This is a genomic window from Micromonospora sp. NPDC048842 (assembly GCF_040649935.1).
GTDB lineage: Bacteria > Actinomycetota > Actinomycetes > Mycobacteriales > Micromonosporaceae > Micromonospora > Micromonospora hortensis.
Window position 1 is genome coordinate 114053 of record NZ_JBEZGK010000007.1, and the last position, 56089, is coordinate 170141.

Annotated in this window: 54 protein-coding genes (2 of these 54 cut by a window edge); 36 read left to right on the forward strand and 18 right to left on the reverse strand. The window is 71.4% G+C overall.

The window, feature by feature from the left end; all coding sequences use genetic code 11:
- The 3 genes from AB0C19_RS12325 to AB0C19_RS12335 all read right to left on the reverse strand — a co-directional run.
- Positions 1-661: the 5' portion of an NADH-quinone oxidoreductase subunit D gene (locus AB0C19_RS12325; RefSeq protein WP_181539454.1), read on the reverse strand. Its footprint begins 527 nt before the window's first position; 661 of the gene's 1188 nt are visible here — the first part of the coding sequence; its start codon is at positions 659-661; its stop codon lies off the left edge, out of view.
- Positions 658-1965, reverse strand: coding sequence for an SAM-dependent methyltransferase (locus AB0C19_RS12330; protein WP_357183434.1), 1308 nt, complete (start codon positions 1963-1965; stop codon positions 658-660). The genes AB0C19_RS12325 and AB0C19_RS12330 overlap by 4 nt, the downstream gene beginning before the upstream one ends.
- A 65-nt stretch (positions 1966-2030) precedes the next feature.
- Positions 2031-2939: an SDR family oxidoreductase gene (locus AB0C19_RS12335; RefSeq protein WP_357183437.1), complete on the reverse strand. Its 909-nt coding sequence runs from the start codon at positions 2937-2939 to the stop codon at positions 2031-2033.
- Between the two features lie 88 nt (positions 2940-3027).
- On the opposite strand from AB0C19_RS12335, the gene AB0C19_RS12340 reads away from it, so the two are divergent.
- The 8 genes from AB0C19_RS12340 (at position 3028) to AB0C19_RS12375 (ending at position 10680) form a co-directional block, all read left to right on the forward strand.
- Positions 3028-3633 (forward strand): TetR family transcriptional regulator, encoded by a 606-nt coding sequence (locus AB0C19_RS12340; RefSeq protein WP_357183440.1) that lies wholly within the window; start codon positions 3028-3030, stop codon positions 3631-3633.
- A 112-nt stretch (positions 3634-3745) separates the two neighbouring features.
- On the forward strand, positions 3746-4720 hold the full coding sequence (locus AB0C19_RS12345) for a Rossmann-like and DUF2520 domain-containing protein (protein WP_238687023.1): 975 nt from the start codon (positions 3746-3748) through the stop codon (positions 4718-4720).
- Between the two features lie 114 nt (positions 4721-4834).
- The gene (panC, locus tag AB0C19_RS12350; RefSeq protein WP_357183444.1) at positions 4835-5683 is read left to right on the forward strand and encodes a pantoate--beta-alanine ligase; all 849 of its coding nucleotides are present in this window, start codon (positions 4835-4837) and stop codon (positions 5681-5683) included.
- Positions 5684-5726: 43 nt separating this feature from the next.
- Positions 5727-6155, forward strand: a complete 429-nt coding sequence (gene panD / locus AB0C19_RS12355) for an aspartate 1-decarboxylase (protein WP_112674301.1) — start codon at positions 5727-5729, stop codon at positions 6153-6155.
- A 96-nt stretch (positions 6156-6251) separates the two neighbouring features.
- A complete protein-coding gene (locus AB0C19_RS12360; RefSeq protein WP_357183448.1) occupies positions 6252-7148 on the forward strand; it encodes a septum formation family protein in 897 nt (298 codons plus the stop codon).
- Between the two features lie 108 nt (positions 7149-7256).
- Positions 7257-8954: an L-aspartate oxidase gene (locus tag AB0C19_RS12365; protein ID WP_357183451.1), complete on the forward strand. Its 1698-nt coding sequence runs from the start codon at positions 7257-7259 to the stop codon at positions 8952-8954.
- A gap of 53 nt (positions 8955-9007) precedes the next feature.
- Positions 9008-9904: a carboxylating nicotinate-nucleotide diphosphorylase gene (gene nadC, locus AB0C19_RS12370; RefSeq protein ID WP_357183453.1), complete on the forward strand. Its 897-nt coding sequence runs from the start codon at positions 9008-9010 to the stop codon at positions 9902-9904.
- A 17-nt stretch (positions 9905-9921) separates the two neighbouring features.
- On the forward strand, positions 9922-10680 hold the full coding sequence (locus tag AB0C19_RS12375; RefSeq protein ID WP_357183456.1) for a type III pantothenate kinase: 759 nt from the start codon (positions 9922-9924) through the stop codon (positions 10678-10680).
- A 35-nt stretch (positions 10681-10715) separates the two neighbouring features.
- On the opposite strand, the gene AB0C19_RS12380 is transcribed toward AB0C19_RS12375, so the two are convergent.
- Positions 10716-11456: a class I SAM-dependent methyltransferase gene (locus AB0C19_RS12380; protein WP_357183459.1), complete on the reverse strand. Its 741-nt coding sequence runs from the start codon at positions 11454-11456 to the stop codon at positions 10716-10718.
- A gap of 88 nt (positions 11457-11544) precedes the next feature.
- Between AB0C19_RS12380 and lysS the strand changes: the two genes are divergently transcribed.
- The 3 genes from lysS to AB0C19_RS12395 all read left to right on the forward strand — a co-directional run bounded on the left by lysS (position 11545) and on the right by AB0C19_RS12395 (position 16591).
- Positions 11545-13053: a lysine--tRNA ligase gene (gene lysS, locus AB0C19_RS12385; RefSeq protein ID WP_357183462.1), complete on the forward strand. Its 1509-nt coding sequence runs from the start codon at positions 11545-11547 to the stop codon at positions 13051-13053.
- Positions 13054-13165: 112 nt separating this feature from the next.
- Positions 13166-13510 carry an Lsr2 family protein gene (locus AB0C19_RS12390; protein ID WP_036392792.1) on the forward strand — a complete coding sequence of 115 codons (345 nt, stop codon included), beginning with the start codon at positions 13166-13168 and terminating at the stop codon, positions 13508-13510.
- Positions 13511-14047: 537 nt separating this feature from the next.
- Entirely contained in the window at positions 14048-16591 is a 2544-nt protein-coding gene (locus AB0C19_RS12395) for an ATP-dependent Clp protease ATP-binding subunit (RefSeq protein WP_238687015.1), read from the forward strand.
- A gap of 648 nt (positions 16592-17239) precedes the next feature.
- Here the strand turns inward: AB0C19_RS12395 and AB0C19_RS12400 are convergent.
- Positions 17240-18151: an A/G-specific adenine glycosylase gene (locus AB0C19_RS12400; RefSeq protein WP_357183465.1), complete on the reverse strand. Its 912-nt coding sequence runs from the start codon at positions 18149-18151 to the stop codon at positions 17240-17242.
- Between the two features lie 96 nt (positions 18152-18247).
- Here AB0C19_RS12400 and AB0C19_RS12405 point away from each other — a divergent pair, with 96 nt between their 5' ends.
- The 3 genes from AB0C19_RS12405 to AB0C19_RS12415 all read left to right on the forward strand — a co-directional run bounded on the left by AB0C19_RS12405 (position 18248) and on the right by AB0C19_RS12415 (position 20152).
- Positions 18248-18760, forward strand: coding sequence for an ACT domain-containing protein (locus AB0C19_RS12405; protein WP_357183467.1), 513 nt, complete (start codon positions 18248-18250; stop codon positions 18758-18760).
- Positions 18757-19329: a peptide deformylase gene (locus AB0C19_RS12410; protein ID WP_357183470.1), complete on the forward strand. Its 573-nt coding sequence runs from the start codon at positions 18757-18759 to the stop codon at positions 19327-19329. Before AB0C19_RS12405 ends, AB0C19_RS12410 begins: the two co-directional genes overlap by 4 nt.
- 106 nt (positions 19330-19435) lie before the next feature.
- Positions 19436-20152, forward strand: coding sequence for a hypothetical protein (locus tag AB0C19_RS12415; protein WP_357183473.1), 717 nt, complete (start codon positions 19436-19438; stop codon positions 20150-20152).
- Positions 20153-20158: 6 nt separating this feature from the next.
- Here AB0C19_RS12415 and disA read toward each other — a convergent pair whose 3' ends face one another.
- The 4 genes from disA to AB0C19_RS12435 all read right to left on the reverse strand — a co-directional run bounded on the left by disA (position 20159) and on the right by AB0C19_RS12435 (position 24747).
- The gene (gene disA / locus AB0C19_RS12420; protein WP_357183476.1) at positions 20159-21343 is read right to left on the reverse strand and encodes a DNA integrity scanning diadenylate cyclase DisA; all 1185 of its coding nucleotides are present in this window, start codon (positions 21341-21343) and stop codon (positions 20159-20161) included.
- A 131-nt stretch (positions 21344-21474) separates the two neighbouring features.
- Entirely contained in the window at positions 21475-22932 is a 1458-nt protein-coding gene (gene radA, locus AB0C19_RS12425) for a DNA repair protein RadA (protein WP_357183479.1), read from the reverse strand.
- An 85-nt stretch (positions 22933-23017) separates the two neighbouring features.
- Entirely contained in the window at positions 23018-23767 is a 750-nt protein-coding gene (locus AB0C19_RS12430) for a hypothetical protein (RefSeq protein WP_357183482.1), read from the reverse strand.
- Positions 23768-23907: 140 nt separating this feature from the next.
- Positions 23908-24747 carry a UbiA family prenyltransferase gene (locus AB0C19_RS12435; protein WP_357183485.1) on the reverse strand — a complete coding sequence of 280 codons (840 nt, stop codon included), beginning with the start codon at positions 24745-24747 and terminating at the stop codon, positions 23908-23910.
- A 46-nt stretch (positions 24748-24793) separates the two neighbouring features.
- On the opposite strand from AB0C19_RS12435, the gene AB0C19_RS12440 reads away from it, so the two are divergent.
- The 4 genes from AB0C19_RS12440 to AB0C19_RS12455 all read left to right on the forward strand — a co-directional run bounded on the left by AB0C19_RS12440 (position 24794) and on the right by AB0C19_RS12455 (position 28593).
- A complete protein-coding gene (locus AB0C19_RS12440) occupies positions 24794-25567 on the forward strand; it encodes a methyltransferase domain-containing protein (RefSeq protein ID WP_357183488.1) in 774 nt (257 codons plus the stop codon).
- A 40-nt stretch (positions 25568-25607) separates the two neighbouring features.
- A complete protein-coding gene (locus AB0C19_RS12445) occupies positions 25608-26774 on the forward strand; it encodes an acyl-CoA dehydrogenase family protein (protein ID WP_330439196.1) in 1167 nt (388 codons plus the stop codon).
- Between the two features lie 94 nt (positions 26775-26868).
- The gene (locus AB0C19_RS12450; RefSeq protein ID WP_357183491.1) at positions 26869-27918 is read left to right on the forward strand and encodes a type III polyketide synthase; all 1050 of its coding nucleotides are present in this window, start codon (positions 26869-26871) and stop codon (positions 27916-27918) included.
- A gap of 24 nt (positions 27919-27942) precedes the next feature.
- Positions 27943-28593 (forward strand): hypothetical protein, encoded by a 651-nt coding sequence (locus AB0C19_RS12455; RefSeq protein ID WP_357183494.1) that lies wholly within the window; start codon positions 27943-27945, stop codon positions 28591-28593.
- Between the two features lie 10 nt (positions 28594-28603).
- Here the strand turns inward: AB0C19_RS12455 and AB0C19_RS12460 are convergent, their stop codons facing one another.
- A complete protein-coding gene (locus AB0C19_RS12460; protein ID WP_357183497.1) occupies positions 28604-29293 on the reverse strand; it encodes a hypothetical protein in 690 nt (229 codons plus the stop codon).
- A gap of 328 nt (positions 29294-29621) precedes the next feature.
- Here AB0C19_RS12460 and AB0C19_RS12465 point away from each other — a divergent pair, with 328 nt between their 5' ends.
- From AB0C19_RS12465 to AB0C19_RS12480, 4 genes are read left to right on the forward strand one after another with little or no spacing between them, the layout of a single operon-like run.
- Positions 29622-30107 (forward strand): CarD family transcriptional regulator, encoded by a 486-nt coding sequence (locus AB0C19_RS12465; RefSeq protein ID WP_007073334.1) that lies wholly within the window; start codon positions 29622-29624, stop codon positions 30105-30107.
- A gap of 56 nt (positions 30108-30163) precedes the next feature.
- Positions 30164-30859, forward strand: coding sequence for a 2-C-methyl-D-erythritol 4-phosphate cytidylyltransferase (gene ispD / locus AB0C19_RS12470; protein ID WP_357183500.1), 696 nt, complete (start codon positions 30164-30166; stop codon positions 30857-30859).
- 13 nt (positions 30860-30872) lie between these two features.
- A complete protein-coding gene (ispF, locus tag AB0C19_RS12475) occupies positions 30873-31358 on the forward strand; it encodes a 2-C-methyl-D-erythritol 2,4-cyclodiphosphate synthase (RefSeq protein ID WP_357183907.1) in 486 nt (161 codons plus the stop codon).
- Positions 31359-31368: 10 nt separating this feature from the next.
- Entirely contained in the window at positions 31369-32397 is a 1029-nt protein-coding gene (locus AB0C19_RS12480; protein WP_357183503.1) for a tetratricopeptide repeat protein, read from the forward strand.
- A gap of 158 nt (positions 32398-32555) precedes the next feature.
- Here the strand turns inward: AB0C19_RS12480 and AB0C19_RS12485 are convergent, their stop codons facing one another.
- Positions 32556-33722 (reverse strand): cupin domain-containing protein, encoded by a 1167-nt coding sequence (locus tag AB0C19_RS12485; protein ID WP_357183506.1) that lies wholly within the window; start codon positions 33720-33722, stop codon positions 32556-32558.
- Positions 33723-33816: 94 nt separating this feature from the next.
- Between AB0C19_RS12485 and AB0C19_RS12490 the strand changes: the two genes are divergently transcribed.
- The 6 genes from AB0C19_RS12490 to AB0C19_RS12515 all read left to right on the forward strand — a co-directional run bounded on the left by AB0C19_RS12490 (position 33817) and on the right by AB0C19_RS12515 (position 38779).
- On the forward strand, positions 33817-34686 hold the full coding sequence (locus AB0C19_RS12490; RefSeq protein WP_357183508.1) for a hypothetical protein: 870 nt from the start codon (positions 33817-33819) through the stop codon (positions 34684-34686).
- Positions 34683-35879 (forward strand): fumarylacetoacetase, encoded by a 1197-nt coding sequence (gene fahA, locus AB0C19_RS12495; RefSeq protein ID WP_357183511.1) that lies wholly within the window; start codon positions 34683-34685, stop codon positions 35877-35879. Before AB0C19_RS12490 ends, fahA begins: the two co-directional genes overlap by 4 nt.
- 246 nt (positions 35880-36125) lie before the next feature.
- Complete coding sequence (locus AB0C19_RS12500) at positions 36126-36335, forward strand: DUF397 domain-containing protein (protein ID WP_030327888.1); 210 nt, start codon at positions 36126-36128, stop codon at positions 36333-36335.
- A 144-nt stretch (positions 36336-36479) separates the two neighbouring features.
- Positions 36480-36962, forward strand: coding sequence for an SRPBCC family protein (locus AB0C19_RS12505; RefSeq protein ID WP_357183514.1), 483 nt, complete (start codon positions 36480-36482; stop codon positions 36960-36962).
- 81 nt (positions 36963-37043) lie between these two features.
- A complete protein-coding gene (locus AB0C19_RS12510) occupies positions 37044-38300 on the forward strand; it encodes a PQQ-binding-like beta-propeller repeat protein (RefSeq protein ID WP_357183517.1) in 1257 nt (418 codons plus the stop codon).
- A gap of 101 nt (positions 38301-38401) precedes the next feature.
- Positions 38402-38779: an LPXTG cell wall anchor domain-containing protein gene (locus tag AB0C19_RS12515; RefSeq protein ID WP_357183520.1), complete on the forward strand. Its 378-nt coding sequence runs from the start codon at positions 38402-38404 to the stop codon at positions 38777-38779.
- Positions 38780-38848: 69 nt separating this feature from the next.
- On the opposite strand, the gene AB0C19_RS12520 is transcribed toward AB0C19_RS12515, so the two are convergent.
- From AB0C19_RS12520 to hppD, 6 genes are all read right to left on the reverse strand, one after another.
- Positions 38849-39772, reverse strand: coding sequence for a hypothetical protein (locus AB0C19_RS12520; RefSeq protein WP_357183523.1), 924 nt, complete (start codon positions 39770-39772; stop codon positions 38849-38851).
- A 127-nt stretch (positions 39773-39899) separates the two neighbouring features.
- Positions 39900-40454, reverse strand: a complete 555-nt coding sequence (locus AB0C19_RS12525) for a hypothetical protein (protein ID WP_266304276.1) — start codon at positions 40452-40454, stop codon at positions 39900-39902.
- Between the two features lie 130 nt (positions 40455-40584).
- Positions 40585-41688, reverse strand: coding sequence for a histidinol-phosphate transaminase (hisC, locus tag AB0C19_RS12530; protein WP_357183527.1), 1104 nt, complete (start codon positions 41686-41688; stop codon positions 40585-40587).
- A complete protein-coding gene (locus tag AB0C19_RS12535) occupies positions 41685-42695 on the reverse strand; it encodes an RDD family protein (RefSeq protein WP_357183530.1) in 1011 nt (336 codons plus the stop codon). The genes hisC and AB0C19_RS12535 overlap by 4 nt, the downstream gene beginning before the upstream one ends.
- A gap of 76 nt (positions 42696-42771) precedes the next feature.
- Positions 42772-43473, reverse strand: a complete 702-nt coding sequence (locus AB0C19_RS12540) for an RDD family protein (RefSeq protein WP_357183533.1) — start codon at positions 43471-43473, stop codon at positions 42772-42774.
- 11 nt (positions 43474-43484) lie between these two features.
- On the reverse strand, positions 43485-44690 hold the full coding sequence (hppD, locus tag AB0C19_RS12545) for a 4-hydroxyphenylpyruvate dioxygenase (RefSeq protein ID WP_357183536.1): 1206 nt from the start codon (positions 44688-44690) through the stop codon (positions 43485-43487).
- Between the two features lie 139 nt (positions 44691-44829).
- On the opposite strand from hppD, the gene AB0C19_RS12550 reads away from it, so the two are divergent.
- The 5 genes from AB0C19_RS12550 (at position 44830) to AB0C19_RS12570 (ending at position 53323) form a co-directional block, all read left to right on the forward strand.
- Positions 44830-45333 carry an Lrp/AsnC family transcriptional regulator gene (locus tag AB0C19_RS12550; protein WP_357183539.1) on the forward strand — a complete coding sequence of 168 codons (504 nt, stop codon included), beginning with the start codon at positions 44830-44832 and terminating at the stop codon, positions 45331-45333.
- Between the two features lie 105 nt (positions 45334-45438).
- Positions 45439-46848: a PQQ-binding-like beta-propeller repeat protein gene (locus tag AB0C19_RS12555; RefSeq protein ID WP_357183910.1), complete on the forward strand. Its 1410-nt coding sequence runs from the start codon at positions 45439-45441 to the stop codon at positions 46846-46848.
- A gap of 125 nt (positions 46849-46973) precedes the next feature.
- A complete protein-coding gene (locus AB0C19_RS12560; RefSeq protein WP_210780856.1) occupies positions 46974-48641 on the forward strand; it encodes a fumarate hydratase in 1668 nt (555 codons plus the stop codon).
- A gap of 258 nt (positions 48642-48899) precedes the next feature.
- Positions 48900-51878: a BTAD domain-containing putative transcriptional regulator gene (locus AB0C19_RS12565; RefSeq protein ID WP_357183543.1), complete on the forward strand. Its 2979-nt coding sequence runs from the start codon at positions 48900-48902 to the stop codon at positions 51876-51878.
- 35 nt (positions 51879-51913) lie between these two features.
- Entirely contained in the window at positions 51914-53323 is a 1410-nt protein-coding gene (locus AB0C19_RS12570) for a class II fumarate hydratase (RefSeq protein WP_357183546.1), read from the forward strand.
- A gap of 73 nt (positions 53324-53396) precedes the next feature.
- Here AB0C19_RS12570 and AB0C19_RS12575 read toward each other — a convergent pair whose 3' ends face one another.
- Positions 53397-53687, reverse strand: coding sequence for a hypothetical protein (locus tag AB0C19_RS12575; RefSeq protein WP_357183549.1), 291 nt, complete (start codon positions 53685-53687; stop codon positions 53397-53399).
- 855 nt (positions 53688-54542) lie between these two features.
- Between AB0C19_RS12575 and AB0C19_RS12580 the strand changes: the two genes are divergently transcribed.
- The 3 genes in view from AB0C19_RS12580 to AB0C19_RS12590 are tightly spaced (at most 57 nt apart) and all read left to right on the forward strand, a layout consistent with a single transcriptional unit that may run on beyond the window.
- Positions 54543-55355, forward strand: coding sequence for a helix-turn-helix transcriptional regulator (locus AB0C19_RS12580; protein WP_357183913.1), 813 nt, complete (start codon positions 54543-54545; stop codon positions 55353-55355).
- Positions 55346-55528 (forward strand): DUF397 domain-containing protein, encoded by a 183-nt coding sequence (locus tag AB0C19_RS12585; protein ID WP_357183552.1) that lies wholly within the window; start codon positions 55346-55348, stop codon positions 55526-55528. The genes AB0C19_RS12580 and AB0C19_RS12585 overlap by 10 nt, the downstream gene beginning before the upstream one ends.
- 57 nt (positions 55529-55585) lie before the next feature.
- A protein-coding gene (locus tag AB0C19_RS12590) for a GNAT family N-acetyltransferase (protein WP_357183555.1) crosses the window boundary here: on the forward strand, positions 55586-56089 show its 5' portion. It continues 96 nt past the right edge of the window; only the first 504 of its 600 coding nucleotides appear in the window; its start codon is at positions 55586-55588; the stop codon falls past the right edge of the window.

Below are 56089 nucleotides of genomic sequence, written 5' to 3' on the forward strand. Positions count from 1 at the left end.
CGTTACGCCTGATCAGGTGGTCCAGGTCGGGCAACCGGCGGCGTACCTCGCCGATCGCCGCCCGGGCCCGCCCTGTCCACCCGTACGGCACCTCTTCCTTGAGGCCACCCACCCGGTTGAACATGTAGTGGATCCGGCCGCCGGAGACCTCCTCCATCACCGCCTGGATGGTCTCGCGTTCCCGGAAGGCGTAGAAGATCGGCGTGATCGCCCCGATCTCCAACGGGTAGGAGCCGAGGAACATCAGGTGGTTCAGCACCCGGTTCAGCTCCGCGAGGGCCATCCGCAGCCAGGTGGCCCGCTCCGGCACCTCCATGCCCATCAGGCGTTCCACAGCGAGCACCACACCCAGCTCGTTTGAGAACGCCGAGAGCCAGTCGTGCCGGTTGGCCAAAACGATGATCTGCCGGTAGTCCCGCACCTCGAAGAGCTTCTCCGCGCCCCGGTGCATGTAACCGACGATCGGTTCGCAGGCGACCACCCGCTCGCCGTCGAGCACCAGCTTCAACCGCAGCACACCATGGGTGGAGGGGTGCTGCGGCCCGATGTTCAGCACCATGTCGGTGCCGAGCTGCTGATCGCCGGTGCCGGCGATCAGCCCGGCCCCGGTGCCGACGGTCAGTTCACGGAGGTCTCCGGCGTCGGTGGTCATGCCCGTCATCGTGCCACGGCCGGCCCGAGCGGGATGCCGACCGGCTGGCGCAACCACCAGTGCCCGCCGAGCCCGGCCGGGTCGGTCAGCTCGGCCACCGCCGACGCGGCGGCCAGCGCCCGCACGTACCCGACCGGGTCGGTACCGGCCAGGCTGAGCGGCGGTCGCCGGCCGTCGGCCCCGAGCGCCAGCAGCGCCTCCCGCTGCGAGACCAGGGAGTACGCACACCGAGCGACCGCCGCACCAGCGGAGGCGACCGAATCCATTGCCACGTGCGCTGTGACATCACTCGACCCGTCGGGCACCGGAGGCACCTGCCGCCCACCCCGGTACCCGGTCAACGTCCCGTCGACCGGTCTTGCCTCCCGCAGGTGCCCGTAGTCGACCGCGACCGCCAAGCCCTGCTCGATTTTCTGTACCGCGGTGGCCCAGGCTTCGTCCCTGCTTCGGCCGATCTCGGCTCGTCGGTAGTCCCTGCTGGGGGTTTCGGGGCAGCCCGGCCGACTCCGGGCGGTCAGGCTTGATCCCTGCGCCGGCGGGGCTGCCCCGAAACCCGACTCGCTTCCGCTTGTCGCGCCCGATGAGGTCACTCCCAGATCCGGGTCACTGTCCGTACTGGGCACGGTTGCGGGGCCGGGCCACCAGGCGTTGAGCCAGTCGAGATCATCGGGGCTGACCGGCTCACCAACTGTTTCGGCACCGTTGTCGGGGTCGACCAGCAGGTATCGCCAGCCGTCCTCGGTGTGCAGCGCGACGTCCAGCGGGACGTTGTCCAGCCACTCGGTGGCCAGCAGCACTCCGGTGATCTCGTCCGGGATTTCGGCTGTCCAGTTGATCTCTTCGGGCAGGTTCTCGGGGCGGTACGCGTACTCGACGGCTGTGAAGCGAACGCGGTCCGCGAGCGGCGGGCGGGCGGCGACCGACGACGGCTCGTCGGGCGACCGACGGACAGAGGCCGTGGGAGTCAGGGTTTCCGGGGAGCCCGCCCGCGGAGGGATCAAGCCTGACCGCCCGGAGCGGGTGGGCTCCCCGGAAACCCCCACCGCACGCCCGACGGCGTCCCCAGGCGCGACGAGCCCGAGCAAGCTTCTCAGCAGTTCCCCACGCCCGGCCCCCACGTCGACCACGTCAAGTCGAGAGGGGTGGCCGAGGGCAGCGTCTACCTCTGTGATCAAGCGCAGCAAGGCGGCGGCGAAGGCCGGGGACGCGTGCACGCTGGTGCGGAAGTGGTCGGCCGGCCCGGTGTGGGCGACGAAGAAGCCGCCCGGCCCGTAGAGCGCCCGACTCATCGCGTCTCGCCACAGGATCGACATCAGTCCACTCCGAGTTGAGCGTGGGTCACCGTGCCGACCCTACGGTCAGGGCCGCCGTTCGTGGTTCACGCCTGGAAGTAGTGCCCCTCGTCCAGGTCGGCGATCAGGCCGGGGCGGGCAGGGGCCCAGCCCAGCAGTTCGCGCGTGATCGCGGATGACGTCGGATTGTCCATCTGGGCGAACGCTCCGAGGAAGCCGAAGTAGTTGTCTGCCTCGTCGGGGCCGATGCTTCGGACCGGGATGTCGAGGTTGCGGCCGATGGCGGTGGCGATCTGCCGGAAGGAGACTCCTTCGTCGGCGGCCGCGTGCAGGCGTGCACCGGCCGGGGCCTTTTCGAGGGCCAGACGGTAGAGCTCGGCCGCGTCGAGCGTGTGCACGGCCGGCCACCGGTTGGTGCCCTCGCCGACGTACGCGGCGTACCCGTTCTGCCGGGCGGCAGCGATGATGGCGGTGATGAAGCCGTAGTGGTCGAGCGAGCTGTGCACTGTGGGCGCGAGCCGGACGATGGAGGAGCGCACACCGCGAGAGGCAAAGCCGGCCACGAGGTTTTCGGCGTCGATCCGGTAGCCGCTCGGGAAGGTGTCGCTTTCGATGCCGGGGCGTCCGACGATGCCACCCATCGCGAGCATGGCCGTCCCGCTCGTGCCGACCAGGGGTTTGCCGGAGCCGTCCAGGCCGTCGGCGAGTGCGCCGAGGGCGGCCAGGTCGGTTTCGGCTGCGCCGGCCATGTCACCGTTGATCATGAGGTCGTGGCGGAACGCCAGGTGGATGACTCCGTCGGAGGTGGCCGCCTCGTTACGGAGCACGTCGAGGTCGGACAGGTCACCGCGGCGGGCCTCAGCGCCGAGCTTCTCGATCGCGGCGGCGGACGTTTCGGAGCGGGCCAGGCCGACGACTTCATGTCCGGCGGAGAGCAGTGCCGGCACGACTGCGGAGCCGAGATGGCCGGAGGCACCTGTGACGAATACGCGCATTGGTAGTTCCTTCGCGGGTAGGGGCATGTCACCTTGCGACATGACCGTACCTCGTGATGTCGCCATGTGACATGGCTCAGGGAAAATAATGTCGCAGCGTGACATCGGATACCATCGCCACATGGCTCGCTGGCAACCAGACGCGCGCGGCCGCTTGGAGGCGGCTGCTTTCGAGTTGTTCCGCGAGCGCGGCTTCGAGCAGACCACTGTCGCCGACATCGCCGCCCGTGCCGGCCTCGACAAACGCACCTTCTACCGGCTCTTCGGCGATAAGCGCGAGGCTCTCTTCAGCGGCAGCGAGCGCGTGGAGGAGGCCCTGGTCAAGGTGGTGGCCGAGACGGACTCCGCCCCATTTGAGGTGGTCATCGCCGCCTTCCGTCAGATGGCGGTGGATATCTTCGCCGACCGCCGCGAGCTGGTCCGGATGCGCCAGTCGATCATTGAGAGCAGCCCGGAGCTGCAGGAGCGTGAGCTGCGCAAGACGGGCGCACTGCTGGCCGCCGTCAGCGCCGCCCTCCGTGCCAAGGGCCTCGACGAGACCACGGCCACGCTGGCCACCGAGTCGGGTGGCACGGTCTTCCGCGTGGCGTACGCCCGCTGGGTCGCGCCCGCCTGCGATTCCTCGCTCGCCGACTTGATCGCCGAGGTGGCCACCGAGTTGAGCGCCATCACGTCGGCCCCAGGGAGGCGCTGACAGGGGCGTTGCGGCGGTGGTGAAGGTTTTCACACATGCTTGTCCGGGTTCGGTAGGCCGGGCGCATACTTGCGATCGACCGGTACCCCTTCTCGAGGACTGGATCGTCGTCATGAGCGCACCGTTGCGCCCGCGTCCGGCCGGCCCGCACGGGCCCGCCGCCTCGTGGGATAGCGCCGTTCCCGGCGCCCGCGCCACCTCCCGTCTGCTCACCGTCGGTGTCGTTGGCGCTGGTCGGGTCGGCGCCGTGCTGGGCGCCGCGCTCGCCGCCGCCGGGCACCCTGTGGTCGCCGTCTCCGGCAACTCCGGAGCCAGCCGCGCCCGCCTCGCCCTGCTGTTGCCCGACGTCCCTCGCCGCCCGGTCACCGCCGTGGCCCACGCCGCCGCCGACCTGCTGCTGATCGCGGTGCCGGACGACAAGCTGGCCGGTGTGGTGACCGACCTCGCCGAGCGGGGCGCGCTGCATCCGGGCCAGATCATCGCGCACACCTCGGGAGCGCACGGCCTGGCCGTGCTGGCGCCGGCCGTCGCGGCCGGCGCCCGGCCGCTCGCCCTGCACCCCGCGATGACCTTCACCGGTACGCCGGACGACCTGGCCCGGCTGGACGGCATCTCGTACGGGGTGACCGCCCCGGCCGAGTTGCGCCCGCTGGCTGCCCGGCTGGTCGCCGACCTCGGTGGCGTACCCGAGTGGGTGGCCGAGTCGGACCGCCCGCTCTACCACGCCGCGCTGGCCCACGGCGCTAACCACCTGGTGACCCTGGTCAACGAGGCGACCGACCGGTTGCGGGACGCCGGGGTGTCCCGGCCGGAGAAGGTGCTCGCCCCGCTGCTGCGGGCCGCCCTGGAGAACGCGCTGCGGCTCGGCGACGACGCGTTGACCGGCCCGGTCTCCCGCGGCGACGCGGGCACCGTGCAGCGGCACCTGGCCCGGTTGGCGGCCACCGCACCGGAGTCCGTCCCCGCGTACCTGGCGTTGGCCCGTCGTACCGCCGACCGGGCGATCGCCGCCGGCCGGCTGCGGCCGGTGGACGCACAGTCGCTGCTCGGCGTGCTGGCCGACAGCGGTCGGGAGGTGGCCGCGTGAGCGTGAGGAGTGAGCCGATCTTGCGAGCCCCGCAGTCGCGAACCGAGGTGTCGCTGTGAGCGTGAGGAGTGAGCCGATCTTGCGAGCCCCGCAGTCGCGAACCGAGGTGCAGCTGTGACCCAGGTCGTGCACTCGCGCGCCGAGTTGGCCGAGGCACGGGCCGGGCTGAAGGGCACCGTCGGGGTGGTGATGACAATGGGCGCGCTGCACTCCGGGCACGAGACGTTGCTGCGCGCGGCCCGGGAACAGGCCGACCACGTGCTGGTTACGGTCTTCGTGAACCCGTTGCAGTTCGGGCCGAACGAGGACTTCGACCGTTACCCGCGCACCCTCGACGCCGACCTGGAGGTGTGCCGGCGGGCGGGCGCCGATCTGGTCTTCGCCCCGTCGGTGGCGGACATGTACCCGGACGGTCAGCCCCGCGTACGCCTCGATCCGGGCCCGCTCGGCGTCGAGTTGGAGGGGGCGAGCCGTCCCGGCTTCTTCCACGGGGTGCTCACAGTGGTGCTGAAGCTGCTCCAGCTCACCCGGCCCGACCTGGCGTTCTTCGGTGAGAAGGACTACCAGCAGCTCACCCTGGTCCGGCGGATGACCCGCGACCTGGACGTGCCGGTCGAGGTGGTCGGCGTGCCGACGGTCCGGGAGCCGGATGGGCTGGCTCTCTCCAGCCGCAACCGTTACCTGAGTGAGCCGGAGCGGGCCGCCGCGCTGAGTCTGTCCGCCGCGCTGCGGGCCGGTGCGCACGCCGCCGACGACGGCCTGGACGCGGGCGCGGTGCTGACCGCCGCGCACGCCGCTTTCGGCGCCGGTACGCCCGGTGCCCGCCTCGACTACCTGGTGCTCACCGATCCCGAGTTGGAACCGGGGCCGGTGGCCGGCCCGGCCCGGCTGGTGATCGCCGCCTGGGTGGGCGCCACCCGGTTGATCGACAACGCGGCGATCCACCTCGCCCCGCGTCCCTGACCCGGCCGTACCACCCCCACCGATACCGCGAAAGGCCACTTCGATGTTGCGGACCATGCTCAAGTCGAAGATCCACCGAGCCACTGTGACCCAGGCCGACCTGCACTACGTCGGTTCGGTGACTGTGGACGAGGATCTGCTCGACGCCGCCGACCTGCTCCCCGGCGAGCAGGTGGCGATCGTGGACATCACCAATGGCGCCCGGCTGGAGACGTACGTGATTCCGGGCGAGCGGGGCAGTGGCGTGATCGGCATCAACGGCGCCGCCGCGCACCTGGTGCACCCCGGTGACCTGGTCATCCTGATCTCGTACGGGCAGATGGACGACGCCGAGGCCCGGACCTACAGGCCACGTGTCGTGCACGTCGACGCCGACAACCGGGTGATCGAGTTGGGTGCCGACCCGGCTGCGGCGGCGCCTGGCACGGCCGGAAACCCGGTGCCCAGCCCGTTGGCCGTGTCCGGAGTCTGATCCCGCGTACCGCGATTCCGGTCTGTTACCGGAAGGTCATTTCCGGTTACCCTGGGCACGCTGGCGGAAGCCGGTCGGTGGCTGGGGGAGGCCGCGATGAGCCGTGCCAGAACGACCCTGTTCGCCGCTGCCGTGACGGCAGTGCTGCTGGTGGGCTGTGCCGGGTCCGGTGGCCTGGACGGTGATCTGACCGACGATTGGGCGGCATTGCCGGCACCGTCGGCGTTCACTCCGGCCGCCGGTGTGTGTCACGCCGCCGACTTCACCGATCTGGTCAGTCTGGCCAGCTATGAGCCGGTGGACTGCGCCGGGCCGCACCGCCTGGAGACCGTGCATATCGGGGCTTTCCCGGCCGAGCGGACGGCCGCTCCGGCGGGTGGTTCGGTCGAGTTGCGGGGTGCGTTCGCCGAGTGCGACACCCGGGCGACCGGCTACGTGGGTGACGACTGGCGGTCCGGCCGGCTGCGGCTGTCAGTGGCGCTGCCCAACGGGCCGGGCTGGGCGGCGGGTTCCCGGTGGTTCCGCTGCGACCTCACCGAGCTGACCACCGTCGAGGCGGCGGCCACAGTTGTGGTTCGGTCGGGCAGTCTGCGGGACGCGTTGAAGGGGCCCACCGGGCTGCGCCTCGGTTGCCAGCAGACCCGCGGTGGCGCCGGCCGTGGTGTGCAGACGCTGACTCCGGTTGAGTGCGGCAAACAGCACGACGCCGAGTTCGTCGGGGTGTGGCGCGCACCGGACGTGGCGTATCCGACCCGGGACGCCGACTGGCTGCCGCTCTACACGGGCTGTCGTAGCGTCCTGGCCCGTTACGCGAGCGTGCCGGACGACGCCAAGCTGCGCTTCCGCAGCGGTGTGGTGGTCCGTCCGCCGGGGGCGGGGCGCTGGAAGGTCGGTGATCGGGGCGTCCGCTGTTACCTGTGGCTCAGCGACCGTACGGTGACCGCCTCGCTGAAGGGCGCGGGCCCGGCTGGTCTGCCGGTCCGGACGAAGTGACCACCGCCTGACGGTCGGCGCGGCGCGGCGCGCGCCGGACGGGGTCGCCCAAAACACTCGTCCCGCCCCCGCCGCCCCGGGCGAGGATGGTTCGGGTTGACTGGGGGGATGGACCTCCCGACCGTCGACCTGCCTGCCCTGCCCGCGCTGCTGGCCGCGCCCGCGCCCGGCTGGGTGGAGACCACCGACGTGATCGTGGTGGGCTCCGGCGTGGCCGGGTTGACCGCGGCGCTGCACCTGCGTGAGGCCGGCCTGCACGTCACTGTGGTCACCAAGGTCAACATCGACGACGGCTCGACGCGGTGGGCCCAGGGCGGCATCGCCGCAGTGCTCGACCCGGCCGACACCCCGGCGGCGCATGCCCGGGACACCGAGGTCGCCGGGGTCGGGCTGTGCGACCCGGCGGCGGTCCGGGTGCTGGTCGAGGAGGGCCCGACCCGGCTCCGTGAGCTGATGCGGATTGGCGCCGAGTTCGATCGGCACCCGGACGGCTCGCTGATGCTGACCCGCGAGGGCGGGCACCGGGCGGACCGGATCGTGCACGCCGGCGGCGACGCCACCGGCGCGGAGGTGCAGCGGGCCCTGCACGCCGCGGTGCAGCGCGACCCGTGGATCCGGCTGGTCGAGCACGCCCTCGTGCTGGATCTCCTGCGGGCGCCCGGCGACGGCCCGGATGGGCTGGGCCCGGCCTGCGGGATCACCCTGCACGTGTTGGGTGAGGGCAGCGAGGACGGCGTCGGCGCGCTGCTGGCCCGTGCCGTGGTGCTCGCCACCGGAGGCATGGGGCAGATCTTCTCGGCCACCACCAACCCGGCGGTCTCCACAGGGGACGGGGTGGCGCTGGCGCTGCGGGCCGGCGCGGCGGTGACCGACGTGGAGTTCGTCCAGTTCCACCCGACCGCCCTGATCACCCCGTCCGGCGCGGGGGTGCCCGGGGCGGGGCACGCGCAGCAGCCGCTGGTCTCGGAGGCGTTGCGCGGCGAGGGCGCGTACCTGGTGGACGCGGACGGCAAGAGGTTCATGGTGGGCCAGCACGAGTTGGCGGAGCTGGCACCCCGGGACGTGGTCGCCAAGGGCATCCACCGGGTGCTGCTGGCCACCGGCGCGGATCACGTCTTCCTCGACGCACGGCACCTGGGCGGCGACTTCCTGGCCGGTCGGTTCCCCACCATCGTGGCGTCCTGCCTGGCGATCGGCGTGGACCCGGCGACCGATCTGATCCCGGTCGCGCCGGCCGCCCACTACGCCTCCGGCGGGGTCCGGACCGATCTGCGCGGCCGTACCTCCATCCCCGGCCTGTACGCCTGCGGCGAGGTCGCCTGCACTGGTGTGCACGGCGCGAACCGGCTGGCCAGCAACTCGCTGCTGGAGGGCCTGGTCTTCTCCCGGCGGATCGCCGAGGACATCGCTGCCGGCCTGCCGGAGCAGGCCCAGCCGGCGGAGACCGGCGCCTGGCGCGGCGGGACGGGCTGGGTACTGCCCGCGGAGGTGACGCCGACCCTGCAACGGGCGATGACCCGGGGGGCCGGGGTGCTCCGATCCGCGGCGACGCTGGCCGGGACGGCCGGGACGTTGACCGAGCTGGGCGTTGCCCGGGGCCGGCCGCGGACCGCCGACTGGGAGGCGACGAACCTGCTTACCGTGGCGTCGACGCTGGTTGCCGCCGCGTACGCCCGTGGTGAGACCCGTGGCTGCCACTGGCGGGAGGACTTCCCGACGGCCGACGAACGGTGGCTGGGCCATCTGGTCGGGGCGGTCGGGGCGCAGGGCCGGGTGACGCAACGGTGGGAGGGAAATTCACAGTGAGCGCGAGGAGTGAGCCGGTCTTGCGAGCCCCGCAGTCGCGAACGGAGATGGCAATGATCGAGTCGACGGAGACGGCGTTGCGGGCGGCGGGATTGGATCCGGCGCACGTCCGGCAGGTGATCGAGGGCGCGCTGGTCGAGGATCTGGGCCCGGATTTCCTGGACGTCACGAGCGTGGCCACCATTCCGGCGGAACAGACCGACACCGCCGACCTGGTGGCCCGCGCGGACGGGGTGGTGGCCGGGATGGCGGTGGCCGCCGCCGTGTTCGAGCTGGTGGGCGAGGTGACTGGCTTCGGTCGTACCGTCGAGGTGTCGGTGCTGGCCCGCGACGGCGAGCGGGTGGCCCGCGGCGACGTGCTGGCGACGGTGACCGGCCCGACCCGGCTGCTGCTGACGGCCGAGCGGACGGCACTCAACCTGCTCTGCCGGATGTCCGGGGTGGCCACCCACACCCGCGCCTGGGCGGACGCGCTGGCCGGCTCGAAGGCGATGGTGCTGGACACCCGCAAGACGACGCCGGGCCTGCGGGCGCTGGAGAAGTACGCGGTGCGGGCCGGCGGTGGCACCAACAAGCGGATGGGCCTCTACGACGTGGCCATGATCAAGGACAACCACAAGCTGGCGGCCGGGGGCATCACTGCGGCCTACCGGCGGGTCCGGGAGGCGTTCCCGGAGGTGCCGGTGCAGGTCGAGGTCACCACTGTCGACGAGGCCGTGGAGGCGGTGGAGGCCGGTGCGGACTTCCTGCTCTGCGACAACATGACACCGGAGGTGCTGGCCGAGGCGGTGGCCGCGGTGGGTGACCGGGCGGAGTTGGAGGCGACCGGCGGGCTGACCCTGGAGGTGGCCGGCCGGTACGCGGCCACCGGGGTGGACTTCCTCTCGGTGGGCGCGCTGACGCACTCGTCGCCGATCCTGGACATCGCGCTGGACCTGCGCGCCGACTAGTTGTCTAGGCTGCGTGCGTGCTGCTCTGCATCGACATCGGAAACACCAACACCGTGCTGGCGACCTTCGACGGCGACAAGCTGGTGCACTCCTGGCGGATCAAGACCGATGCCCGCTCGACGGCGGACGAGCTGGGCCTGATGTTCCGGGGTCTGCTCGCCGGGGACAACGTCGAGATCACCGGTGTGGCCGCCTGCTCCACGGTGCCGGCCGCGCTGCGGTCGCTGCGCACCATGCTCAGTCGTTACTACGCCGACCTGCCGAGCGTCGTGGTCGAGCCGGGCGTGCGGACCGGGGTGCAGTTGGCGATCGACAACCCGAAGGAGGTCGGCGCCGACCGGGTGGTGAACACCCTTGCCGCGTACACCCTCTACGGCGGCCCGTCGATCGTTGTGGACTTCGGCACCACCACCAACTTCGACGTGATCAGCGACCGCGGTGAGTTCCTCGGTGGCGCGTTCGCCCCGGGCATCGAGATCTCCTTCGACGCGCTGGCGGCCCGGGCCGCGCAGCTGCGCAAGGTAGAGGCCACCAAGCCCCGCTCGGTGATCGGCAAGAACACCGTGGAGTGCCTCCAGGCCGGCCTGTACTTCGGCTTCGCCGGGCAGGTGGACCGGATCGTCGAGCGGATGACCGAGGAGTTGGGCGAGGTGCGGGCGGTGATCGCCACCGGCGGCCTCGCCTCCCTGGTGATCAACGAGTGTCGCAGCATCACCCACCACGAACCGATGATCACGCTGATCGGTCTGCGGATGGTCTACGACCGCAACCTGTGACCCGGCCGCCGTCGCTGCCGGCCTCCGTGCGGGCGTCAGCGCCGCCGGGCGCGAAGCACCAGCGTCCGGTACGGCAGCTCGATGGTGTCCAGGCCAGCCAGGGCGGGGTGGGTGGTCAGGAGTTCGGTCAGCTCCCGCTCGACCCGCCGCTGATCGTCGGTGGAGGCGGTGAGCCAGTACGAGCGGGTGCGGACCATGCCGAGCAACTCGTCCGGTGTGAGCGTGGTGCGGTGCGTGAACTCGCGCTTCTCGACGGCATCGAAGGCGGGGCCGAAGTCGGGGTGCTCGCCGAAGAGCTGGCTTGTCGACTTGTCCCCGAAGTGGGCGATGCGACCCAGCTCGGCCACCCAGTCGACGCTGCCGTCCCGGATGTTCCAGATGGGGGCGAAGGTGCCGCCGGGGCGGAGCACCCGGGCGATCTCGGCGTGCGCGGGCTCCCTGTCGAACCAGTGGTACGCCGTCCCGACCAGCACCGCGTCCGCCGCCGAGTCGGGCAGCGGCATGGCCTCGGCGCTGCCCGCCAGGGCCGTCGTGCCCGGGGTGCTGGCGGCGAGCTGCGCCCGCATCCCCGAATCGGGCTCGACAGGTACGACCTCGTGACCCAGTGCCAGCACAGCGCGGGTCAGGATGCCGGTGCCCGCGGCGAGGTCGACCACCCGGGCTTCGCTCAGCCCGTCGAGCGCCCAACGGACGGCAGCCTCGGGATAACGTGGTCGAAACCGGTCGTAATCGTTCGCGGCGGCACCGAACGACAGTGCGTGAGTGTGATCGACCATGACGGGCAGGTTATCCCGTAACGGCCTCCGGACCGCTTGAGTACGCTCGGGCCTGACCCCCCGTATCTCCGTGACGAGGAAGCGTGCCGTGACCGAGCAGAACCCCGTGCCAGTGGACCCCGCCGACGACCTTCCCGAGCAGATGAAGGTCCGCCGGGAGAAGCGGGACCGGATGCTCGCCGAGGGCGTCGAGCCCTACCCGGTCGGCTTCCCCCGCACCACCACCCTGGCGCAGGTCCGGGCGAACTACGCCGACCTGCCCACCGACACCGCCACCGGCGACCAGGTCGCGGTCACCGGCCGGGTGATCTTCGTACGCAACACGGGCAAGCTCTGCTTCGCGACCCTCCGCGACGGCGACGGCACCGAGTTGCAGGCGATGCTCTCCCTGGACCGGGTCGGGCCGGAGCGGCTGGAGGCGTGGAAGCGCCTCGTCGACCTCGGCGACCACGTCGGCGTTACCGGCGAGGTGATCACCAGCCGTCGGGGTGAACTGTCGGTGCTGGCCCAGCAGTGGGAGATGACCGCCAAGGCGCTGCGACCGTTGCCAGTGGCTCACAAGCCCCTCTCCGAGGAGGCGCGCGTCCGGCAGCGTTACGTCGACCTGATCGTCCGGCCGCAGGCGCGGGAGATGGTGCGCACCCGGGCCGCAGCGGTACGCAGTCTGCGCGATTCGTTGCACGGGCAGGGCTTCATCGAGGTGGAAACGCCGATGTTGCAACTGCTGCATGGCGGCGCGGCGGCCAGACCGTTCGTGACCCACAGCAATGCGTTGAACACCGATCTGTATCTGCGAATCGCTCCGGAACTGTTTCTCAAGCGCGCTGTGGTCGGCGGCGTCGACCGCGTCTTCGAGATCAACCGTAACTTCCGTAATGAGGGTGTCGACTCTTCGCACTCGCCGGAGTTCGCGATGCTGGAGACGTACCAGGCGTACGGCGACTACGACACGATCGGCGAGCTGACCCGCAATCTCGTGCAACAGGCCGCGATCGCGGTCAGCGGCTCGACGGTGGTGACCCATGCCGACGGGCGCGAGTTCGACCTGGGTGGCGAGTGGCGGTCCGTGACGTTGTTCGGTGTGCTTTCCGAAGCGCTGGGCGAGGAGGTCACGGTCCGTACCGAACGGTCCCGTCTGGTGGAGTACGCGGACAAGGTGGGATTGGCCGTGGACCCGAAGTGGGGCCCGGGCAAGCTGGCCGAGGAACTGTTCGAGGAACTGGTCGTCCCCGGCCTGGAGGCGCCCACCTTCGTGCGGGACTACCCGGAGGAGACCAGCCCGCTGACCCGGGCGCACCGCAGCGAGCCGGGGCTGGCCGAGAAGTGGGACCTGTACGTGCTCGGCTTCGAGCTGGGCACCGGGTACTCCGAGCTGGTCGACCCGATCGTGCAGCGCGAGCGACTGGTCGCCCAGGCCCAGTTGGCCGCCCGTGGCGACGACGAGGCGATGCGGCTCGACGAGGACTTTCTTCGGGCGATGGAGTATGGAATGCCGCCGTCCGGCGGTATGGGAATGGGAATCGACCGGCTCTTGATGGCCCTGACCGGCCTCGGAATTCGGGAAACGATCCTCTTCCCGTTGGTCCGCCAGGAGTAGTCCCGGCCCGGTGTACGCCGAGCCGTAACCGGATCCTATTGACGCGACGAGCGGCGCGCGGGTTATTGTGCTCTCGTTAGCAGGAGCACCCTGCTCGAAAGGAATGTGGGACGTGGCCAAGCAGATCATTCACAAGCTGGTCGATGACCTGGACGGCGGGGACGCGGACGAGACCGTCAAGTTCGCCCTCGACGGCGTTCAGTACGAGATCGACCTGTCGAGCGCCAACGCCGCGAAATTGCGCGATGCATTTGCGTCGTACGTGGGCGCCGGCACCAAGGTCGGCCGGGGCGGTGTCGTGATCGGTGGGCGGGCTGCCCGCGGTCGGGGTGGCGCGACTGCCGATCGGGAACAGAACAAGGCGATCCGGGAGTGGGCCAAGAAGGCCGGCAAGGACATCTCGGACCGGGGTCGTATCCCGCAGGAGATCGTGGACGAGTTCCACGCGAAGCGCTGATCCGTCAGCACATTGGTGGCCAGCCGCCACCGCAGGCGACACCGACGCCGGGCCGGAGGAGTTCTCCGGGCCGGCGTCGCCGTATCCGGGCGAGGTCGTCGTGCCCGTTCGGGGTGGTGTCTCGTGCCCGTTCGGGGCCGGGAAGCATTCCGGGCCCACCGACGTTGTCCACAACCAGTGGAACAGCTATCCACAGCCTGTGGAAAACGTCCCCCAGGGGCCCGGCGCGGCACTCGTCGCGACCGCCGGTCCGCCCTCCAGGGCCTCCCGGAGCGCTTCCGGACCCCGGATCGGGCTTCCGTCGAGCCAGTCGGATTTCGCTCTGCGCGTAGCGACCGGGCTACCGGAACACCTCCTGAGCGCGGACGGTTGTTCAAAACGACGTGCAACCGACCCAGAGCAGAGACACACGACCTCAGCTGAGTCGGTCAGCGACGATAGAGTAAGGAGGCACGGACGCCCGTCCTGGACGTTCGTGCACCGGCCCCGCCAAGATCTTGACCATCAAGGCGCACGGCACGTGAGGAGCACGAGGGCATGTTCGAGCGGTTCACCGACCGAGCGCGACGGGTTGTCGTCCTGGCCCAAGAAGAGGCCCGGATGCTCAACCACAACTACATCGGTACGGAACACATCCTGCTGGGCCTGATCCACGAAGGTGAAGGCGTCGCGGCAAAGGCCCTGGAGAGCCTCGGCATCTCCCTGGAGGGCGTCCGCCAGCAGGTCGAGGAGATCATCGGCCAGGGCCAGCAGGCGCCGAGCGGGCACATCCCGTTCACGCCGCGGGCCAAGAAGGTGCTGGAGCTGTCGCTGCGCGAGGCGCTGCAGCTCGGCCACAACTACATCGGCACTGAGCACATCCTGCTCGGGCTGATCCGTGAGGGCGAGGGCGTCGCCGCCCAGGTGCTGGTCAAGCTCGGCGCCGACCTCAACCGGGTCCGCCAGCAGGTGATCCAGCTGCTTTCCGGCTACCAGGGCAAGGAGCCTGCCGCGGCGGGCGCCGCGCCGGGTGAGGCCGCGCCGTCGACCAGCCTGGTGCTGGACCAGTTCGGCCGCAACCTGACTCAGGCCGCCCGCGAGGGCAAGCTCGACCCGGTCATCGGGCGCGAGAAGGAAATCGAGCGGGTCATGCAGGTGCTCTCCCGCCGTACCAAGAACAACCCGGTCCTGATCGGTGAGCCCGGCGTCGGCAAGACCGCCGTGGTGGAGGGCCTGTCCCAGAAGATCATCAAGGGCGAGGTGCCCGAGACCCTCAAGGACAAGCAGCTCTACACGCTCGACCTGGGCGCGCTCGTCGCCGGTTCCCGCTACCGCGGTGACTTCGAGGAGCGCCTCAAGAAGGTGCTCAAGGAGATCCGCACCCGCGGCGACATTATCCTGTTCATCGACGAGATCCACACCCTGGTGGGTGCGGGTGCCGCCGAGGGCGCGATCGACGCCGCGAGCATCCTCAAGCCGATGTTGGCCCGTGGTGAGCTGCAGACCATCGGTGCCACCACGCTCGACGAGTACCGCAAGCACCTGGAGAAGGACGCCGCTCTCGAGCGCCGCTTCCAGCCGATCCAGGTGGGTGAGCCGTCGCTGGCCCACACCATCGAGATCCTCAAGGGCCTGCGGGACCGCTACGAGGCCCACCACCGCGTCTCGATCACGGATGCCGCTCTCGTGGCTGCCGCGACCCTGGCCGACCGGTACATCTCCGACCGCTTCCTCCCGGACAAGGCGATCGACCTGATCGACGAGGCCGGTGCCCGGATGCGGATCCGTCGGATGACCGCGCCGCCAGACCTGCGTGACTTCGACGAGCGCATCGCCCAGGTGCGTCGCGACAAGGAGTCCGCGATCGACGCGCAGGACTTCGAGCGCGCCGCCCAGTTGCGCGACAAGGAGAAGCAGCTCCTCGGGCAGAAGGCTCAGCGGGAGAAGGAGTGGAAGGCCGGTGACCTGGACGTCGTCAGCGAGGTTGACGACGAGCAGATCGCCGAGGTGCTCGGCAACTGGACTGGCATCCCGGTCTACAAGCTGACCGAGGAGGAGACCTCGCGCCTGCTGCGCATGGAGGACGAGCTGCACAAGCGCGTCATCGGCCAGGAGGACGCGGTCAAGGCGGTCTCGAAGGCGATCCGGCGTACCCGGGCCGGCCTGAAGGACCCGAAGCGCCCGTCGGGCTCGTTCATCTTCGCCGGCCCGTCCGGTGTCGGTAAGACCGAGCTGTCCAAGGCGCTCGCCGAGTTCCTCTTCGGCAGCGAGGACTCCCTCATCCAGCTGGACATGTCCGAGTTCCACGACCGTTACACGGTCTCCCGGCTCGTGGGTGCCCCTCCCGGCTACGTCGGCTACGACGAGGGCGGGCAGCTGACCGAGAAGGTGCGGCGTCGGCCGTTCTCGGTGGTCCTCTTCGACGAGATCGAGAAGGCCCACCCGGACGTGTTCAACACGCTCCTGCAGATCCTCGAAGACGGTCGGCTCACCGACGGTCAGGGTCGGATCGTGGACTTCAAGAACACGGTCATCATCCTGACCACCAACCTGGGCACCCGTGACGTCGCCAAGGCGGTGTCGCTGGGCTTCCAGCAGTCGGAGGACTCCGAGTCCAACTACGACCGGATGAAGCAGAAGGTCAACGACGAGCTCAAGCAGCACTTCCGGCCTGAGTTCCTCAACCGGATCGACGACACCATCGTCTTCCACCAGCTGCGCCAGACCGAGATCCTCTCGATCGTGGACATCATGATCCAGCGGATCGAGGGCCAGCTGCGGAACAAGGACATGGGTCTGGAGCTGACCGACAACGCCAAGAAGTACCTGGCCGCGAAGGGCTTCGACCCGGTGCTCGGTGCCCGTCCGCTTCGTCGCACGATCCAGCGCGACATCGAGGACAACCTCTCCGAGCGGATCCTGTTCAACGAGCTGACCCCAGGTCAGATCGTCGTGGTGGACTGCGAGGGCGACCCGGACGACATCGACAATTCCAAGCTCGTCTTCCGGGGCTCGGACAAGCCGGTCGAAGTTCCGGACGCCGTCCCGGCCGATCTCGGTGGCACTGCCGCTGGCACTGCCGCTGCGGGCGTGGACGAGTAACACAACCAGCAAGGGGCGGGGCCCCGGTGGCGCAAGCCTCCGGGGCCCCGCCTTTTTGTGCCCCCCTCAGGTCACCCCCGCCGTCCCCACTCGTGCCCTCCCGGCCAGCCTCTGCGTCGCAGCTGCCCGACGCACCCCGGCGTGCCCCGCCCGCACCCCGGCGTGCCCCGCCCGCACCCCGGGGTGCCCCGCCCGCACCCCGCCCGCATGCGGGCGCTCTCACGCTGCCGCGCCCCGCAAGATCTCCACAACATCAGGGAAAGTGCTGCCTCGCGGCGTCCGGAGGCAGCACTTTCCCTGATGTTGTGAGGCGTATCAGTGGGGCAGGGTGGTGAGCTTGCCGGCGGCCTCGCTCTCCGTTGGGCCTCCGCCCGCAAGATCGCGCAACATCGTGGATGTAGTGGCATCCGGCGCGTCCGATGCCGCTACATCAAGGATCGAGCACGATCTTGGTGTGGAAGGCGCCGATTGCCGGCCTCCGGGCATTCGGCGTGCGGCCGGCGGGCGGCGGGCGGCGGCGACGCGGGCGTGCGGAGGGCGTGCAGACGTGCGGCGACGCGGGAGTGCGGCCTGTGAGCTTGCGGAGGGCGTGCGGCGTGCGGGAGTGCGGCCCTCGGGGTCGGCGCGCAGATGCGCTGGGTGGGCGGGTCAGGTGGTGAGGTCCGCGGTTGGCAGGGACGGGCCGTCACCGACCAGGCGGAAGGCGTCGGTGCCGGCGGGTTCGACCAGCCCGTCCTGCACCAGGCCGGCGAGGGCGCGGGCGCGTTGCACGTCGTCGGTCCAGACCTGGTCCAACCGCTGGTGCGGGACCGGCCCGGTGCTGTCCCGGAGCACTCCGAGCAGCAGACCGCGGACCTGTCGGTCGGTGCCCGCGTACCGCTGGGGTCTGCGGGTCGGCCCGGCCGGCGCCTCCTGGCCAGACGCCCGCCAGGCGCAGACCGCCTCGACAGGGCAGGCGGTGCAGCGCGGTGACCGGGCTGTGCAGATCACCGCGCCCAGTTCCATGAACGCGGCGCTGGCCAGTGCCGCTGCGGCCGGTTCGGTCGGGAGCAGTTCTTCGGTGGCGACGAGGTCCGCTGGTCGGGTGACGGGCCCGGCGTCCGGTTCGCCGGCCACCGCCCGGCACACGACTCTGCGTACGTTGGTGTCGACGACCGGGTGCCGCTGTCCGTACGCGAAGGCGGCCACCGCCCGCGCGGTGTACGTGCCGACGCCGGGCAGTGCGAGCAGTTGCTCCAGTCGGTCCGGCACCTGACCGCCGTGCCGGTCCACGATCGCGACAGCGCATTCGCGCAGGCGGACCGCCCGACGGGGGTAGCCGAGGCGTCCCCACATCCGGATGGCCTCGGCTGGCGTGTCCGCCGCCAACGCGGCCGGCTCCGGCCAGCGGGCCAGCCACGCCTGCCAGGCCGGCACCACCCGGACAACTGGTGTCTGCTGGAGCATGACCTCGCTGACCAGGATGGCCCACGGGGTGACGCCGGGCTCGCGCCACGGCAGGTCACGGGCGTGCTGCTGGAACCACCGGCTGACCAGGGAGGCGAAGTCGGGTTGAGTCATGGCGTCGTCGATGATGTCACGCCCGGCGTTCCCGTTGGGTGGGCGGCTCGGGCGGGGCGCCACGTCCTGGTTCGGCGGGCGGGGGAGAATGCGCGGATGAACGAGCTCGCGATCACCGTCATCGGTCGGGACCGGCCGGGCATCGTGGCCGACGTCGCGGAGGTGCTGGCTCGACTGGGGGCGAACCTCACCGACAGCACGATGACGCGGCTGCGGGGGCATTTCGCGATGACCCTCATCTGCACCGGTCCGGCCGCCGTCGAGGTCGAGGCCGCACTGGCGTCGCTGGCGGCCGAGGGCCAGCTGCTGGCGACGGTACGCGCGGTCACCCCGGACGGCGATGTTCCTCCGGTGGGTGAGCCGTACGTGATGGCGGTGCACGGTTCGGACCGGATGGGGATCGTCGCGGCGATGACGCGGGTGCTGGTGGATGCCGGGGGGAATGTCACCGACCTGAGTACCCGGTTGACCGGTGCGCTCTACGTGGTCCTGGCGGAGGTCGAGTTGCCGGCCGGTGTGGCGGACACTGTGCTCGACCGGCTGCACCGGACGGCTGCCGAGCTGGGCGTGGAGGTCACCCTCCGGCCTGCGGATCCGGATCTGTTGTGACCGGCGAGGAGCGCGGGCCGGAGGTCGGCCTGGGGGGCTGGACTCCGGAGTCGCTGGACGTGCCGGGGGAGGTGCGGGCTGTGGTGTCCGCCCCGCATCCGGTGCTGAGTCGGGCCGCGGACGAGGTCGACCCCACGGCAAAGGAGACTGTTCAACTCGCTGCCGACCTGGTAGCCACGATGAAGGTCTCGCCGGGCTGCGTCGGGCTGGCCGCGCCGCAGGTCGGGGTGGGCGCTCGGGTTTTCGCCGTCGATGTGACCGGGCACCCGAAGGCGGTGACGGTGCACGGCACCTTCGTGTTGTGCAACGCGCGTGTGGTCGAGGCCACGCGGTGGAAGCCGGGCCGGGAGGGCTGCATGTCGGTGCCGGATCTGACCGGGGACGTAAAGCGGGCCAGCCGGCTGGTGGTGGAGGGTGACCTGCCGGGCAGCGGCGTGCCGGTGAGGCTGGTGACCGACGGCTTCGAGGCTCGGGCGTTGCAGCACGAGATCGACCATTGTGCGGGGCTACTCTTCCTGGACCGGGTGGCCGGTGCGCACGCGGTCTACCAGCGCAAGGTCTACCTGTGACCGGGTGCCGAACCGTCCTCTTTGGAGGGTGGTGCGGGCGCCTCGGAGTGGCTCCGGCGCGTCGCGCCGCACTGCCGGGTACGGCGCGGCTACGGTGGAGGGCATCATGCGTCTGACGGTCGGCCCCCTGCCACCCGCCGTGTACTGGCGGCGTCGCGCCGTCGTACTCGGAGCGGGGTTCCTGTTCCTGATTGTCCTGCTCTACTCCTGTACCGGTTCGGGTCGTTCCGGCGACAAGGAGCCGAAGGCGGGAGGTTCGCCGTCGGCGACGTCCGCCGCGACGTCAGGTCCCGCTGGCCCGGTGCTGACACCGCAGACCGGCGTTCCGTCGTCGTCCGCGCCCGCTGATTCGGGTGCGACGAGTCCGAGCCCGGCGACCACCAGCAACACACCGCCGCTGGGCGCGGCGGCCGGTTCAGAGGACGACGGCACCTGCACCGACGAGGAGATCAGCGTGATCTCGTCGGCGAGCCAGACCTCGGTGCAGCGGGGCGCGGTGGTCGAGCTGCAACTGCGAATCAAGAACACGTCGGACCGGACGTGCAGTCGCAACGTCGGCGCCGACCTCCAGGAGATCTTCATCAAGTCCGGGGCCGAGAAGGTCTGGTCGTCGGACACCTGCGGCAAGGTCGAGGGCTCGGACGTGCAGTCCTTCACGCCGAACTTCGAGCGCTCCTACCAGGTGCCGTGGAACGGGCGGGACACCAGCCGCTGTAACGGCGCGCTGGCCGCCGGGCCGTTCCCGCCGGTCGGGTCGTACCAGGTGTTCGCCCGGGTCGGCACGAAGCTCAGCGACCCGGCGAAGCTCACCGTCACCGGCTGAGCCGGGTCAGACGTAGCGTTCCAGGATCGATGCCTCGGCGAGCCGGGACAGCCCCTCACGGACGCCGCGGGCCCGGGCGTCGCCGACCCCTTCGACGGCCTGCAGGTCCTCCACTGTCGCGCCGAGCAGACGCTGGAGGCTGCCGAAGTGCAGCACCAGGCGATCGACCACCGCCACCGGCAGCCGGGGCACCTTGGCCAGCAGTCGGAAGCCGCGTGGGCTGACCGCGGCGTCGAGCGCGTCGGACGCGGCTGGGTAGCCGATCGCCTTGGCAACCGACACCAGGTCGATCAGCTCGGTGGCACCGAGCAGGTCCAGCTCGACGAGAGCCTCGTCAAGCGTGCGCGACTTGCGACCGACGGGGAGGTAGTCCCGGATGACCAGCGTGCGGTCGGCGTCCACGCCGGCCATCAGCTCGTCGAGTTGCAGGGCGAGCAGGCGGCCGTCGGTGCCCAGCTCCACCACGTAACCGGCGATCTCGTCGGCGATCCGGCGAACCATCTCCAGCCGCTGCACCACCGCCACCGCGTCCCGCACGGTGACCAGATCCTCGATCTCCAGGGCGGAGAGCGTGCCGGAGACCTCGTCCAGCCGGAGCTTGTAGCGCTCCAGGGTGGCGAGCGCCTGGTTGGCGCGGGAGAGGATGGCCGCCGAGTCGTCGAGCACGTGCCGTTGGCCGTTGACGTAGAGGCTGATGATCCGCATGGACTGGCTGACCGAGATGACCGGATAGCCGGTCTGGCGGGCCACCCGCTCGGCGGTGCGGTGCCGGGTGCCGGACTCTTCAGTCGGGATGGACGGGTCGGGCATCAGGTGCACTGCCGCCCGGACGATCCTGGTGCCGTCGCTGGAGAGCACGACAGCGCCGTCCATCTTGCACAGCTCGCGCACGCGGGTCGCGGAGAACTCCACGTCCAGCGGGAAGCCGCCGGTGCAGAGGCCCTCGACCACTTTGTCGTAGCCGAGCACGATGAGCGCGCCCGTGCGACCCCGCAGGATGCGCTCCAAACCGTCGCGGAGGGCGGTGCCCGGGGCCATCAGGGCGAGGTTGGCGCGTAGCGGATCTCCGGCGCTCCCGGCGGCTCCCGCAGTCACGCTCACGCTGATCGGGCGGGCGGGCGAGCCCACGGCGCCGGTGCGGGCCTGGGGCGGCGCGCCGGCTGGCTTGGTGGTTTCGCGGTCGATCGGCACGGGCACAGTCTACGGACTGCCGTGCGGTGGGTGCTGTCGTGGTTACTGTGATGTGTCACGATGCCGCCCTTTCCTGCGTTTCCCGCTTGCGACGTGCTGTCCGGTTTCGCCGCCCTCGTCGGCACGGTGGGTCACTCGGCGGACGCGCGGGCCGCATGGTGCAGCGCCGAACGGACGTCGGTGACCTCGGTCACCCGCATCTGCTCGGGGCCCGCGCCGGTGCTGGCCGGGCCGCAGCCGGGCGGCACCAGGGCCACTTTGAATCCCAGCCGGGCGGCCTCGGCCAGCCGGCGCGGCACCGCCCCGACCCGGCGCACCTCGCCGGTCAGCCCCACCTCACCGATCGCCACCAGGTGCGGCGCGATCGCCAGGTTGAGCCCGCCGGAGGCGACCGCCAGAGCCACCGCCAGGTCGGCGGCCGGCTCCACCACCCGGATCCCGCCCACTGTGGCGGCGAAGACCTCCCGGTCGTGCAGGGTCAGCCGTTCGGTGCGCCGTTGCAGCACCGCGAGCACCATCGCCAGTCGCGCCGAGTCGAGGCCGGAGACGGTGCGTCGGGGAGAACCCGCCACTGTCGCACCGATCAGCGCCTGCACCTCGGTGACCAGGGCCCGCCGCCCCTCCATGGCCACCGTCACGCAGGTGCCCGGGACCGGTTCCGCGTAGCGGGTCAGGAACAGCCCGGACGGGTCGGCCAGGCTGCTGATGCCGCCCTCGTGCATCTCGAAGCAGCCGACCTCGTCGGCCGCGCCGAACCTGTTCTTCACGCCGCGCACCAGGCGCAGCGACGAGTGCTTGTCGCCCTCGAAGTGCAGCACCACGTCGACCAGGTGCTCCAGCACGCGAGGCCCGGCCACCTGGCCGTCCTTGGTGACGTGCCCGACCAGCACCGTGGCGATGCCCCGCTCCTTGGCGACCGAGACCAGCGCGGCGGTGACCGCGCGGACCTGGGTCACCCCACCGGGCACCCCCTCGGTGCCGGTGGTCGAGATGGTCTGCACCGAGTCGAGCACCAACAGGCCCGGCTTGACCGCGTCGAGGTGACCGAGCACCGAGGCCAGGTCGCTCTCCGCGGCGAGGTAGAGCCGCTCGTGCAGGGTGCCCATCCGCTCGGCGCGCAGGCGCACCTGACTGACCGACTCTTCGCCACTGACCACCAGAGAGGGGCTGCCGGCACCGACCGCCCAATGCTGCGCCACATCGAGAAGGAGGGTCGACTTGCCCACGCCGGGCTCGCCGGCGAGCAACACCACGGCACCGGGGACCAGGCCGCCGCCGAGCACCCGGTCGAGCTCGCTCACACCGGTGGGCACGGCGCGGGCCGGAGCGGCGCTGATGCTGGCGATCGGTCGGGCCGGCTCGGACGGCATCCGGGAGCTGACCACCCGACCGGAGACGGTCGGGCCGGTCACCGTGTGCTCGACCACCGCCCCCCACTCGCCGCACTCCGGGCAGCGCCCCACCCACTTGGGCGGCTGGTGACCGCAGGCGTCGCACTGGTAGGCCGGACGCGGATCGCGGGCGGCGGACCGACCACGGGCGGCACCGGCAGTGCCGCCACGCGGAGGGGTCGATCGGGAGGTGGTCACATCAGGACGCTAGCCCTCGCGTACGACGAAAACACCCCGGCGTGGTGGTCACCACGCCGGGGCGTTCGTCGATGTGCGGATCGGGTCACTCGTGGGTGGTGCCGCCCTCGTTGCCCTCGTAGCCACCTTCGCGCTCGATGATCGGCGACGGAGGGGCCGCCGGGGTGAGCGGCACGGCGACCGGCGCCTGCCCGGTGACAGTGTTGCCGTTGCCGAAGTCGAAGGTCACGACGACGTTCTGGCCGGAGCGCAGCGCCTCGGTCAGGCCGATCAGCCGGAGCTGCGTGGTGGACTCGGAGTTGAACTGGATGTAGCTCAGCGGCGCCAGCTCGATCCGGGCCGGCTGACCCGGGGCGGAGGGGCTCGCCGAACCGGACGCCCGCGCCGACTCCGGGGCGGACGGGGTGGCCGAGGACGATCCGGTCTCGGAGGGCGTCACCGACGGGCTGGCCGAACCGGACGGCGACGGGCTCATGGAGGCGGACTCCGAGGCGGACGGCGACGGGCTCGCCGAGCCGCCGCTGATCACCACCTCACGGGCGCTCTCCGTGGTGATGGTGACAGTCACCGTCTCCTTGGAGTCGTTGTAGATCACGGCGCCGAGCCCCGCGTCCTGCCCGGCCTTGTAGCCCTCGGGGCTCGGGTAGTCCACGAGCAGGCCCCGCACCGAGAAGGAACCGTTGTTGGTCGTGAGGTTGACGCCTTGGACCGACGGCTCCTTCAACGCGGTCTCGGCGATCTGACCGGTGCCGCATCCGGAAGCCAGCAGACTGGCCGCCGCAATCCCGGACAGCAACAGGGCCGCCCGCCGGGATCCCCTGATCGAGCGCGTCACGTCGGTCCTCCTCGTCACAATCCCCACCCGGGCCGTACGCCGGGCACGGTGGCCATACCCGCGCAGACCGCGCTCCAGGGTAGTTGGGACTGATCGAGGCCCGCACGCGGACCCGGCAATGCCACCTGCCCGGGTGGCCTTCAGACCACCCGACCGCTCGCCACCAGCAGAACCACGTCGATCAGGGCCACCAGCATCACCGCCCGGAAGGCCGCCACCGGCCGCCGGCCGGCCCGGATCGCCGAGCGCCCGGCGTACCAGCTCAGTGGCGGCACCACGGCGGCCGTGCCGACGGCCGCCCAGCCGATCGCCGACGGCGGCCCGGGTGGTCCGAGGACCAGTGTCGCGGTCGCCGCGAGGAGGAGACCCGCCGCGGCCAGCCGGCTGCCGGCGGCGCCCAGCCGGTGGGGCAGCCCGCGCACGCCGGTGCGGGCGTCGTCGGCCAGGTCGGGCAGCACGTTGGCGAAGTGCGCGCCGGCGCCCAGGCAGGCCGCCGCCGTCACCAGCCAGACCGGCGGGGCCGGCTGACCGGGCAGCGCCAGCACCACGAAGGCGGGCAGCGCGCCGAACGACACGGCGTAGGGCAGCACCGAGAACGCGGTGGCCTTGAGCGGCCAGTCGTAGAGCAGGGCGGAGACCAGGGCGAGCGTCAGCCAGAACGCTGCCACCGGGTTCGTGGTCAGGGCCAGCAGCGGGCAGGCCACCGCGGCCGCCGCGGCGGCCCAGGCCGTGACGCGCCGACCGACCGCGCCACTGGCGACCGGCTTGTCGGTACGCCCCACAGTGGCGTCCCGCTCGGCGTCCAGCGCGTCGTTGGTCCAGCCGACGGCGAGCTGGCTGGCCAACACGGCGAGCACCACCGAGACGATTCCGGTCGGCCTGTGGCCCACTCCCCAGGCCAGCAGACCGGCCACCGTGGTCACCGCCGCGGCCGGTTCCGGATGGCTCGCTCTGACCAGCCCTAACACCCTCGACGACATAAGGGAAGTCTGGTCGTTACCGAGCAGTCGTGCCACGCTCGGTTCCATGCGAGACGTGGCTGCGGCCGGGGCGCCCACCGGTCCGAGGGTGCTGCCGCGAAACGATCCGCGTCAGTACGACGATCTGGCCGGTGAGTGGTGGCGGCCGGATGGCGCGTTCGCGATGCTGCACTGGCTGGCTGAGGCCCGTGCCGCGCTGGTGCCGCCGGCCACCCGTCCGGACGCGTTGCTTGTCGATCTGGGCTGCGGCGCCGGCCTGCTCGCGCCACACCTGGCCGGCAAGGGCTATCGCCACGTGGGGGTTGATCTGACCCGCTCGGCGCTCGTCCAGGCGGCCGAGCACGGGGTGCTGGTGGTCCAGGGTGATGCCACGGCGGTCCCGCTGCCCGACGGCTGCGCTGACGTGGTCTCGGCGGGTGAGCTGCTGGAGCACGTGCCGGCCTGGCCGCGCGCGGTGGCCGAGGCGTGTCGGCTGCTGCGTCCCGGCGGCGTGCTGGTGCTGGACACCCTGAACGACACGGCGCTGGCCCGGCTGGTCGCGGTACGGATCGCCGAGCGGCTGCCGACAGTGCCCCGTGGCATCCACGACCCACAGTTGTTCGTGGACTCCCGGGCGCTGGTGGCCGAGTGCGCCCGACACGGTGTCGACCTGCGCCTGCGGGGCATCCGTCCGCAGGTCGGCGGCATGCTCGCCTGGCTGCTGCGCCGCGCTCGCGCGAGCCGAACGGCTGGGGCGGTGCCCGCTGGCCGCGCGCCGCGCATCGTGCCGACCCGCTCCACCGCCGTGCTCTATCAGGGCCGGGGGGTCCGCAAAGGATAGTCAGGCCGTGGCGGGGTATGGAACGCCGAGGAGGAACGAGATGACGGTGCACGCGCTTGAGGCAGCACGCCGGTTGGCGCCGCGGTTCGCCGCGCGGGCGGCCGAGCACGACCGGGACGGTTCCTTCCCCGTGGACGACTTCGCCGACCTGCGCGAGGCCGGCCTGTTCGGGCTGATGGTCCCCCGGGCGCTCGGCGGTCTGGGCGCCACCTTCGCCGAGTACGCCGCGGTGGCCACTGAGCTTGCCCGGGGCAACGGCGCGACGGCCCTGGTGTTCAACATGCACGCTTCGGTGACCGGCGCTCTGGGCGCTGTCACCGAGGAGTTGGCCGAGGCGCTGGGCGTACCGGACGAGGCGCTGGCCGCTCGCGACCGGCTGCTCAGCGCGGCGGCTCAAGGTTCCTGGTACGCGGTCGCCATGAGCGAGCGTGGCGCGGGCGCGCGGCTGTCCCAGCTGACCACGGCGTACGAGTCGACCGACGGGGGCTGGCACCTCAAGGGCAGCAAGACCTTCTGCTCCGGCGCCGGGCACGCGGACGGCTACCTGGTGGCGGCGCGCAGCGCGGTCGACCAGTCGGTGGTCTCACAGTTCCTGGTGCCGGCCGGCGACGGGCTGACGGTGGAGCCGACCTGGGACTCGCTCGGCATGCGCGCCACCTCTTCCCACGACCTGCACCTGGACGTCACAGTGCCCGCCGACCGGCTGCTCGGTGGGGTGGAGGGGCTCGCGCTGGTGGTGGCCCAGCTGATGCCGCACTGGTTGGTGGCCAGCTACGCGGCCGTCTACGTGGGGGTCGCCCGTGCGGCGATCGACGCGGCGGCCGAGCACCTCAACGCCCGCAACCTGGCCGGTCTGCCGGCGGTGCGGGCCCGGCTGGGTCGGGCGGACGCGGCGACGGCCGCCGCGCAGTTGGTGGTGGCCGAGGCGGCCCGCCGGGTGGACGAGGCGCCCGGTGACGAGGAGACCAACCGTTGGGTGTGGCGGGCGAAGCTGCTCGCCGGGACCACCGCCGCCGAGGTGGCGGCGTCGGTGCTGGAGGCGGCGGGCACGTCGGCGACCCGCCGTGGACATCCGCTGGAGCGGCTGTACCGCGACGCCCGCTGCGGCTCGCTGCACCCGGCCACGTCGGATGTCTGCGCCGACTGGCTCGGCATCGCCGCCCTAGGCGGCGACCCGGATCGTGACGGGTCGGCACCGCGTTGGTGAGCCCGCCGCACGGGGCTCGCACGGAGGAACGACCGGCCGAGGTGGCTGGTGGGACGGCCAGGGGGAGGACAGCATCTGACGAGAGGTGGGGATCGTGTTCGTACCAGTGATCGCGGGGCTCGGGACAGCGCAGCCGCCGTCCGCTTCGCAGGCCGAGTTGTGGGAGGGCTTCTTCTCCCGGCACTTCTCCGGCACCACCCGGTCGTTGGCCCAGCGAATCTTCGCCAACTCGGGGGTGACCCGTCGGCAGGCCGCTGTCAATCCGCTGCTGGAGGACGTCTCGGACTGGCCGACCGAGCGCCGGATGCGCCGCTACCAGGTGGAGGCGCTGCCGCTGGGCAAGGAGGCGGTGGGTCGGGCGTTGACCGCTGCCGGGCTGAGCGCCGGCGACATCGGGCTGTTCATCGTCTGCTCCTGTACCGGGTACGCCACCCCGGGGCTGGACATCCTGCTCGCCCGGGACCTGGGCATGGCCGCGGACACCCAGCGGATGTTCATCGGCCACATGGGTTGTTACGCGGCGTTGCCGGGGCTCGGCGCGGCGAGTGACTTCGTCACCGCCCGGGGGCGACCGGCACTGCTGCTCTGCGCGGAGTTGACAAGCCTGCACATCCAGCCGTCCAGCGCCCGGGTGGACACCCAGCAGATCGTCTCCCACGCGCTCTTCTCGGACGCCGCCGTCGCCGCCGTGGTCGTGCCGGGTGGCTCGGGGTACGCGGTGCGCGAGGTCACCGCGGTCACCGACACCTCGACCGCCGACCACATGACCTGGGACGTCACCGACGCCGGGTTCCGGATGGGGTTGTCGCCGAAGGTGCCGCAGGTGCTGTCGAGGCACGTCCGGGGGCTGGTCGACGACCTGTTGGCCCGGCACGGCGTGGCCAGCTCCGAGGTGGACGGTTGGGCGGTGCACCCGGGCGGGCCGCGGATCCTCAACGTGGTCGAGCGGGAGCTGGAGTTGCCCCCGCTGGGGTTGGCGGCGTCCCGGGCGACGCTGGACGAGCACGGCAACTGCTCGTCGCCGACGGTCCTGCTGATCCTGGACCGGTTGGGTCGGGCGACCCCGGCGGCTCGGCGCATCGTCATGCTGGCCTTCGGCCCCGGCCTCACCCTGTACGCCGCTCTGCTGGATCGACAGGACTGAGCCTGCGGCCGGTACGCTCACGTGATGGACGCGACCTCGGACGATCGGCTGCGCTCGGTGGTCCTGTTTGGCGCGGCGGTGGCTGTCCTGGTCGTCGGTGGGTGGTGGTGGCGTGCCGCCGCGCCCGCGTCGACGGCCGGGGCGGCTGTCGACTCGGCGGCGGCGGTGCCGTCGGTCGGGCCGAGCGTCAGCACCCCGATGGAACGTCTCCTCGCTGCTGAGGAGCCCGATGAGCGGGTGACGGTGAGGTTGGACCCGAACACCGGCGAGGTCCTCCGGGTGCGCAAGGGCTCGCACGTGGTGCTCGACCCGGCGACGGGCTCGATCACCGACATCGAGGGCGATCCCGCGGTGCTCTTTCCCGCGGGTGAGCTGCCCTCGTTCCAAATGACGATCTGGCGGGAGGAGCGGGAGCTCGCTCCTGGCCAGGATGTGACCCGGCAGGCCAGCGACGACGGTTCCCGCTACCTGCTCCAGTACCGGTGCACCCGGCCGGGCACGCTGGCGGTGACGAGCGACGAGGCCAAGATCAACGGTCAGCCGCGCATCGACTGCGATGGCACGGTCGCCAATGCCGAGGTGCTGCCCGGTGGCGGGCCGTTCCGGCTGTCGCTGTCGGCCGTCGACCGGCCGATCGACATCCAGGCGCAGCTCGTCGCGTTGCCCCCTCGCTGACAGGGGCCGCTCAGGCGGCCAGGGCGCTCAGGTCGCTCCGGTAGGACTCGATCGTGCCCAGGTCCGGCAGCACCCGGGTCACGATGCCGGCCCGGTCGACCAGCAGGGCGGTCGCGGCGCCGGGGCGGGCCGGCTGGCCCAGGAACGAACGCAGGCCTCCGGCGGGGTCGGCCAGGGCGCGAGCCTGCCGCTCGATGGTGGGCCTGGCCGGTGCCGTCCGCCCGGTGACGGTGACCACGGAGACGCCGGCGGGCGCGGCCGTCAGGGCGTCGGTGACCCGGTCCGGGCAGGGGCAGCCGTCCAACAGAATGATCATGGCGGGTAGCAGGCCGCGCAGTGGTACGGGTGCGTCGTCCGCGTCGACCAGGTCCAGTGCGGGCAGCGCCCGACCGGTGAGGGTCGCCGGCGGCGAGTAGGGGGCCGGGGTCGGCCGGTCGGCGCCGCGGTTGGCGCGGGGCCAGGTGACCGCCAGCAGGCCGCCCAGCGTGGTGAGGACCGCCACCAGCAGGACCACCAGCGGCAGGCCCAGGGCCCGGTAGCCGCCCGGGAGGCCACTGGCCCGGCGCAGTTCATGGCGGACCTGAGCGGCCTCGGCGGCCAGCGCGGAGGCGTCGTCGGGGACCACCACGCGGCCCCATTCGGGCGGTAGGCCGGGCAGGCCGTCGGCTGGCCCGTGACCCTCTGCGTCCGGCTTGCCCATCGGACCTCCTGGAAGCGTCTCGAGAGCTGAGTGCGGCTCGGTCTCCAGGGTCGCGCACCAGGGGCTCCTCCCGCTACATCTGGGCGCGGTCCTGCTGACCGGGCTACCATGGGAGAAGCGCATAGCCCTTGATCTCGACGTTCTGTTCACCCGTACCGGGCAGTCATTCCCGCGTTACGGAGCGTGTTCGAACCATCGGTTTGACCGCCTGTCAAGCTGAAGCAAGACCTCTCACAGGGCCCCTGAGCTGCGCCAACGGTCAGGACATCGGTGAGACATCGGTGCCTGAGCGTGTTACCCTAGACACAGCGAAAGGGGTTTCGAACCTATGGTTTTCAGTGTCGGCGAGACCGTTGTTTACCCCCACCACGGGGCCGCACTCATCGAGGCAATCGAGACTCGGGTCATCAAGGGCGAGCCTAAGCAATACCTCGTCCTGAGGGTCGCGCAGGGTGACCTGACGGTCCGGGTGCCGGCCGAGAACGCCGAGATCGTGGGCGTCCGCGAGGTGGTCGGCGAAGAGGGCCTCGGGAAGGTCTTCGACGTTCTGCGGGCTCCGCACACCGAGGAGCCGACCAACTGGTCGCGGCGTTACAAGGCCAATTTGGAAAAGCTGGCTTCCGGCAACCCGCTGAAGGTCGCCGAGGTCGTGCGTGACCTGTGGCGCCGGGAGCGGGAGCGGGGCCTCTCTGCGGGCGAGAAGCGGATGCTCGCCAAGGCCCGCGACATTCTCGTCGGCGAGGTCGCGCTGGCCGAGAAGAGCACCAAGGATGAGGCGGAGACGCTGCTCGACAAGGTCCTCACCGAGGCCTAGTCCGCACAGCATCGTCGTACCCACTTCGTAGTGAAGAAACCACCGAGGACCGCGACGTGACCGCGCAGCTCAATCCGCGCGGTGACGTCGCGGTCCTCGTGCCTGCGGCGGGTGCCGGCGTACGGCTCGGCCCCGGCCGACCCAAGGCGCTGCGCCTGCTCGCCGGTGAGCCGCTGTTGGTGCACGCAGTGCGTCGACTGGCCGCCGCGCCGTCGGTGCACACCATCGTGGTGGCCGCGCCGACCGCGGAGGTGCAGGCCGTCCGCGAGCTGTTGGCCCCTGTCGCTCCGGTGATCGTGGTGCCCGGCGGCGCGGAACGGCAGGCGTCGGTGGCCGCCGCGCTGGCCGCGGTGCCCGCCGGTCCGACGATCGTCCTGGTGCACGATGCCGCCCGAGCGCTCATCCCACCTGAGCTTGTCGAATCCGTCGCGGCGGCGGTGCGTGGCGGGCGTGACGCGGTGATCCCGGTCCTGCCGGTCGTCGACACGATCAAGGAGGTCGGCGCCGACGAGGTGGTGCTCGGCACCGTCGACCGTTCCGCCCTGCGCGCGGTGCAGACCCCGCAGGGTTTCCGTCGGGCGGTGCTCAGCGCCGCCCATGCCGCCGCCGGTGACTCCCTCACCGACGATGCCGGGCTGGTCGAGAAGCAGGGCGTCGCGGTGAGCTGCGTGCCCGGCTCGGAGTACGCACTCAAAATCACCCGACCGTTCGACCTGGCTCTGGCCGAGCATCTGCTTGCCGCAGCCGGTTGACGCGTACCCTCTGATCATGATCGTTCCCCGGGTGGCCATCGGCACCGACGTGCACGCGTTCGAGCCGGGTCGGCCCTGCTGGGTGGCCGGGCTGTTCTGGCCCGACCAGGACGGCCTCGCCGGGCATTCGGACGCCGACGTGGCAGCGCACGCCGCCTGCAACGCGCTGCTCTCCGCCGCTGGTCTCGGTGATCTCGGTTCCGCCTTCGGGGTGGGCCAGCCGGAGTGGGCCGGCGCGTCCGGGGTGGCTCTGCTGACCGAGACGGCCCGTCGCGTGCGCGCCGCCGGCCTGGAGATCGGCAACGTGTCCGTCCAGGTCATCGGCAACCGCCCCAAGATCGGCCGGCGTCGCGCGGAGGCGCAGGAGGTCCTCTCCGCCGCTGTCGGCGCCCCGGTCACCGTCTCGGCGGCGACCACCGACGGGCTCGGCTTCGCCGGCCGTGAGGAAGGTTTGGCCGGGGTCGCTGTGGCAGTGGTGTACGACGCGCCGGCCGCCTAGGCTCGCCGCGATGACCAGCGACCCCGCCCCCGACCAGTCCGCCGCCGACGGCTACGTCCAGCGGGCCCAACTCCTCGCCGAACTCGGCCGCTACGACGAGGCGGCCGGGGAGTTGGCCTACGGGTTGGCCCTCCAGCCGGATGACGTCGACGCGCTCACCATGCTGGCCCGGGTGCACCTGGCCGCCGACCGCCCGGCCGAGGCGCTCACCGCCGCCGACACGGCAGTGGCCGCCGCACCGGAGGCCCTGCCGCCGCTGGTCGCCAGGGGCATGGCCCTGGCCGACCTGGAGCGCTACAGCGAGTCGGCGGCCACCGCCGACCGGATCCTCGCCCTCGGCCCTGCCGACGCGTACGCCCAGCGGAGCGCGGCGGCGATCCTGGCCGGCGCCCGCAACGGCCAGCCGGCGCTGAACGCGGCCTGGCGCGGTGTCGAGTTGGCCCCGCAGGAGCCGCAGGCGCACCTGGTGCTCAGCCTGGTCGCCGCCCGCCTGGACCTGTTCGACCTGGCCGAGCGGGCCTACCGGGAGGCGCTGCGGCTCGACCCGCGGATCGGCGAGGCCGGCCACGAGGTGGGTGTCATGAGGCTGGAGCAGCGCCGCTGGTCGGAGGCGTTGGAGCACGTCGCCGAGGCGGTGACGGTCAGCCCGAGCCGGCTCGACTCGCCACGAACCCTCGCGTACGGGCTGCACCGCCTGGTGCTCTACGGCGCGGGCTGGTCGCTGGTCGCAGCGGTGCTGGTCGCGTTCGCGGCGTCGGCGAGCGACGGGTTCTCCCGCGTCCTGGCGGTGCTCGCCGCGCTCACCGGCGGGATCATCGTCTGGCAGCTCGCTGCCCGGCTGCCCGGGCTGACCCGGACCGTCCTGCCCGCCCTGCTGCACTCGGACCGGGCGATGGCTCTGGCCATCTACGCAGTGGCCGCCGCGCCGCTACTGCTGCTGGTGTACGCCATGGTCGGCTCCCCGTGGCCCCTGGTGCTGGCCATCGCCGTCACTGCGGTAGCCGAGTTCGCCGTATTCAGGCGTACCGCCATCCGCTAACCCAGCCCCAACCCCGGCCCCACCCCCGGCGTAACCCAAAAGATCACCAGCGTCGCGTAGCTCGACCAGGTCAGGGGTTTCGCCGGAGCCCGACCCGCGTCGGGATCAAGCCTGACCGCCCAGAGCGGGTCGGGCTCCGGCGAAACCCCGAAGGCCGACTACACCGAACGCGCCCACGTCCAGGCGTACCCCTCGTCTTCGCAGGAGCTGGCGGCCTCGCAGAGATCCAGCGGGCGGAAGGTGTCGACCATGACGGCCAGCTCGTCGAAGTAGTCAGCGCCGATGGAACGCTCGGCGGCACCCGGCTGGGGGCCGTGGGTGAAACCGGACGGGTGCAGGGAGATCGAGCCCTGTTCGATGCCGGAGCCGCGCCGCGCCTCGTAGTTGCCCCCGGTGTAGAAGAGCATCTCGTCGGAGTCGACGTTGTGGTGGTTGTACGGCACGGGGATCGACTGCGGGTGGTAGTCGACCTTGCGCGGCACGAACGAGCAGATGACGAAGTTGGGGCCCTGGAAGGTCTGGTGCACCGGCGGGGGCTGGTGGATGCGGCCGGTGATCGGCTCGAAGTCGTGGATGGAGAACGCCCACGGGTAGAGGTGCCCGTCCCAGCCGACCACGTCGAACGGGTGGTGGGCGTAGACGTAGCGGGTCCAGCCGCGCCGGTGCCGGACCAGCACCTCGACCTCCTCGCCGTCGACGAGCAGCGGGGCGTCGGGGCCGCGGACGTCCCGCTCGCAGTACGGCGAGTGCTCCAGGAACTGGCCGCGTACGGAGAGGTAGCGCTTGGGCGGACCGATGTGCCCGGACGCCTCGACGGCGAGCAGTCGGACGGGCTGGTCGCCGGTGGGCACGAGCCGGTGGATGGTCGAGGTGGGGATGACGACGTAGTCGCCGGCGACAGCGTCCAGCACCCCGAACGGGGACTCGACCCGCAGGGTGCCGGACTCGACGTAGAGGCAGTGGTCGCCGGTGGCGTCGCGGAACAGCGGTGAGGGTCGGTCGGCGAGGACGTAGCCGATCCGTACGTCGTCGTTGGCGAGCAGGTACTGCCGGCCGAGGATGGGGTCGGAGCCGCCGGTGCCCAGTTTGTGGGTGCGCAGGTGGCGGGGCTTGAGCGGCAGGTTCGGTGCCCGGGTGAACGCGGGCGGGGTGAACTCGTCGGCGGCCAGGATCGCTGTTGGCGCGTACCGGTGGTAGAGCAGGGACGAGTCGGAGGAGAAGCCTTCCTGGCCCATCAGCTCCTCGGCGTAGAGGCTGCCGTCGGGCTGCCGGAACTGGGTGTGGCGCTTGCGCGGCACCTCGCCGACGCTGCGGTAATACGGCATCTCGCCTCCCGATAGTTCCCGTTCACCGGCCGAAGGCGTCCGATAATCGGACGCTGTTGTCCGTTCCTCGTAGCGTCCCGTACATTCTTGTTCCGTGTCAACGCAGGTGCCAGCACTCCTCCACGGCCTGGTGGACGACGCCGCCGTCTTCCCACCGGGCAGCGCCGCGCTGCACGACGCCCTGGCTGCCCATCGCCAACACCGCGCCGCCTGGTACGCCGACCTGGTCGGCCCGTTGCTGATCCCCGCCTCGGACGTGGCCGCCGGTGCGCTGAGCGGACTCGTCGACCCGGGCGAGGGTCTGGTGGTCGGCGTGATCGGCGACACCGGGATCGGGAACCTGCCGTTCGCGCTGTCGTTTCTCGCTCCCGACGGCGTCACCGCGCGTCAGGTCGAGGTGGCGGTCGCCAAGCGCGGCGAGGACCCACTGCCCGGCATCGCCGAGTTGCTGCGGCTGACCGACGCGCTGCCGGGCGTGGAAACCGTCTACGCCGAACTGCCGCTGACCTTCGGGCTGATGGGCGCACTGGACGCGCTCGTCGCCGCGCGGGCCGACGGGGTGCCCATCGCGGCCAAGTTCCGCACCGGCGGCCTGGCCGCCGAACTCTTCCCCACCCCGACCGAGCTGGCCACAGTGATCTGCGCCTGCCGGGACCGGGGCCTGCCGTTCAAGCTCACCGCCGGGCTGCACCAGGCGATCCGACACCTGGACCCGGAGACCGGGTTCACCCACCACGGCTACGCGAACGTGCTGGCCGCGACCCTGGCCGCCGCCGACGGTGACGGTGTGCGCTCCGTCGCCGAGCTGCTGACAGTGGTCGACCCGCGCCCCCTGGTGGAGCGCGCGACGGCACGGCTGGACCGGCCTCGCCCCCTCTGGGTGGGCTTCGGCTCGTGCAGCATCCTGGAACCACTGACCGATCTGATCCGGCTTGGGCTGGTGAACGGGGGCTACGACGCATGACCTGGGTGACCGGCGCCGACGGTTCGCCGTACGGGGTGACGAACCTGCCGTACGGGGTGTTCCGGCAGAACGGGGGTCCGTCGCGAATCGGCGTACGGATCGGGTCCTGGGTCTTCGACCTCGCGGCGGCCGAGGCCGCCGAGCTGGTGCTGGCCGCCGGGACGCTGTGCCGGCCCGTACTCAACGACTTCATGGCCCTGGGTCGTCCGCAGTGGACGGCGGTACGGCAGCGGATCACCGAGCTGCTCACCGACCCGGCGCACCGGGCCGCTGTGGAACCGCTGCTGGTGTCCCTCGACGACGTGGAGCTGCTGCTCCCCGTCGAGGTGGCCGACTACGTCGACTTCTACTCATCCGTTCACCACGCGTCGAACGTCGGGCAGATCTTCCGCCCCGGCCAGCCGCCGCTGCTGCCCAACTGGAAGCACCTGCCGATCGGCTACCACGGGCGGGCCGGCACTGTTGTCGTCTCCGGCACGCCGGTGACCCGGCCGACCGGGCAGCGGGCCTCCGCCGAGGGCCCGGTCACCGGCCCATCGGTACGCCTCGACATCGAGGCCGAGGTGGGCTTCGTGGTGGGGGTGCCCAGCGCGTTGGGCGATCGGGTCTCCGTGGACGACTTCGCCGACCACGTCTTCGGGGTGGTGCTGGTCAACGACTGGTCGGCCCGGGACATCCAGGCCTGGGAGTATCAGCCGCTCGGCCCGTTCCTCGGTAAGTCGTTCGCCACCTCGGTCTCGGCCTGGGTGACGCCGCTGGACGCCCTCGCCGACGCCTTTGTGCCGGCCCCCGACCAGGACCCACCGGTGGTGGACTACCTGCGGGACGTGCCGCACCTGGGCCTGGACCTGCACCTGGCGGTCGAGTGGAACGGCGACCAGGTCAGTGAGCCCCCGTTCGCCACCATGTACTGGACCCCCGCGCAGCAGTTGGCACACCTCACAGTCAACGGGGCTTCGCTGCGCACCGGTGACCTGTACGCCTCCGGGACCGTCTCCGGCCCGGACCGAGGACAGGTCGGCTCCTTCCTGGAACTGACCTGGGGTGGCGCCGAGCCGGTCACTGTGGGTGGCGAGAGCCGTACCTTCCTCAACGACGGCGACACGGTGACCATCACCGCCACCGCGCCCGGCCTGGACGGCACCACCATCGCCCTCGGTGAGGTGTCCGGCACGGTTCGCCCGGCCCGTTGAAACCGGGCCTGCGGGCCCGGTCCATCTAGCGGCTTCCTTCGTTGAGTCGGATTACCGCGACCTCTCCGGAGCGCTCTGACCATCCGGTCTTCGAGTCGTCTCGTTCACGGGACTCTTGATCGCACAGCGGGTGCGATCAAGAGCCCTCGTTGCGCCGTTGGTCACGCGGATCAAGTCGTCCCACACGGGCCGGGCCACGCCCGGCACAGCGGTGGGGCAATCCCGACGCACACGGAGGTAACGACGATGCACGATCTTGCGGGCGCGGTCTGGCGTACCAGCAGCCGCTCAAACGACCAGGGGCTCTGCGTGGAAGTGGCGGACAACCTGGTCGACGTCCATGGTCTGGTCGGAGTCCGCGACTCCAAGGACCAGGCCGGTCCCACACTCGCGGTCAGCCCGCCGGGGTGGACAGCGTTCATCGGAGCGATTCGGGCCGGTCGCTTCGAGCGCTGACCGGCGCTTCGGCGCCGGTCGACGACGACCGGTGCCGAAGCGACCGCCCAATCGGACAGCGTGGCCCCCGGGTGGCGGAAATTCCGCTCCGGGGGCCCCGTCCGGCCCTCACTCCGCGTACCGTCGGGGACACGGGAGGGTGGCATGTCGACGGTGGCGATTACCGGGATCATCGAGGCGCACGCCGTCGATGTCTGGCGTCTGCTGACCGATCTGCCCGGCCGTGCGGCCCGGTTGACAGCAGCGGGCCCGATCGAGGTGCTCACCCCGGGTTCGTTCGGGCCGGGCACCTCCTGGCGCGAGGAACGGGTCCAGCCGGGCGGTGGCACGCTGACCGAGGAGTTCCTGGTGGTCGAGGCGCTCGCACCGCAGCGACTGGTGCTCTGTTCCTCCGGCACTGGCGCGGACTACCGCATCACGTGGAGCCTGCGGCCGGTCCGCCGCCGTCGTCGGGGTTGCACGGCGATCACCGTCACCCACGAGGCGGTGCCTACCGCTCCGTACGGTCGGGTGGTGGCGCTGCTGCTTGGCGGCCTGGCCGCGCGGGCGGTCGAGGCGGCGCTCTGGCGTGATCTCGCCGACCTTGCCGTCGCGGCCGGTGCCGCCGGCTCCGTCGAAGCCGCCTGAGCGCCAGGCGGTCGGCCCGCGCCATGACCTGAACGGGGTCCGGCCCCCTCCGCTGGGTAGGGTGCCGGGCGGAGGTGCGGCATGAGGTTCCCGAGAGGCCGGCGACGGCTAGCGATCGTGGTCGCGGCGCTGCTCGCGACGGCGGCCGTCGTGGTCATCGTCCACCGGGTCCTTGCACCGGCAGAGGTGAGCACCGTGGCGCGGGCCGACTATCCGGCCCCGGCCCGACCTGCTGCCGGAGTGATCGGTCGGTTGCCAGTCGCCCCGTTGATCGTCGACGGGAGACTGCGGGTGTACGCCGCACACCGCCAGGTCTACGCCGATCGGCCGGTCGACGGCCGGTACCGGACCAGCCCGTACTGGTCGTACCGGCGGTGGCCGGCTGAGCTGACCGGGGTGGTGGCCAGCGGCAGCACTGTGGTCAGCCGCTGGTCCGACGGACAACTCGTCGCACTCGACGCCCGGACCGGCGGGGTGCTCTGGCGAGCCGACGGCCCGGAGCCCGTCGAGAGCACGGCGCCGGTGCGTCGTACCTGGGCGGCGACCGTCTGGGATGCGCCGGGGCTCCAGCTCGCCGACCTTCCCGACGGGCGGATCGTGCTGGTGGTGACCGGGGATTCCCAGGCGCGTGGGGTCGAGCTGAGCGGCGGCCGGGAGCTGTGGCGGGTCGAGCTGCCCGGCAGGTGCCGCAGCGATGTCGGCACCAGCGCCACAGGGCTGCTGATCGGTCTGGACACCTGCGCCGGGGCGGCCACTGTCGAGTTCCGCGACGCGGCGACGGGCGAGGTACGTGAGCGTTGGCGACCGCCGGGCGGCCCGGACGGGTTCGTGGTGACGCCGCTCGGCTGTCGTACCGGCCTGTCGGACTGTCTGGGGTTGCGGACCGCGGGGCCGGGTGGCGAGGGCGGTCGGGGTTGGTTGCTGGCTGCCGGATCGCCGGTCGCCGCCCCCGCGTTGGACCCGGCCGGCGCCGCGCTGGTCGGTGAGCAGTCCGTCGCCGTGGTCGACGGGGTCGTGGTGGGTCGATCCGCGCGTACGGGCACCGAGCTGTGGCGGTCCGCGGGCCTGGGCACGGCCCGGGTGCTGGCCGGGCAGCCTGGCCGGGTGCACCTGCTGACCGAGGCGAACGATCTGGTGACGCTGGACCCGGTGACCGGTAGGCAGTTGTCCCGCTTCGTGCTCAATGTCGGCTCGGACGGGACCGGCTGGGCGCCCGGGGCGCTGACGGCCGAGGACGGGTTCGTCGCGATCGAGCGGCTCCGAAGGCCGGTCGACCCCACCGGCGACGACCGGCGCTACTACTACACCGGCGAGACGGTGATTCTGGCCGCCACCTGATCGTGGTGTCTTCGGCCGCGGAACACCGAACCATTCCATTCCCTTTGTCGTGAAAGGGTACGTTTTTCACGGTTCAGGTTTCCGGTGGAAGGGGTCGGCGCATGGCCAGGACAGCAGCCAACTACCTAGTGGGTGGCGCGCTCGCCGCCACCGCGAGCCTGGCGTTGGCGGTGTCGCCGGTGCTGGCCGCCGATCCCGCCTCGGCGCGGGGGCTCAACGCCGTCCGGGCCGAGCCGTCGGCGGACACGGGCGTCACCTTCGAGATCCTGCCGGCTACGCCGACACCCACGCCGACGCAACCGGGGCCACCCACGCCCACGCCGACGCAACCCACGCCGGCACCGCCTCAGCCCACACCCAGCCACGGGGGCCAGCTGCCGGTCACCGGTTCGGGCGGGTCGACGTTGCTGCTCAGCGGGCTGGGCGTGACCCTGCTGATCGTCGGTTGGCTCGCTGTCCGGCGTCGGCGCCCGGTCTGACGTACGACCGCCGCCGGCGGCTGGTGGAAGCCGCCGCCGGCGGTCCGGTGCTCGGCCGTCAGAGTGGGGTCACCGTCCGGCGGGAACCCGCTCCCGTGGCCTGCCGGTGGGGGGTCGGGGAGACCGACGGGACCGGCGGACCACCACCGCGAGGCCGGTGATGAGCAGCAGGCCGGCAACGGCGGCCCCCACGGTCCAGACGGATGCCATCCGGGAGATGACGCTGCCCCGCTTTCCGACCTGGCCTGGATCAGGGAACTGGATCTGCGCGGTGACGCTGCGCTTCACCATGCCACTCTCCAGGTTGACCTCGACCTTCCAGGGCCCGTTCGGCAACGTGGCCGGGAGTCGGGCGACGACCTGCCCGGAGGCGCCCGGCGCCAGCGTGACGCCCTGCCCCACCGGAAACGGGCCGGCCCGACTGCCGGCCGGGCCGTCGGTCAGGGTGACAGCGCCGGTGAGGTCGATGGCACGGCCTCCGGTGTTGTTGACCTGGACGGTCAGCGACGGCTCGCCCTCCGGGCTGCGGGCCGGGCGTACCTCGCCGATCGAGAAGTCGGAGGCGGGTTCGCCTCCGGGCCCGATGTCGAGGTACATCCGGACTCCGACCCGGTGGACCTGCATGATCTCGCCGCCGGCCCGGGGCGTCGAGGCGGTGGATGCCCAGACCACCCCGTACCGCTCGCCCCGAGAGGCGTTCGGCGGCACGGTGACCGTCGCTCGGACCCGGGTCTCTTCCCACGGTCCCAGCTCGACGGAGCGCTCGTCGAGGGTGATCCAGGAGGTCAGCTCGTTCTCGGCGCGTCCCTCGCCGAAGCGGAACGCCGCATCCTCCAGGGTCGCGGCCGCCGGATACACGTCGACCCGACGGGTCTGGTCGGTGCGGTTGACGATCAGCAGTTGCCGCTTGATGGTGATGCCCGGCGGTAGGTGGTCGACGATGTAGCGCAGCGCCCGGGGGTCTGCGCGGCGCTCGGTCGGGGCTTCCAGCAACCGGATCCCGATGGTGCCGTCGTCCGATCCCGCTTCCGGTTCGACCGCGCCGGCCCGGGTCGACAGACCCGGACCGGCGAGGCAGAACAGGGCGAGGGCGACCGCGATGGTCGACCGCCCCCGGCGGCTACGCCACCGAATGTGTCACCGTGCCGGTGTAAACGCCCGCAATGCTGTCCAGCGGGACGTTGACGTCCAGGGTGGGGTTCCAGCTGGCGGTGTTGCCGCCGGTGCCGCCGCTGTGGGTGAACGCGGTGAGCGGGGTGACGCTGGAGAGCGGCTGGGCGTCGCCGGCGGTGGCCTGCCCCGGCGTGAAGGTGCCCGTGCCGGTGGTGGCCGTCGCCGGGCCGGACCAGTAGTCGATCTCCTCGGGGAGAACCGTCTCGGGCGGGGAGCCGCCGCCGGTCTGGAAGACGCTCGCGGTCACCGAGGCGACCCAGGAGGCGTCGGCAGCGCCTCGCGAGTCGGTGACCGTCACCACGCCGAGCTGGCCGGTGATGACCCCACCGGGGGCACCGTCACCGAGGTCGGCGGCGGCCGGCGCGTCGATGTCGAGGGTGCCGGCGAGTACCTCGAAGGTGACGGTGGTGGTGTCGGTGGGCGCGGCGGCGGCCGGCGTGGCGAGGAAGCCCACCATCGCCGCGGCGGCCGCCCCGGCAAGACAGATCTTGGCAGTACGCACTGTGGTTTACCCCGTTCTCGAAGTGAGCCGGACGCGATCCTCGGCACGTCTGGCTACTTCGCAAGATAGGGGCTAAGTGGGCACTTAAACGGACAAACAACTCATCTGTCACCACTTGGTCACAGGAGGTTCAGGCCAGCGCTGCCTCCGCAGCGGCCAGGAACGCGTCGTTCTCGGCCGGCGTGCCGATGGTGACCCGGACCCCGTCTCCGGCGAACGGCCGCACGATCACCCCGCGCGCCTCGCACGCCTTGCCGAACGCCACGGCCCGCTCGCCCAACGGCAGCCAGACGAAGTTGGCCTGGCTCGTCGGCACCTCGGGCACGAACTTGCGCAGCGCCTCGGTGACCCGGTCCCGCTCGGCGACGACAAGGGCGCAGCGGCGCTCCATCTCCGCCACCTGGGTCAGCGCGGCGAGCGCACCGGCCTGGGCCGCGGTGCTGCTGGAGAACGGGGTCGCCACCTTGCGGATGGCGGCGGCCACCACCGGCTGGGCGACCAGCCAGCCCATTCGCAGCCCGGCGAGCCCCCACGCCTTCGACAGCGTGCGCAACACCGCCACGTTCGGCCGGTCCAGGTAGTCGAGACCGTCCGGGACCTCCGCGTCGGTGACGAACTCCCGGTACGCCTCGTCGATGACCACCAGCACGTCGTCCGGCACCGCGTCGAGGAACCGGTCCAGCTCGGCCCGGCGCAGCGCCGTACCCGTGGGGTTGTTCGGGTTGCAGACGAAAATCACCCGGGTCCGGTCGGTCACCGCCGCGGCCATCGCCGCCAGGTCGTGCCCGTGCCCGGCGTCGTTGGGCACCCGCACGCTGGTCGCGCCGCTGGTCGCCACGATGATCGGGTACGCCTCGAAGGACCGCCACGAGTAGAGCACCTCGTCGCCGGGCAGGCAGGTGGCACGCACCAGGTGCTCGGCCAGCGCCACCGAACCGCAGCCGGTGGCGATCCGGTCGGCGTCCACCCCGTAGCGTTGGGCCAGCGCGTCCCGCAGCGCGACCACACCCATGTCCGGGTAGCGGTGCGAGGTGGTGATCGCCTCGGTGACCGCCTCCACCACTCCGGGCAGTGGCCCGTACGGCACCTCGTTGCTGGCCAGCTTGATGGCCTCCGGCAGGCCCAACTCCCGGGCCAGGTCGGCGGGGCTGCGCCCCGGCACGTAGCTGGGCAGCGCGTCCAGGTCGACGCGGGTCAGCCGCAGCGCCGGGTGGTGACGTCCGGAGTCGGTCATGGGGTGTCTCCCGGGGGCTGGTTACGGTCGTTCGAGGGGGCGTTATCGGTGTGTGGGGGGACTTCGACGACCACCGTCTGTGCGCGCTTGTCGTGCAGCGCCTGGCGCAGGGGGTGGTCGAAGAGGGGGGAAAGCGCATCGACCAGTTGCAGCACCAGGCCGAGCCCGGCGCAGTACCAGAGCAGAGTCGGCAGGCCCAGCGTGCTCCACCTGCTCAGCGCCCGGCGGACGCCCAGCGGCTGGTCGGCGGCCATCGGCACCGCCCGGATTCGCATCACCCGCTTGCCGACGGTCTGCCCGCCGGAGGCCATCGTCGGCACCTCGTACGCCAACCAGAGCGCGGTGGCGATCAGCAGGATCGCCACCAGCAGAGAATTGGCCTGCTCACTGGGCATCGGCAGGCCGTCGGCGGAGGTGTCGCCGCGCGACGCGCGCCGGAAGACCTCCTGCCAGTACGGCGCCCACTCCTGCGCCCAGCGCCAGACGAACCAGCCGTTGACAACCACGTTCAGTGCGAAGACGAGGCCGAAGTCGATCAGGCGGGCGACCAACCGACGGCCGTAGCCGGCCAGCCGCAGGCCGTGCGGTCGCGGCTCGGGCGGTCGTCCGGGCCAGCCGGGGTGACCGGCCGGTGGCGCCCAGCCGGGAGGGGTGCCCTGCGGGGTCCAGCCCGGCGGTCCGCCCTGCGGACCCCAACCGGGAGGACCCGCCTGTGGTCCCCAGCCCGGACCGTGCCCCGGCTGCGGACCGTGCCCCGGCTGCGCGCCGTACCCAGGAGGTGGGCCCTGCTGGGGCGACCAGCCCGGCGCGCCGGTGGCCGAGTCGGGGGTCGTCGACGCCGCGGGCGCGGCCGGGGTGACCGGCGCCGGCGGTGGCTCGGCCGGCGGCGGACCGTCCGGCGGGGTCGCGTCGACGGGAATGGGCGCACCGAGCCAACCCTCGCCGTCCCAGTAACGCCGGGTCTCGGTGTCGGCGGGGTCGACGTACCAACCAGGTTGAACGCTCACGCCATCGCTCCGCTTCGCTTCGCGACGGCGCGAGGCGCCACCCTACTGAGGCTGCTGGTTCGCTCGCTGCGCTCGCTCACTGGGACACCTTAACGACGACCGTCTGAGCGAACTTGTCGTGGAGGCACTGCTGCCACGGCTTGTCCCAGAGTTGCCACAACCCGTCCAGGTAGCTCAGCCCAGGGACGAAGCCAGAGAACTGCTGCACCAGGAACCGCTTCGCGGCGGCCCGGCGGTCGAGGGAGCGCGTCGGGTCGAGCGGCACGATCTGCAGCTTCATCATCTTCTTGCCGAAGGTCTGGCCGGTCTTGAACATCATCTCGACGTAGTAGACGTACGCGAGCACGAACGAGATCACGATGATCCCGAGGTCCAGCCACAGCAGGGGCAGCAGGATTTCACGGAGATAGTCGGGCTCGCGGATCGAGCCGTCCGACGCGAACAGGGTGAGATCGGGCGCAACGACAACAAGGAAGATGATCGCCGCGGGCACCGCGAGCACCAGGCCGACCACCATGAAGACCGCGGCGTCGAGCAACATGGCCAGCAATCGATCGCTGAAGCTGGCCAGCGGCTGTCCGCCCGGGGTCAGCGTCGGAGGCGGGGCCACCGGTCGCTGTGGTCCGCCGTAGAACTGCGGCGGGGCGTACCCGGGTGGGGCGTACTGCGGCGGCGCGGCGTACCCGTGGGGGTGTGGGCCGGGCTGCGGCGCGAGGCCGCCGGCGGTGGGTTGGAACCCACCGGCCGGCGGCGTCGGGTACGACGGAGGTTGCGTCACGCTCGCAAGTGTTACAGGTTGCCGCGGGCTTCCTGCTCCCGCTCGATCGCCTGGAAGAGCGCCTTGAAGTTGCCCTTGCCGAAGCCCAGCGAGCCGTGCCGCTCGATCAGCTCGAAGAAGACGGTGGGACGGTCCTGCACCGGCTTGGTGAAGATCTGGAGCAGGTAGCCGTCCTCATCCCGGTCGACCAGGATCTTGCGGGCCTTCAGCTCCTCGATCGGCACCCGCACCTTGCCGATCCGCTCGCGCAGCTCCGGGTCGTCGTAGTACGAGTCCGGGGTGTCCAGGAACTCCAGGCCCGCCGCGCGCATCGCGTCGACGCTGGCCAGGATGTCGTTGGTGGCGACGGCGATGTGCTGCGCGCCCGGGCCCTGGTAGAACTCCAGGTACTCGTCGATCTGGGACTTCTTGCGGGCGATCGCCGGCTCGTTGAGCGGGAACTTCACCTTGCGGGTGCCGTTCGCCACGACCTTGCTCATCAGCGCCGAGTAGTCGGTGGCGATGTCGTCGCCGACGAACTCCGCCATGTTGGAGAAGCCCATCACCCGCTTGTAGAACTCGACCCACTCGTCCATCCGGCCCAGCTCCACGTTGCCGACCACGTGGTCGACGGCCTGGAAGAAGCGCTTCGGCTGGATGCCGGCGTCGATCATCGGCTGCCGGTCCACGATCGGGCCCCGGGCCACGAAGCCGGGCAGGAACGGGCCGGTGTAGCGGGACCGGTCGACGAGCGTGTGCCGGGTGTCGCCGTACGCGGCGATGGCGGCCATCCGAACGGTGCCGTGCTCGTCGGTCACCTCGTGCGGCTCGACCACGCTGGCGGCGCCCTGCGCGATGGCGTGCGCGTACGCGGCGTCCACGTTCGGGACCTCCAGCGCGATGTCGCTGATCCCGTCGCTGTGGCGGGCGACGTGCTCGGCGCCCTCGGCGTCCGGGCGCACGGCGCCGGTCAGCACGAACCGGGCCGAGCCGCTGGTCAGCACGTACTGGGCGTGGTCCCGGTAGCCCTGCTCGGGGCCGCGGTACGCCACGCAGGTCATGCCGAAGGCGGTGGAGTAGTAGTGGGCGGCCTGCTTGGCGTTGCCGACCAGGAAGTGCACGTGGTCGAGGCCCCGGACCGGGAACGGGTCGTGGCTGATGTCGTGGTCGACAGCGCCGACGAGCCGGTCGACGTCGACGTCCTCGGTCGACTGGGGTCGGTCGATCGCCTGGGTCATGGTGGGCTCCCTCGCGTACCGGCCGGCCTTGTGGGCCGCCGTGGTCGGTTCTTGTGGCGAGGATCGCTGCCTCGGCATCGAGTGGGCAACTGTTGGCGTAAATGCTGGTCAGGTTGCGCATTCGGTATGGTGTTCACTCATGAATGGTGAGCAGAATGTACAGCTCGACGCGCTCGACGTGCGCTTGATCGAACTGCTCGCCGAGGAGCCGCGGATCGGGGTGCTGGAGTGCTCCCGGCGGCTCGGGGTGGCCCGGGGCACCGTGCAGGCGAGGCTGGACAAGCTCGTCGAGCGGCGGGTCATCGAGGGCTTCGGCCCCGAGATCTCGCCGGCCGCGATCGGGTTCGGGGTGACCAGCTTCGTCACCCTGGAGATCAGTCAACGACACGGCCACGACCCGGTCACCGCTCACCTCGCCGCCATCCCCGAGGTGCTGGAGGCGCACACCATCACCGGCTCCAGCGACCTGCTCTGCCGGATCGTGGCCCGCTCCAACACCGACCTGCAACGGGTCATCGACCAGATCGTCTCGTCCGCCGGCATCACCCGCGCCTCGACGATCATCGCGTTGGCCGAGCAGATCCCCTACCGCACGCTTCCGCTGGTGCGCAGCGCTGTTCGGGCCGAGGGAAGGGCGCTCTAACACCTCCGAGCGCAGAAAGCGCGGCGACACGGCGGCGCGGGCGTACGGAAGATCCGTGATCGTGGCTACGGTGTGCGGGTGGCGAAGGGGAGCGTGCGCGGTGGGCTGCTGCTCGGCCTCGCCGTGGTCGTCGCGCTCGCCGCCACCGGCGTGTGGAACCCGTTCCCCGGCCTGTGGGACTGGGTCGATCGCAGCGAACCCATCTCCGAGCCCGACGTGGTCTGGCAGCAACGGGTCGGCGGCACTCCGCGCAGCGTGACCATTGCCGGCGACGCGGTCGTGGTCGAGCAGCGCACCCGGGTCGAGGCTCGCAGCCTGGCCACCGGCGCCCAGCTCTGGGAGCGCAAGGCCGACTGGGCGGCGGTCGCCGGCGGCGACCGGGACCCGGTCGTAGCCGTGGGCAAGCTCCTGGTCAAGGGGTACGAGCTGCTCGACCCGACGACCGGGGTGACCCGGCGGCGTGACGATGACGCGGTGGCCGTGTGGACGTACCGCAACCTGCTCCTCGACGCCAGGTGCACGGACGCCACCGACTGCACCCTCAGCGCCTGGGACCCGCGTGGCACGACGCCGCTCTGGACGGCCTTCCTGCCCGGAGTCCACAGCGGCCTGCTCGCCGACAACCCTGGTCTGCGCGGCACCCGCCGGCTCACCTCCACCCGGATCGACGACGGCGTGGCCGGGGCGGAGGCCGCGCCACCGCTGCTCGGCTTCCCGGTCGACGGTCGGGTCCACGTGGTCGACACCGCCACCGGCCGGGTGCTGCAGAACGTCGAGCCCGGCCGGGAGGAGCGGCTCTCCGTGGTGGGCGGCCGGCTGCTGCGGATCTCGGCCCGCTCCCAGGACGGCACCTGTTACTTCGCCATCTCCGCCCGGGACTCGGCGACCGGGCAGGAGGCCTGGCAGCGGGCCGGCATCAACCTGCGCACCGCCGACTCCGCCGGCTGCGTGCAGCGCGAGGACCCGCAGGGTGCGCGGAACGTGCTGATCGGCGTCGCCCCGGACGGCCGCGAGACGGTCATCGACGGGTACGACGGCCGGCTGCTCTGGGTCGGTGAGCCGGGCACCAAGCTGATCGCTGTGGACGACCGTTCGGCGGTGTTCCGGGCCGCCGACAAGCGCTCGGTCATCGCCCGCGAGCTGGGCACCGAGAAGGTTCTCTGGACGCGACAGGCCAGCGGCAAGGCCGGGGCCGCGCTCACCCCCTACGCGGCGGTGGTGGCCGATGAGAAGCCGTCCCGGCTGGCGGCACTGGACCCGCGCACCGGCCGGGAGTTGGCCGCCCTGCGCACCTCGGCGAACGCCCTCGCCGTCGGCTCACAGGGGATGATCATTGGTGAGGGGCGGGAGATCGGGTACGTCCGATTCGGCGCGTCCGGAAGCTCGCCCACCCGACCGCCCAGCGATGATGGGAATCCCGGGCCGGGCGGCCCTGGCCCCGGCGGGCCGAACGACGGCGACTGCGGGCCGAAGGGGGAACTCTGCCCCGACCCGGGCGGCGGCAAGGACGGCTGAGCGGGCGGTTCGTCCGAAGATCGGGATGGCGACCGGGCCCGGCACGCCCGGTGGATGAGAGCGGCGTCCCAGGACCCGCCCGGCGGGTGGGAGTGATCGACCGGTCTGCCCTAGGCTTGCCGCTCATGAGCAGTGCCGCCGCATTCTCGTACGCCCCTCTGCTGCCGACCGGCCCGGACCAGACGGACTATCGCCTGGTCACCGACGAGGGCGTGGACGTCGTACACGGCCCGGGAGGCCGTCGGTTCCTCACCGTGGAGCCGGCCGCGCTCACCGCGCTGACCGCCGAGGCGATGCACGACATCGCGCACTTCCTGCGTCCCGCGCACCTGGCGCAGCTCCGGGCGATCATCGACGACCCGGCCGCGTCGCCGAACGACCGGTTCGTCGCGCTGGACCTGCTGCGCAACGCCAACATCGCCGCCGGCGGTGTCCTGCCCATGTGCCAGGACACCGGCACCGCCATCGTGATGGGCAAACGCGGTCGACACGTGCTGACCGACGGTGCCGACGCGGAGGCCATCTCCCGGGGCGTCTACCAGGCGTACACCAAGCTCAACCTGCGCTACTCCCAGCTCGCCCCGCTGACCATGTGGGACGAGCGGAACACCGGCAGCAACCTGCCTGCCCAGGTGGACCTGTACGCCGAGGACCCGGACGGGCACCCCGACGCGTACAAGTTCCTGTTCATGGCCAAGGGCGGTGGCTCGGCCAACAAGTCGTACCTCTACCAGGAGACGAAGGCGCTGCTCAATCCAACGCGGATGATGCAGTTCCTGGAGGAGAAGCTGCGGCTGATCGGCACCGCCGCCTGCCCGCCGTACCACCTGGCCGTCGTCATCGGCGGCACCTCCGCCGAGTACGCGCTGAAGACCGCGAAGTACGCCAGCGCCAAGTATCTTGACGCGCTGCCGACAGCGGGTTCGATGAGCGCGCACGGCTTCCGTGACCTGGAGCTGGAGGCGGAGGTGCTGGAGCTGACCCGCAACTTCGGCATCGGCGCGCAGTTCGGTGGGCGGTACTTCTGCCACGACGTACGGGTGGTCCGGTTGCCCCGGCACGGTGCGTCCTGCCCGGTGGCTATCGCCGTCTCCTGCTCGGCGGACCGCCAGGCCGTCGCCAAGATCACTCCGTCGGGTGTGTGGCTGGAGCGGCTCGAAACCGACCCGGCGCGGTTCCTGCCCGACGTCACCGACGATTCGCTCGACGCCGAGCTGGTGGTCCGGGTCGACCTGAATCGGCCGATGGACGAGATCCGCGCGGAGCTGTCGAAGTACCCGGTGAAGACACGCCTCTCGCTCTCCGGGCCGCTCGTGGTCGCCCGGGACATCGCCCACGCCAAGATCGCCGAGCGGTTGGACGCCGGTGAGCCGATGCCGCAGTACCTGCGTGACCACGCGGTCTACTACGCCGGCCCGGCGAAGACCCCCGAGGGGTACGCGTCCGGCTCGTTCGGCCCGACCACCGCCGGCCGGATGGACGCCTACGTGGAGAAGTTCCAGGCCGCCGGCGGCTCCCAGGTGATGCTGGCCAAGGGCAACCGGTCGGGTCAGGTGACCCGCTCCTGCCAGCAGCACGGCGGCTTCTACCTCGGCTCGATCGGCGGCCCCGCGGCCCGCCTCGCCCAGGACTGCATCAAGCACGTCGAGGTGCTCGAATACGCGGAGCTGGGCATGGAGGCCGTCTGGAAGATCGAGGTGGAGGACTTCCCCGCCTTCATCGTGGTCGACGACAAGGGCAACGACTTCTTCGCCGAGGTCACCAAGCCGGTGCTCACCGTCGGCCGCCGCTGACCCCACAGGTACGCGAAAGGGCGCCGGGCGAACTCGCCCGGCGCCCGTTCTGTCGCCCGTGCTCTGCCGACATCGGTACGCCCGCCCCCTGGGGTGGGACGGGCGCACCGCCCCCGTCGGATGCCGTCACCGACAACTCGGAATGAGTGTGCTGCGCACCGCTGTCGATCCGCTCTCAGATCACTATCGCCTGACCGAGGCGGTCTGTTATCACCGGACTACTCTGCTGGAAGTTGCACCACTGATGCGGGAGAGCAGATGCGGTTCGGGATCCTGGGGCCCCTGCGGGTGGGCGGTGGCGAGTCCACTGTCACCGCCGGACGCGACCGGATCGTGCTCGCCATGCTCTTGTTGCGGGCCGGCCGGCTCGTGCCGGTCGACGAGCTGGTCGACGCGGTGTGGGAGGACCGCCCGCCGGCCACCGCCCGAGCGCAGTTGCAGACCTGCGTGTCGCGGTTGCGTCGCCGGTTCACCGAACTCGAGCTGGCACCGGACCTCATCGTCACCGACCCGGCGGGGTACGGGGTGCGTACCGCACCGACCGACCTGGACGCCGAGGTCTTCACCCGGGGTGTGGAGGCGGCCCGATCCGCCGCGACTGCCGGTCGCCTGGTAGACGCGCGTGCCGAATTCCGCGCCGCCTTGGCGTTGTGGCGCGGGCCGGCACTGGGTGGAATCCCGAGCCGGAGCGTCCGCCGCCGTGCACAGGCACTGGACGAGCAGCGTCTCACCGCGCTGGAGGAGTGCGTCGATGTCGAGCTGCGCCTCGGTCTGGCAGCCGAGCTGATCGGCGAACTCGCCGAAAGTGTCGACCAGCACCCGGTGCGGGAGCGGCTGCGTGGGCAACTGATGCTGGCACTGTCCGCGGTCGGGCGGCAGGCCGACGCGCTCGCCGTCTACCGGGAGGGCCGGCGGTTCTACGCCGACGAGTTGGGCATCGAGCCCGGCGCCGAGTTGCAGGAGCTGCACCAGCGGGTGCTCGCCGGTGACCTGGCCCTGGCCGGTCGGGAAGCTCGGCCGATCGCTCCGGTCCGCTCGCTGCCCCGGGCGATCGGCGACTTCACCGGCCGGCAGCAGACGCTGGCCCGCCTGGTAAAGGAGGTGGAGGCCGGGGCCCGGATCCAGCTCATCGACGGCATGGCGGGCAGCGGCAAGACCACCCTCGCGGTGCATCTCGCCACCGCTCTCGCAGACGACTACCCGGATGCCCAGCTCTACCTCGACCTGCATGGGCACAGCGAGCGCACGCCGTTGACGCCGGCTGCGGCGGTGGCAACGCTGCTGCGGCAACTCGGTGTGCCCGACGAGCGCGTACCGGCGAACCAGGCCGACCGGTTGGCGCTCTGGCGCTCCGAGCTGTCCGGCCGGCGGGCCCTGCTGGTGTTGGACAACGCGGCCACCGCCGACCAGGTGACACCCCTGCTGCCCAACGGCTCGCGATGCCTGATCCTGATCACCAGTCGTCGACGGCTGGTCGGGGTGGACGAGGGTCGGCCTTCGTCGCTTCCCGTGCTCGACACCGACGAGGGGGTCGAGCTGCTGGGGCGGGTGGTCGGCATGAACCGGGTGGCAGCCGAGCCGGAGGCCGCCACCGAGGTGGTCCGACGCTGTGGTCACCTGCCTCTCGCCATCCGACTGGCCGGTGCCCGACTGGCACACCGACCCCGTTGGCGGATCGCCGACCTGGCCGAGCGGCTGAGCACCCGACCGGACCCGTTGGCCGAGTTCGAAGCGGGCGAACGGTCCGTCGGTCGAGCCTTCGCCCTGTCGTACGCCCAGGTGTCGCCGGCGGCGCAGCGCGCGTTCCGGCTGCTGGGTCTGCACCCGGGGGTACGGTTCGACAACCTGGTCGCGGCCGTACTGGTCGAACTGCCGCTGCCCGAGGTCCAGGACCTTCTCGACGAGTTGATCGACGCGCACCTGGTGGAGGAGGCGGAGCCCAGCCGCTACCGGTTGCACGACCTGGTCCGGGAGTACGCGCGGACGCTGGTCGCCGAGCCTGAGCGGGCAGGCGAGCGGCGGGACGCCATCGAGCGTCTGCTCGATCACCACCTGCACGTCGCCACGGCGATCGCTCGCGAGAGGGAGCTCTCCTCGACCCAACCGCTGATCTTGGTGACGGTACCGGTTCGGGCTGACCTGGTCACGATCGTCACCGAGCAGGGTCGAACCTGGCTCAACGAGAACCTTGCCCTGTGGCCCGCACTGGTCCGGTTGGCGGAGACCGAGGGGCTTCTCCAGAAGTGCTGGCAGTTGGCGAGGGCGTGCTGGCACGCGCAGTTCGAGAGTGGCCGCCTGGACGAGTTGATCGAGACGCACTCCGCGGGCCTGCGCGCCGCCGAGGAGTTGGGCGACGATCGGGCGGTCGCGACAATGCTCAACTATCTCGCCTCGGCCCACTACCGGTTGGGTGCTTTCCCCGAGTCGATCCGGGTGATGGAAAGGTCGCTGGAGATTTTCCGCCGGCTCGGTCTGCGCCGCGAGTTCCGCAACACCCTTGGCAACCTGGGCACCTCGTACGCCGCCAACTTCGAGTTCCGCCGGGCCCGGGAGTGCTACGACGCTGCCCGCGCGCTGGCGACGCGGCTGCGCGATAAGGAGGCGCTGGCGAACGAACTCAACAACCTTACGATGACCCTGCTTCTCTGGGGACGGTTCGACGAGGCGCTGCGCACCGCCCGGCGGCACCTGGGGATCGCCCGCGAGATCGGCGACCCGCGCCGGATCGGCAACGCCCTCGGGCACCTCGGGATGACCCGGCATCGGATGGGTGACGTGGTGCCGGCCGAGCGGTTGCTGCGGGTGGCGCTGCGCGTCAAGCGAGAGGTGGGCACCCGGTTTGGCGAGGGTGAGGTGTTGAACGAGATCGGGATGATGGAACGGGAGGCTGGCCGTCCGGAACAGGCCGCCGACCTGCACCGTGCGGCACTGGTCGCGATGACCGAGGCGGGGGATCGCATCGCGCAGTGCGGCTCGCGCAACCTGCTGGCCCGAGCCATCCTGGATCAGGGGGACGTGACCAGCGCGCTCGACCTGCATCGTCGGGTGCTCGTCGACGCCACCGGGCTGGGTTCCCCACGCGAGCAGGGCCTGGCGCTGGAGGGCATCGCCCGCTGCGTACGGGCCACCGATCCGGCGGCGGCCCGCGCGCACCTGGAGCAGGCGCTGGCGCTGTTCCGGCAGATCGAGTCACCGGACCAGCACGAGGTGGAACGGCTGCTCACCGAGTTGGGCTGACGGATCATCTGCGAGTCGGCCACGGGCGCGGCAGGATGGTACGCGTGACGACTCCAGAGGCGACCGGTTACCGCATCGAACGCGACTCGATGGGCGAGGTGGAGGTGCCCGCCGAGGCGCTGTGGCGGGCGCAGACCCAGCGCGCGGTGCAGAATTTCCCGATTTCCGGCCGGGGCCTCGAACCGGCCCAGATCAAGGCCCTCGCCCAGATCAAGGGCGCGGCGGCCGAGGTCAACGGCGAGCTGGGCGTGATCGACGCCAACGTGGCCGCCGCGATCGCCGCCGCCGCCGCGCACGTGGCCGACGGTGGTTACGACGACCAGTTCCCGGTGGACGTGTTCCAGACCGGCTCGGGCACCTCGTCGAACATGAACACCAACGAGGTGATCGCGACCCTGGCCAGCCGGGAGCTGGGCTCGCCGGTGCACCCGAACGACCACGTCAACGCCTCCCAGTCGAGCAACGACGTCTTCCCGTCCTCGATCCACCTGGCGGCCACCCAGTTCATCGTCGAGGACCTGCTGCCGTCGCTGGCCCACCTGGCGTCGGCGTTGGAGGCCAAGGCCGCCGAGTTCGAGACTGTGGTCAAGGCTGGGCGTACCCACCTGATGGACGCCACCCCGGTCACTCTCGGCCAGGAGTTCGGCGGGTACGCCGCCCAGGTCCGCTACGGGATCGAACGGCTGGAGGGCGCGCTGCCCCGACTGGCCGAGCTGCCGCTTGGCGGCACCGCCGTCGGCACCGGGATCAACACCCCGCTCGGCTTCGCCGCCGCCGTGATCGACAAGCTGCGCGAGTCGACCGGATTGCCGCTGAGCGAGGCGCGTAACCACTTCGAGGCGCAGGGCGCGCGGGACGCGCTGGTGGAGACCTCGGGGCAGCTGCGGACCGTGGCGATCGGCCTCTACAAGGTCGCCAACGACATCCGCTGGATGGGCTCCGGCCCTCGCGCCGGCCTGCGCGAGCTGCGCATCCCGGACCTCCAGCCCGGCTCGTCGATCATGCCGGGCAAGGTGAACCCGGTGGTCGCCGAGGCGATGCGGCAGGTCTGCGCCCAGGTGATCGGCAACGATGCGACCGTCGGCTTCGCCGGCTCACAGGGCGACTTCGAGCTGAACGTGATGCTCCCGGTGATGGGCCGCAACCTGCTGGAGTCGATCCGGCTGCTCTCCGCGGTGAGCCGGCTCTTCGCCGACCGGCTGGTGGTCGGCCTGGTCGCGGACGCCGAGGTCTGCCTGGCGTACGCCGAGGGCTCACCGTCGATCGTCACCCCGCTCAACCGCTACCTGGGGTACGACGAGGCCGCGTCGATCGCCAAGGAGGCGCTGGCCAAGCAGACCTCGATCCGCGAGGTGGTCATCTCCCGGGGCCACGTCGACTCCGGCAAGCTCACCGAGACCCAGCTCGACGAGACGTTGGACCTGCTCCGGATGACCCATCCCTGACCCGGCTCGCCCCGCCCGCGCGGCGCTGTCCTGCCTGCGCTGCCCGGCCTCGCTTTGCCGTGGGCTGCCCTGGTCAGGGCAGGTGCCGTGGTCTCGCCCAACCGAGAAAGCGGGCGAAGAGCGCGGCGGGGTCGGGGCCGTCGTGCGGGTTGAGTCGGTACAGGTCGGCAGCGGCCTCGTGCAGGACCGTGCACAGGTAGATGCTCAACCCGATGCGGTCGTGCGCGTACTCCTGGCGCAGGGTGAGTCGGGCGACCGGGCACGGCCATGGCGCGGCGCAGACCCGGCAGAGCCAGAGCGGGCGCAGCGGCAGGTGCGGTCGACGTGGTGTCGTCGCGCGGCCGTCCGGGGCGATCCGGGACATGCTGTGGCCTTTCGTTGACCGGGCTTGCGCCGGGCTGCGCCGGGCTTGCGCCGGGTTGCGCCGGGCTGCGCCGGGCTGCGCCGGGCTGCGCCGGGCTGCGCCGGGCTGCGCCGGGCTGCGCCGGGCTGCGCCAAGATCGCGCTCGACCCTGGACCGCGCCGATCTTGCAGTTTGTGTTGCCGACATGGGTGGATATGCCCCTTGCGCCGGGACAGAAAGTGCAAGATCGCGGAGCAGGGTCGGGTCGGGCTTGGCGATCATGGAGTGGTGGTGCTGGGTTTGCGCTTTTGTGGGCGCTTTGCGGCCCACCACTACTCCATGATCGGTGAGGCGGTGCCGGTTACGGACAGCCGTTCCGCCGGACGCGGCTGCGGCGTCCTGGATGTAGTGGCTTCCGCGGGTCGGGACCTCACTGTTTCCACGATTGAGCACGATCTTGTGCGGTTGGCCGGGGTGGCCGGCGTGGTCGTGGTCGGGGTCGGGGTCGAGGGTCGGGTTGATGATCGGGTTGGGGCGGGTCGGGGTGGTGGGCGTGGTCGGGGGATGTCGTGGGATGTCTTGGGCGGATGCTTCGTAGCTGACTCGTTTGTGGCATCACCTCCGCCGTCCTGAGTGGTGGGCTCCGGTTGTGGCTGGCTGGGAGGTGGGACCGCCCGGCACGGGGGAGCGGGCGGTCCCGTGCGGTACCGGCAGATCCCGGGGGACGGGGAGCGGCGCCGCGCTTCACAGTCTGGTGATCAGGCGACTACGGTCGGAAGGGTTTGGCCGCGTCGTCATAGTCGCCCTGTTTTGGGTGGCAGCGCCGCTGGCGGCCGGCTGGAGATGATCGTCGGCGAGGTGGAGGGCGGGCACGGCATGGCCGATGGACAGATGACTGCGGCGGCGTTCCTGATCGCTGAGCTGCGCCGGGCGCGGGCTCGGCGCAGCTGGAGTCAGGACGAGCTGGCCAAGGCGGTCAACTACTCGGCGTCGATGGTCAGCGCCGTCGAGCTGGGTCAGCAGCCGCCCACCGCCAAGTACCTGGAACTGGTCGACCGCGCCCTGGACACCGGCGGCCTCTTCGGCCGGATGTCCACCGAACTGGTCAGCCTGGACCGGGCGCAGCCCTGGCTACGCGGCTGGCGCGCGATCCTTGCGGAGGCGCGGGCGCTGCGATGGTTCGACCCGCTGCATGTCCCTGGGCTGCTGCAAACCGAAGGCTATGCCCGTGCCATCTTCGAGTCAGATCGACTGCTCGACGCCGATGAGGTCGAGCGTCGTCTGGCGGATCGGATGGACAGCCAGCGGGTCCTCTACGAAGACCGCCCGCCGCAGGTGGTAGCGGTGCTTGACGAGTCGGTGCTGAGGCGACGTGTCGGCGGCCGGAAGGTCATGTGCGAGCAGTCGCTGCACCTGGCGCGCTTGGCGACCGAGCATCCGCGGGTTCAGCTCCACGTGGTTCCTCGCTCGGCCGAGGAGTATCCCGGCCTGAACGGGCCATTCATCCTCGCCACTGTGGCCGACCATAGCGATCTTGCCTACCTTGGTGGCCAGATCGGCGGCCAAGAACTCGATCGGCCTGCGCATCTGTTGCGTCTACAACGGACCTGGGAAGCTACCCTCGGGCAGGCGTTGCCACCGCAGGAGTCGATCGAGTTGCTGAGGGAAGTGGCAGAGTCGTGGAGTTGACCGACGCTCGATGGCGTAAGAGCAGCCGGAGTGGTTCCAACGACCAGTGCGTCGAGGTGGCGACGAATCTTGGGGACGTGGTCGGGGTGCGGGACAGCAAGGACTCGGACGGGCCCGTACTCGTTGTCGACGCGTACTCCTGGCGGCTCTTCGTGGTCGCGCCCCCGCGTTGATCCGACCGCCTCGCCCGCGACGGGGGTCGGTCCTGAGCAGGACGGATGATCCGGGCTATGGGTGACGATGGCGCGGCGGTGCCGGCGGGGACCGAGCGGCTGCGGTTGCGGCGGCTGATTATGGCCGACGTGGACGCGCTGGTCGAGTTGGACAGCGACCCCGAGGTGATGCGTTTCCTCACCGGTGGTGTGGCGACCCCGCTGGCCACCGTGCGTGACGAGCAGTTGCCGAGGCTGCTGGCCCAGTACGACAGGTTCCCCGGGTTGGGGCGGTGGGCGGCGCATGATCGGAAGTCCGGCGAGTTCCTGGGTTGGTTCGCGTTGGACCCGTCGGCGGACGGCACCGAGGCCGAGTTGGGCTATCGGCTGCGCCGCTCGACGTGGGGGCGAGGGCTGGCCACCGAGGGGTCGCGGGCGCTGGTCCGGTACGCCTTCGACACCGTCGGGGCGCGTCGGGTCTGGGCCGAGACGATGACTGTCAACGATCGCTCCCGGCGGGTGATGGTGAAGGCCGGGCTGCACTACGTGCGGACCTTCCACCTGCAGTGGGACGACCCGATT

Bases quoted from the DNA above. Each gene is read 5' to 3' on its own strand.
- AB0C19_RS12485 (WP_357183506.1), bottom strand. From the start codon at position 33,722: ATGCCGTATTACCGCAGCGTCGGCGAGGTGCCGCGCAAGCGCCACACC.
- hppD (WP_357183536.1), bottom strand. From the start codon at position 44,690: ATGACCCAGGCGATCGACCGACCCCAGTCGACCGAGGACGTCGACGTC.
- AB0C19_RS12565 (WP_357183543.1), top strand. From the start codon at position 48,900: ATGCGGTTCGGGATCCTGGGGCCCCTGCGGGTGGGCGGTGGCGAGTCC.
- panD (WP_112674301.1), top strand. From the start codon at position 5,727: ATGTTGCGGACCATGCTCAAGTCGAAGATCCACCGAGCCACTGTGACC.
- AB0C19_RS12415 (WP_357183473.1), top strand. From the start codon at position 19,436: ATGCGTCTGACGGTCGGCCCCCTGCCACCCGCCGTGTACTGGCGGCGT.
- AB0C19_RS12480 (WP_357183503.1), top strand. From the start codon at position 31,369: ATGACCAGCGACCCCGCCCCCGACCAGTCCGCCGCCGACGGCTACGTC.
- AB0C19_RS12560 (WP_210780856.1), top strand. From the start codon at position 46,974: ATGAGCAGTGCCGCCGCATTCTCGTACGCCCCTCTGCTGCCGACCGGC.
- AB0C19_RS12570 (WP_357183546.1), top strand. From the start codon at position 51,914: ATGGTACGCGTGACGACTCCAGAGGCGACCGGTTACCGCATCGAACGC.
- hisC (WP_357183527.1), bottom strand. From the start codon at position 41,688: ATGACCGACTCCGGACGTCACCACCCGGCGCTGCGGCTGACCCGCGTC.
- AB0C19_RS12515 (WP_357183520.1), top strand. From the start codon at position 38,402: ATGGCCAGGACAGCAGCCAACTACCTAGTGGGTGGCGCGCTCGCCGCC.
- AB0C19_RS12405 (WP_357183467.1), top strand. From the start codon at position 18,248: ATGAACGAGCTCGCGATCACCGTCATCGGTCGGGACCGGCCGGGCATC.
- AB0C19_RS12360 (WP_357183448.1), top strand. From the start codon at position 6,252: ATGAGCCGTGCCAGAACGACCCTGTTCGCCGCTGCCGTGACGGCAGTG.
- AB0C19_RS12510 (WP_357183517.1), top strand. From the start codon at position 37,044: ATGAGGTTCCCGAGAGGCCGGCGACGGCTAGCGATCGTGGTCGCGGCG.
- AB0C19_RS12455 (WP_357183494.1), top strand. From the start codon at position 27,943: ATGGACGCGACCTCGGACGATCGGCTGCGCTCGGTGGTCCTGTTTGGC.
- AB0C19_RS12395 (WP_238687015.1), top strand. From the start codon at position 14,048: ATGTTCGAGCGGTTCACCGACCGAGCGCGACGGGTTGTCGTCCTGGCC.
- AB0C19_RS12330 (WP_357183434.1), bottom strand. From the start codon at position 1,965: ATGTCGATCCTGTGGCGAGACGCGATGAGTCGGGCGCTCTACGGGCCG.
- AB0C19_RS12500 (WP_030327888.1), top strand. From the start codon at position 36,126: ATGCACGATCTTGCGGGCGCGGTCTGGCGTACCAGCAGCCGCTCAAAC.
- fahA (WP_357183511.1), top strand. From the start codon at position 34,683: ATGACCTGGGTGACCGGCGCCGACGGTTCGCCGTACGGGGTGACGAAC.
- AB0C19_RS12335 (WP_357183437.1), bottom strand. From the start codon at position 2,939: ATGCGCGTATTCGTCACAGGTGCCTCCGGCCATCTCGGCTCCGCAGTC.
- AB0C19_RS12550 (WP_357183539.1), top strand. From the start codon at position 44,830: ATGAATGGTGAGCAGAATGTACAGCTCGACGCGCTCGACGTGCGCTTG.
- AB0C19_RS12460 (WP_357183497.1), bottom strand. From the start codon at position 29,293: ATGGGCAAGCCGGACGCAGAGGGTCACGGGCCAGCCGACGGCCTGCCC.
- AB0C19_RS12365 (WP_357183451.1), top strand. From the start codon at position 7,257: ATGGACCTCCCGACCGTCGACCTGCCTGCCCTGCCCGCGCTGCTGGCC.
- AB0C19_RS12435 (WP_357183485.1), bottom strand. From the start codon at position 24,747: ATGTCGTCGAGGGTGTTAGGGCTGGTCAGAGCGAGCCATCCGGAACCG.
- AB0C19_RS12400 (WP_357183465.1), bottom strand. From the start codon at position 18,151: ATGACTCAACCCGACTTCGCCTCCCTGGTCAGCCGGTGGTTCCAGCAG.
- AB0C19_RS12445 (WP_330439196.1), top strand. From the start codon at position 25,608: ATGACGGTGCACGCGCTTGAGGCAGCACGCCGGTTGGCGCCGCGGTTC.
- AB0C19_RS12340 (WP_357183440.1), top strand. From the start codon at position 3,028: ATGTCGCAGCGTGACATCGGATACCATCGCCACATGGCTCGCTGGCAA.
- nadC (WP_357183453.1), top strand. From the start codon at position 9,008: ATGATCGAGTCGACGGAGACGGCGTTGCGGGCGGCGGGATTGGATCCG.
- AB0C19_RS12345 (WP_238687023.1), top strand. From the start codon at position 3,746: ATGAGCGCACCGTTGCGCCCGCGTCCGGCCGGCCCGCACGGGCCCGCC.
- AB0C19_RS12465 (WP_007073334.1), top strand. From the start codon at position 29,622: ATGGTTTTCAGTGTCGGCGAGACCGTTGTTTACCCCCACCACGGGGCC.
- AB0C19_RS12575 (WP_357183549.1), bottom strand. From the start codon at position 53,687: ATGTCCCGGATCGCCCCGGACGGCCGCGCGACGACACCACGTCGACCG.
- AB0C19_RS12440 (WP_357183488.1), top strand. From the start codon at position 24,794: ATGCGAGACGTGGCTGCGGCCGGGGCGCCCACCGGTCCGAGGGTGCTG.
- AB0C19_RS12580 (WP_357183913.1), top strand. From the start codon at position 54,543: ATGGCCGATGGACAGATGACTGCGGCGGCGTTCCTGATCGCTGAGCTG.
- AB0C19_RS12505 (WP_357183514.1), top strand. From the start codon at position 36,480: ATGTCGACGGTGGCGATTACCGGGATCATCGAGGCGCACGCCGTCGAT.
- AB0C19_RS12380 (WP_357183459.1), bottom strand. From the start codon at position 11,456: ATGGTCGATCACACTCACGCACTGTCGTTCGGTGCCGCCGCGAACGAT.